This window comes from Streptomyces sp. NPDC091412, from assembly GCF_044756885.1.
Taxonomy (GTDB): domain Bacteria; phylum Actinomycetota; class Actinomycetes; order Streptomycetales; family Streptomycetaceae; genus Streptomyces.
The window spans coordinates 130803-185378 of sequence record NZ_JBIVTV010000016.1; the positions used below are offsets into that span (position 1 = coordinate 130803).

Sequence of the window (54576 nt, forward strand, 5' to 3'; positions counted from 1 at the left end):
TGCTCGCCCTCGGCGACCGGACCGCTGCCCACGACACCCTGCTGCGCCTGCTGCACGACGCGGAACGCCGGCACGGACCCGTGCATCCCTTCCCGGCCGAGATCCAGCGCACCCTGCAGTGGCTGGGTCAGGTGCACGGCTGACCGGTGCGGTTGCGGTTCGGCGCGCGTACGGGGCCGGGGCTCGCCGCCCCCGTACGGGGGCGCGGTTCAACGCCCGTACCGGGTGCGCTTCAGCGCCCGTAGGGGTAGCCGTACGTGCTCTGCGGCACCGTCGGCGAGGAAGGGGCCGCCCCGTACCCGGCCGCTGCCACCGCTTGCGGCATCCGCCGGTCGAACACGGCGAACAGCAGCATCCCCGTCGCCGCCATCAGGCACAGGATGATCACGATGCCCAGCACCGCGGCGGCGTCGCTGTCGTCGGGCACGACGGACAGTCCCGGCATCACGGTGCACTCGTACAGGACGAACGAGGCGAAGGCGCCCCAGTCCGACCCGCGTCCGCGGCGGATCGCCACGTACAGGAACGGCACCCACACCAGCATGCCCAGCGAGCCCCAGACCAGGACGGACCAGGCGATCCGCTGGAACCAGCCGCCCTCCAGCCGCTTGTCCATCTCCACCCCCAAGCGCTCCGCCGCTCGGGGACGGAGTCGTCGCAGGGCAAGATTAGGCCACGGCGGGGGGTGCGGAGGCCGCTTGTGGACGACGGGCCGGGCGGCGGGAGGCCTGACCGGCGAACCGTGTGCCGCCCGAGCAGGCCGGACCGTCGCATCGCAGGTAACACGCGTGTTTTTGCTGCGCCTTGAGTGATTCTTGTGCGCTGCGAGGCGGTCACTTGTCAGGTCGGAGACATTCCGTCGGTTAATGTGCCTCAGCACACGCGCGACCGGCACGTGCACGACAACAGGGGTGGGGATGGCCGAGCACCGGCAGTCGAAGAAGCGCAGGTACATCACGTGGGCGGCGGCCGGAGCCGTCGTCGTCGCCGGCGCCGGGATCGCGGCCCAGACCTCCATGGCGGCCACCGCCTGGCCCGCCCAGAAGACCTTCACCGGCCGTGCCTTCGACACCTGCTCGGCACCCTCGCTGAGCGCCATGAAGGCCTGGAACACCGGCTACTACGGCGCCGCGGCCGTCTACATCGGCGGCAAGAACCGCGGCTGCGCCCAGCCCAACCTGACCGCCTCCTGGGTGAAGTCGGTCAGCTCGATGGGCTGGAAGCTCATCCCGCTGTACGTCGGCGCCCAGCCGCCCTGCCAGAAGAGCGCCAACCCCGAGCGGCTCACCGCCGCCACGGCCGCCTCCCTCGGCACCAGCGACGCCAAGGACGCGGTGGCCAAGTCGGCGGCGCTCGGCATCAAGGCGGGCAGCCCGGTCTACCTCGACATGGAGCCGTACGACATCACCGACAAGGCGTGCAACGACGCCGTGCTCACCTACGTCCGCGCCTTCGACAAGGTGCTGCGCGACAAGACCTACCGCGCCGGCTACTACGGCTTCACCAGCTCCAGCGCCAAGGCCATCGCCACCGCGACCAACAAGACCGACCTGCCGGGCAACCTCTGGTACGCCCTCTGGGACGGCAAGGAGACCACGACCACCGACTGGCCCTGGGGCTCCAACCAGTTCACCGACCACAGCCGCGCCCACCAGTACATGGTCAACAGCAAGGAGACGCGCGGCGGCGTCACCATCACCGTCGACCGCGACTGGTGGGACGCTCCGGTCGCCGTCACCGGCTGAGAAGCCGCCGGGCGCGGACGCGGCCCGACGGCTTGCCCGCCATGTCGGGCCTCCCCTTGTGCGACGGTGCCCGAAGACGGTGCCCGAAGTCGTGGTGAATCGTTGGTCGAATGGGTTGGCCAGAGCCCGGCCGCTGCCTACCATCGATCATCGCAAGACTTTGTGCACCGCCGCACAATCTCCACAACGGGAGGTTTCCTTGCACCGCCGCCGTCGCACCGCGCTCGTCCTGTCCGCCACGATCCTCGCGGCGGCACCCCTGCTCACCGCCTGTGGAAGCGACGCGCATCCGGGCGCTGCGGCCGTGGTCGGCGGCCAGCGGATCACCTTCGGGCAGTTGCAGAGCCGGGTCAGCGAGGTGCGCGAGGCGCAGCGGGCCGCGGTGGCCGACGAGGCGCAGTACCAGCAGGCCGTCGTCTCGACCGGCACGCTCGCCCGGGACACGCTGCACCAGATGGTGCTCGACCAGGTGCTGGACCGCGCCGCCCGCAACGCCGGCCTCAGCGTCAGCCGCGGCGAGGTCCAGCAGCTGCGTACCGGTCTCGAGCAGCAGGCGGGTGGCGCCAAGGCGCTCGAGGACACCTGGCTCCAGCGGTACGGGGTGCCCCCGCAGCGCCTCGACGACAACCTCCGCCTCCAGGTGAAGGCGCAGAAGCTCGCGGCGCATCTGCACACCGACGCCGGCCAGCCGGCGTTCTGGAAGGCGCTGTCCGAGGCCTCCGCCGACCTCCACGTCGACCTCAACCCGCGCTACGGCACGTGGGACGTCGAGAAGAGCACCCTCGTGAACGCCAAGACGCCGTGGCTGCGGGACGTCTCGGCGGAGGACGCGAAGCAGTCGGCCTGACCGGACGCCGGACGGCCGGACCTGTGGACAACCGGACAACGGGCCGGGGGGACGGCCCCCGGCCTGTGGACAACCAGGGGTGACGTCGCGGGCGTGCGTTACGTTCGGACCGTGAACACCACCAGCACGACCACCTCCGCAGCGGCCTCGGGCCGGATCGTCCTGCTCACCACCAGCCACCGGGTCGCCCCCGGGCTGCTGTCCTGGCCCGCCTGGCAGGTGCTGCGCGCGGCCGACCGGGTGCTGTGCGCGGACGGCGCTCATCCGCAGCTGCCGTATCTGCGCGAGGCGGGCATAGCCGTGGACGAGGCGGCACCGAGCGCCGAGGAACTGGTGGACGCGTGCGCCGGCGGCCGTACGGTCGTCGTCGTGGCCACCGGCGAGGGCGAACCCGCCCTGACCGACGGACTGGCCCGCCTGGCCGGCTCCGGCCGTGTGAACATGCCGGAGCTGGAGCTGCTGCCCGCCTCCTACGACCTGCCCGGCGCCCGCCTGCTCGACCTCGTCCAGGTCATGGACCGCATCCGCGCCGAGTGCCCCTGGTCGTCCCGGCAGACCCACAAGGGCCTGGCCAAGTACGGCATCGAGGAGGCGTACGAGCTGGTCGAGGCGATCGAGGACGGCGACCGCGAGGAGCTGCGCGAGGAACTGGGCGACGTCCTGCTCCAGGTGGTCTTCCACGCCCGTATCGCCGAGGAGGACCCCGAGGAGCCGTTCTCCATCGACGACGTGGCCGGCACCATCGTCGCCAAGCTGATCCACCGCCACCCGCACGTCTTCGGTGACGAGACCGCCACCACCCCGGAGGAGGTCAAGGCGCACTGGCTGCGCACCAAGGCCGAGGAGAAGCGGCGCACCTCCGTGACCGAGGGCGTCCCCCTCGGCCAGCCCGGCCTCGCCCTCGCCGCCAAGCTGGCCTCCCGGGTCCGCACGGCGGGCCTGGAGGTCCCCCTCCCGGCGAGGGAGGGCTTCGGATACGAGCTGCTGGCGCTGGCCGCCCGCGCCGAGGCGGAGGGCGTCGACCCGGAGGCGGCACTGCGCGCGGCGGCGCGCGCGTACCGGGACGCGATCGTGGAAACAGAGGGCACCCGAAGGCCCTGAGGGGCGCGGGCGGGGCGGCAGGGTGCCGGGGGCATCGCCGCCGGGGACGGGGAGGGCCGTGGCGGCGGCAGGGGCGGAAGCCCTTGCGCCGGATCCCCGGTCACAGCACTAGGGTCAACCGTATGCACGACCAGCCACCCGCCCTGTTCACCTGGGAGTTCGCGAGCAACCCCTACCCGGCCTACGCCTGGCTGCGCGAGCACGCCCCCGTGCACAGGACCCGTCTGCCCAGCGGAGTGGAGGCCTGGCTGGTCACCCGGTACGCGGACGCCAGGCAGGCCCTGGCCGACCAGCGGCTGTCCAAGAATCCGGCGCACCACGCCGAGTCCGCGCACGCCAAGGGCAAGACCGGCATCCCCGGCGAGCGCAAGGCCGAGCTGATGACCCACCTGCTGAACATCGACCCGCCGGACCACACCCGGCTGCGCCGGCTGGTCAGCAAGGCGTTCACCCCGCGCCGTGTCGCCGAGTTCGCCCCGCGTGTGCAGGAGCTGGCCGACGGACTCATCGACGGGTTCGCCGAGCGCGGCACCGCCGACCTCATCCACGAGTTCGCCTTCCCGCTGCCCATCTACGCCATCTGCGACCTGCTCGGCGTCCCCCGCGAGGACCAGGACGACTTCCGGGACTGGGCGGGCATGATGATCCGCCACGGCAAGGGCCCGCGCGGCGGGGTCGCCCGCTCCGTGAAGAAGATGCGCGGCTATCTCGCGGACCTCATCCACCGCAAGCGCGAGGCGCTCCCGGCCGAGCCCGTCCCCGGCGAGGACCTCATCTCCGCGCTCATCCGCGCCTCCGACCACGGCGAGCACCTCACCGAGAACGAGGCCGCCGCCATGGCCTTCATCCTTCTGTTCGCCGGTTTCGAGACCACCGTCAACCTCATCGGCAACGGCACCTACGCCCTGCTCACCCACCCCGAGCAGCGGGACCGGCTCCAGCGGTCCCTCGCCGAGGGGGACGGCGGCCTGCTGGAGACGGGAGTGGAGGAACTCCTGCGCTACGACGGGCCGGTGGAGCTGGCCACCTGGCGCTACGCCACCCGGCCGCTCACCATCGGCGGGCAGGACATCGCCGCCGGCGACCCGGTCCTCGTCGTCCTCGCCGCCGCCGACCGGGACCCGGAGCGGTTCGCCGGCCCCGACGTCCTCGATCTCGGGCGGCGTGACAATCAACACCTCGGCTACGGACACGGCATCCACTACTGCCTCGGCGCACCGCTCGCCCGCCTGGAGGGCCAGACCGCGCTGGCCACTCTCCTCACCCGGCTCCCGGACCTGCAACTGGGTGCGGATCCAGCCGAGTTGCGCTGGCGTGGCGGGCTCATCATGCGCGGACTGCGGACGCTGCCGGTGCGGTTCACACCCGGTCGGTAAGTCGCGGGGAAGCCGGACAAGGCAGGAAAAGGCGCCCGCCGCCGCACCACGCCTACCCACTGGCGGACACGAAGGTGACACATGCTCAACAGTGTGATCTTCACGTGATCTGTGCGGCATGAACTTGTGACAAGCGATCGTCAGCCGATACTTTCACCCATCAGCGTGGCGCCGAGACTGCGGTCGCCACGCGGGTCACCGCTGTCGCACGAAAGGTCTCCGTATGCTCTCCGGGAACGGTCGTCACCGTCGGCCCCGTCAGGCTCCGGCCCTCCTCGTCGCAGCCGGAGTGACCGGATCCGCCATCGCCATCCCGCTGATCGGCGCCGGCGGCGCCAGCGCGGCCGACGGCAACGCGTGGGACAAGGTGGCCAAGTGCGAGAGTGGCGGCGCCTGGAGCGCCGACACCGGTAATGGCTACTACGGCGGCCTCCAGTTGACGCAGGACGACTGGGAGAAGTACGGCGGCCTCGACTACGCCTCGAGCGCCGACCAGGCCAGCCGGTCCCAGCAGATATCCGTGGCCGAGAAGCTGCTCGCCGACAAGGGTCCCGGTGCCTGGCCGACGTGCGGGTTGCTCTCCGGACTCGGCAAGAAGTCCGGGGCGGCGAAGGTCGACACCGGCGTGGGTGATTCGTCCGGATCCTCCAGCTCCTCCGGAAAGTCCCTCACGGACGACCTCGGTCTGTCCGACTCGTCGCAGGCGTCGTCGGGCGATCCGTCCGGCTCGTCCGGTTCGTCCGGCTCGTCGGATGTCGACCCTGGTTCAATCGATCCCTCCGGCTCGTCGACCGCGCCCCCCGCCACGTCCTCCCCTTCGCCGTCCTCGCCCGCCAAGAAGGGCGAGCCGGCCGAGTCCGACGCGTCCTCCGATGCCGCGGCAGGCGGGTCGCAGTCGCCCGACGCCTCGCCCTCGGTCGCGCCGCAGCCGGGCTATACGGACAACTCGTGGCAGGTCGGCGGCACTTCGGCCCTGGTCGACACCGGCGCGCTCAGCGGTGGGCGTCACCGCGGCGGCAGTGCCGTCGAGGACCCGGCCGACAGCCACTCGGCCGCCTCCTCCGGCCGTCACGCCTCCCGCGGCGGCTCCGCGCGGGCCGTCGTCGCCGACTCCTACACCGTCCGCGCCGGCGACTCCCTCGAGTCCATCGCCGACTCCCTTGACGTTCCGGGCGGATGGGACGCGCTGTACGCGGCGAACAAGGGGGCGATCGGGTCCGACCCGAATCACATCTCTGCCGGTCAGACCCTGAATGTCCCTACCGAAACGCCCCAAAAGTAGGCGGAGTTCACGCCACGCTTCGCGCTGAATGTCCCATTCGGGGAAAGTGTGGGATGAGTCTCAGAAGCCCTGATCGTCTTTGGAATTCGGCGAAGCGCATGCCTACGGTCGTGACCGCTCGTCACCGCGAGCCCCGGCTGCCGCAACGCCGAATCCTGCCAGCGGCCGCACGGGAACAGTCGTCGCGTCAAGCGCCGTGGGCAGGAGCGGGGGACCCAAGGTAAGTGCCGCGCCGGGCAGTTGACCGGAGCGGCTAGGGGTGGAGCCGTGCCTCGTGTACGAGGCACGGCCGGGCAACTCAACCGGCCCGAACCCGACAGCTCACCTCGCAGGCGTCGGTGAGGGGATCCATCCATGCTGTTCTCCAGCAAGGGCAAGCATCGCCGTACGTCCAGGACCACCCGTGTCATCGCGCTCGCCGGTGTCGCCGGCGCCGCAGTCGCCGCCCCGCTGATGGCGGTCGGCGACGCCTCCGCCGCCACCGCCTCCGAGTGGGACGCGGTCGCCCAGTGCGAGTCCGGCGGCAACTGGTCCATCAACACCGGCAACGGCTTCTACGGCGGCCTCCAGTTCACCAACTCCACCTGGGCCGGGTACGGCGGCACCGCCTACGCGTCGCGCGCGGACCTGGCCTCCAAGTCGCAGCAGATAACCGTCGCCGAGAAGGTCCTCGCGGGCCAGGGCAAGGGTGCCTGGCCGGTCTGCGGCAAGGGCCTGTCCGGCGCCGCCTACACCGGCGGCGCCCCCTCGTCCTCGTCGTCGGCCTCGTCCTCGTCGTCGGCCTCGTCCTCGTCGTCGAGCGGCAGCTCCGCCAAGAGCACCACCACCCGCTCGACCGAGCAGCAGGCCGCCAACCGCTCCGCGACGCGTCCCGCCCCGAGCAGGACCGTCACCACGCCCACCGGCGAGAAGGTCAAGAAGGGTGACGGCGAGTACAAGGTGGTCGCCGGCGACACCCTCAGCTCCATCGCCGCCCAGCACGGCGTCCAGGGCGGCTGGAAGAAGCTGTTCGAGCTGAACAAGAACATCGTCGACAACGCCGACCTCATCTACCCGGGCCAGCAGCTCCACCTGAAGTAAGGGCCCGCACCGCCCTTCATGGGCCCCCGCCCCGGCGCGTTCCCCCTACGCGCGGGGGCGGGTTTTTTTCGTCTCCCGCACACCCGGCCGTTCCCGAACCTTCCCCGTCTCTTTGTTCCGAGCGGGAACAAAGGGTACCGTCACTCTGTCCACGAGGCGGTCGGTCGGCCGGTCGCCGCCCCGGGACGGTTAGGCTCTAGTCGCAAGGCTCACGCCCCGCACTTCCAGCGTCACATCCCAGAAGGAGATGCTCGTGCCGTCCATCGACGTCGTCGTAGCCCGGGAAATCCTGGACTCCCGAGGCAACCCCACGGTCGAGGTCGAGGTCGGCCTCGACGACGGCAGCACCGGTCGTGCCGCCGTCCCCTCCGGCGCCTCCACCGGTGCCTTCGAGGCCATCGAGCTCCGTGACGGCGACCCCAACCGCTACCAGGGCAAGGGCGTCGAGAAGGCTGTCCTCGCCGTGATCGAGCAGATCGGCCCGGAGCTCGTCGGCTACGACGCCACCGAGCAGCGTCTGATCGACCAGGCCATGTTCGACCTGGACGCCACCGACAACAAGGGCTCGCTGGGCGCCAACGCCATCCTCGGCGTCTCCCTCGCCGTCGCCCACGCCGCCTCCGAGGCCTCGGACCTCCCCCTCTTCCGCTACCTGGGCGGTCCGAACGCGCACCTGCTGCCGGTGCCGATGATGAACATCCTGAACGGCGGCTCGCACGCCGACTCCAACGTGGACATCCAGGAGTTCATGATCGCCCCGATCGGCGCGGAGTCCTTCTCCGAGGCCCTGCGCTGGGGCACCGAGGTCTACCACACGCTGAAGAAGGTCCTGAAGAGCAAGGGCCTGTCCACCGGCCTCGGCGACGAGGGCGGCTTCGCCCCGAACCTCGGCTCCAACCGCGAGGCCCTCGACCTCATCCTCGAGGCGATCAAGGAAGCCGGCTACGCCCCCGGCGAGCAGATCGCCCTCGCGCTCGACGTCGCCGCCTCCGAGTTCTACAAGGACGGCAAGTACGTCTTCGAGGGCAAGGAGCGCTCGGCGGCGGAGATGACCGAGTACTACGAGGAGCTGGTGGCCGCCTACCCGCTCGTCTCCATCGAGGACCCGCTGTTCGAGGACGACTGGGCCGGCTGGAAGGTCATCACCGACAAGCTCGGCGACAAGGTCCAGCTCGTCGGCGACGACCTGTTCGTCACCAACCCCGAGCGCCTCGCCCGCGGCATCGAGGACGGCGCCGCCAACGCGCTGCTCGTGAAGGTGAACCAGATCGGTTCGCTCACCGAGACCCTGGACGCCGTCGAGCTGGCCCAGCGCAGCGGCTTCAAGTGCATGATGTCCCACCGCTCCGGCGAGACCGAGGACGTCACGATCGCCGACCTGGCCGTCGCCACCAACTGCGGCCAGATCAAGACCGGCGCCCCGGCCCGCTCCGAGCGCGTCGCCAAGTACAACCAGCTGCTGCGCATCGAGGAGATCCTCGACGACGCCGCGGTGTACGCCGGCCGCTCGGCCTTCCCGCGCTTCAAGGGCTGAGCCGCTTCGAAGGCCGAGCCGTTCCGGGGGCCGAGGCGCCCCGGAGGCTGAGCCGCGAAGCGTAAGGCTTCGCCAGTCGCACGTACGTCCCCGTACCCGGTCCCGTACCGTGTCCGGGGACGTACGCACGTGTGTGCACGGGCACGAACGGGAGGCGGGACGATGGCCGTCAAGGACCGGGACCGGTTCTCCACCACGACCAGGATCAGGCTGCTCGGTGAGCAGACGGCGGCCCGTGTCTACCGTTCGCAGACCCGCCGCCAGGCCCGCCGCTCCCGTCTCACCGGCCGCGCGGCGCTGCTCGTGCTGGTGCTCTGCTCGATGGTGGTCGCCCTGGCGTACCCGATGCGGCAGTACGTCACCCAGCGCGCCGACATCGCCGACCTGCAACGGCAGAAGCAGCAGGCCCAGCAGCGGGTGGAACAACTGCGCGACCTCAAGGCACGCTGGCAGGACGACGCCTACGCCGAGCAGCAGATCCGGCGGCGGCTGCACTACGTGAAGCCCGGGGAGACCGGCTACGTCGTGGTCGACCCGGGCCCGGCCGAGCGGTCCCGCGCCGAGCGGGGGACGGCCCGCCGCCCCTGGTACGCCAACGTCTGGGACGGGGTCGACAAGTCCGACGCCTCCGACCAGTGAACTGACAGAGAGACATACGCAAGGCATGGAAACCCCACCGCCGCCCACCGAGCGCACCGAACCCACCGAGGCGGACGTCGAGGCCTTCAAGCAACAGCTCGGGCGGCCGCCGCGCGGGCTGCGCGCGATCGCGCACCGCTGCCCCTGCGGTCAGCCCGACGTCGTGGAGACGGCCCCGCGGCTGCCCGACGGCACGCCCTTCCCCACGCTGTACTACCTGACGTGCCCGCGCGCGGCCTCGGCCATCGGCACGCTGGAGGCCGACGGCGTGATGAAGGAGATGACGGAGCGGCTGGCCACCGACCCGGAGCTGGCGGCCGCGTACCGGGCCGCGCACGAGGACTACGTCCGGCGCCGGGACGAGATCGAGGCGCTGACGGGCTTCCCCAGCGCGGGCGGCATGCCGGACCGGGTGAAGTGCCTGCACGTCCTGGTCGCCCACTCGCTGGCCGCCGGGCCGGGCGTGAACCCGCTCGGTGACGAGGCGATCGCGATGCTGCCCGAATGGTGGCGCAAGGGCCCGTGCGTGACGCCCGCGGCGCCGTCGTCGGGCGAGGGGCGGCAGGCCGGGGCCTCCGAGGACGGCGGGTTCGCCGCCGGGCCCGTCGGGACCGAGGAGGACCGCGCATGACCCGGGTCGCCGCCGTCGACTGCGGTACGAACTCCATCCGTCTGCTGGTCGCGGACGCCGACCCGGCGACGGGGGAACTGCTCGAGCTGGACCGGCGCATGACCATCGTGCGGCTCGGCCAGGGCGTGGACCGCACCGGCCGGCTCGCCCCCGAGGCGCTGGAGCGCACCTTCGCGGCCTGCCGGGAGTACGCCGAGGCCATCAAGGAGCACGGCGCCGAGCGGCTGCGTTTCGTGGCCACCTCCGCCTCCCGGGACGCCGAGAACCGGGACGAGTTCGTGCGCGGGGTGATGGACATCCTCGGCGTCGAGCCCGAGGTGATCTCCGGTGATCAGGAGGCGGAGTTCTCCTTCACCGGTGCGACGAAGGAGCTGACGGGCCGTGCGGACCTCGCCCGGCCCTTCCTGGTGGTGGACATCGGCGGCGGTTCGACCGAGTTCGTCGTGGGCGACGACCACGTCCGCGCGGCGCGCTCGGTGGACGTGGGCTGCGTCCGCATGACGGAACGTCATCTGGTGCGGGACGGGGTGGTCACGGACCCGCCGACCGAGGAGCAGATCGCCGCCATACGGGCCGACATCGAGGCCGCGCTCGACCTCGCCGAGGAAACGGTCCCGCTGCGCGAGGCGCACACCCTGGTGGGGCTGGCCGGCTCGGTGACGACGGTGTCGGCGATCGCGCAGGGGCTGCCCGCGTACGACTCGGCGGCCATCCACCACTCCCGCGTCTCCCGCGAGCGCGTCCGTGAGATCAGCGACCGCCTGCTGCACTCCACGCACGCCGAGCGCGCGGCGATCCCCTCCATGCACCCGGGCCGTGTCGACGTCATCGGCGCGGGCGCCCTGGTCCTGCTGGCGATCATGGAGCGCATCGGCGCGCGGGAGGTCGTCGTCAGCGAGCACGACATCCTCGACGGCATCGCGTGGTCCGTGGCGTAGGCTCGTCGGCCCTGGTTCTACTGGCCGGTAGCATCCGGTTGAGCAGTCCGGATACCGTGTGAGCGCACCCGGGGGGCCGCCGGACATCCCCCGGTGACGCTCCGCCAGGAAAACTTCGTGAAGTTCTTCACAAGGAATTCGGCCCTGTCAAGGGCCGAAAGGGCCTCCGGCGGCCTTTTCGGGGTCTCAGCAGGCAGAAGACCGTGCTCGGGTGAGCGTCGGGAAGCGGTTCCGGAAGGGCCGCGGGGCCCCTCCGCGGGGGACCTTTTTCGGTCAGAGGAGCAGCTCACGCGGCCTTGACAACGGTCCGAACCGGACGGCGGCCGCCGGTCGCCGCCAGGGCCTGGCGAGCGGGGGGCGCGCAGTCTAGCACAGGGCCTGCCCAACCTTGTGAAGGGGCGCACGAGCGACCCCCCTGAGGCGGGTGGATACTCGATGCCATGAGCACCACGGAGCGTCCCAGGATCCTCGTAGTAGGCGGTGGGTACGTAGGCCTGTACGCAGCTCGGCGCATCCTCAAGAAGATGCGCTACGGAGAGGCGACCGTCACGGTCGTCGACCCCCGTTCGTACATGACCTACCAGCCCTTCCTCCCCGAAGCCGCAGCCGGCAGCATCTCCCCCCGGCACGTCGTCGTCCCGCTGCGACGCGTGCTGCCCAAGGCGGAGGTCCTCACCGGCCGGGTCACCACCATCGACCAGGACCGGAAGGTCGCCACGATCGCCCCGCTGGTCGGCGAGGCGTACGAGCTGCCCTTCGACTACCTCGTCATCGCGATGGGCGCGGTCTCCCGCACCTTCCCGATCCCGGGCCTTGCCGAGCAGGGCATCGGCATGAAGGGCATCGAGGAGTCCATCGGCCTGCGCAACCACGTCCTGGAGCAGCTCGACAAGGCCGACTCCACCACGGACGAGGAGATCCGCCGCAAGGCGCTCACCTTCGTCTTCATCGGCGGTGGCTTCGCCGGCGCCGAGACCATCGGTGAGGTCGAGGACATGGCCCGGGACGCGGCCAAGTACTACAACAACGTGTCCCGCGAGGACATGCGCTTCGTCCTCGTCGACGCCGCCGACAAGATCCTCCCCGAGGTCGGCCCGAAGCTCGGCCAGTACGGCAAGGAGCACCTCGAGGGCCGCGGTGTGGAGGTCTACCTCTCCACCTCCATGGAGTCCTGCGTCGACGGCCACGTGGTGCTGAAGAACGGCCTCGAGGTCGACTCCAACACGATCGTGTGGACCGCGGGCGTCAAGCCCAACCCGGCACTGGCCCGCTTCGGCCTGCCGCTCGGCCCGCGCGGCCACGTGGACGCCCAGCCGACCCTCCAGGTGACCGGCACCGACTACATCTGGGCCGCCGGCGACAACGCCCAGGTTCCGGACCTCGTAGGCCGCAAGGCGGGCAACGAGAACGCCTGGTGCCCGCCGAACGCCCAGCACGCGCTGCGCCAGGCCAAGGTCCTCGGCGACAACGTGATCTCCCAGATGCGGGGCTTCCCGCAGAAGGACTACGAGCACGCCAACAAGGGCGCGGTCGCGGGTCTCGGCCTGCACAAGGGCGTCGCGATGATCGTCATGGGCAAGATGAAGATCAAGCTCAAGGGTCGCCTCGCCTGGTACATGCACCGTGGCTACCACGGCATGGCCATGCCGACCTGGAACCGCAAGATCCGCATCTTCGCCGACTGGACCCTCGGCATGTTCCTCAAGCGCGAGGTCGTCTCCCTCGGCGCCATGGAGAACCCCCGCGACGAGTTCTACGAGGCCGCCAAGCCCGCGCCGGTGCCCGCCGCGAGCAAGACCGAGGAGAAGGCCAAGGCCTCCTGACCTTCAGGCCCCAGGTCTTCGGGCCTCCCGGTCCGACGAACGAACCGAAGGACCTCCCGCCATCCGTGGTGCGGGAGGTCCTTCGGCGTTCCGCCCGGCGTGACCCAGAGCCGTTGCGGTGGAACGGTGGTGTTTGCCCAGTCGTAACTCCATTGCGGGACTGCGCCCAGCGCGTCCCGGTGTTTACGTGGTGGATGACATTCCGGCGTTCGTCGTCATGGAGGTGTGCACCATGCCCGATGCCGCGCTGCGGCTCACACGACTCCTCGAACAGCTGCTGGGGTCCTCGCTTCCCCTGCGCATTCGCGCCTGGGACGGTTCCGAAGCGGGGCCGCCGGACGCACCGATGCTCGTCGTACGCAATCGCCGGGCCCTGCGCCGGCTGCTGTTCAAGCCGGGTGAACTGGGCCTGGCCCGTGCCTGGGTGGCCGGCGACCTGACCGTCGAGGGCGACCTCTACGCCGCCCTGGAACTGCTCTCGGGCCTGATCTGGGAGCGGGACGAGGACGCCCGCGGCCTCACCGCGACGCTGCGCGACCCGCAGGCCCGCGCCGCCGTCCGCGGGCTGGTGAAGCTGGCCGGCCCGCCGCTGCCGCCCGCCCCGCCCCGCGAGGAGGTCCGCCGGCGCCAAGGCCATCTGCACACCCGGCGCCGCGACAAGAGCGCCATCAGCCACCACTACGACGTCGGCAACGACTTCTACGAGCTCGTCCTCGGCCCCTCCATGGTGTACTCCTGCGCCTACTGGCCGGCTCCCGAACCCCTCGCCACCCTCGAACAGGCCCAGCACGACAAGCTCGAACTGATCTCGCGCAAGCTGGACCTGAAGCCCGGTCAGCGGCTCCTCGACGTCGGCTGCGGCTGGGGATCCATGGCCGTCCACGCGGCCCGCGAGCACGGCGTGGGCGTCGTCGGTGTCACCCTGTCCCGGGAACAGGCGGCGTACGCCCGCAAGCGCGTCGCCGACGAGGGGCTCACCGACCGGGTGGAGATCCGCGTCCAGGACTACCGGGACGTGCAGGACGGCCCCTACGACGCGATCTCCTCCATCGGCATGGCCGAACACGTCGGCGCCGCCCGCTACCTGGAGTACGCGCGTGAGCTGCACGCCCTGCTGAAGCCCGGCGGACGGCTGCTCAACCACCAGATCGGCCGCCGCCCGCAGCGCGACGAATCGTCCTACCGCGTGGACGACTTCATCGACGCCTACGTCTTCCCGGACGGTGAGCTGGCACCCGTCGGCACCACCGTCACCCAGCTGGAGCGAGCCGGCTTCGAGGTGCGTGACGTGGAGTCGATCCGCGAGCACTACGCGCTCACCCTGCGCCGCTGGGTGGTCAACCTGGAGGCGGACTGGGTCCGGGCCACGCGGCTGACCAGTCCCGGCCGCGCCCGCGTCTGGCGCCTGTACATGGCGGCCTCCGCGCTCGCCTTCGAACGCAACCGCATCGGCGTCAACCAGGTGCTGGCCGTGCGGACTCCCGGATCCGGTGACTCGGGGATGCCGCTGCGGGCCCGTACCTGGGGCGCGCCCGCCGCCTAGCGCACACGCCGAAGGGGCCCCTTCCGCCAGGGAAGGGGCCCCTTCGGCACGCAGGCGCCGCTACTCGGACTTGATGGCCTGGAGCATGTTCAGCCGCGCCGCGCGCCGGGCCGGCCACAGCGCCGCCAGCACGCCGACCGCCGCCGCGAGCAGCAGGAAGACGGCCAGCCGCGACCACGGCAGGACCAGTTCGTACGTCGACAGGCTGGAGCCCAGCAGCTCACCGGCCGCCCAGCCGAAGAACACGCCGAGCCCGATGCCGAGGACACCGCCGAACAGGGAGATCACCAGGGACTCCAGGCGGACCATCCGCTTGATGCCCTTGCGGTCCAGGCCGATCGCGCGGAGCATGCCGATCTCCTGGGAGCGCTCGAACACCGACATCGCCAGGGTGTTGATGACGCCGAGGACCGCGACGATCACCGCCATGGCGAGCAGGCCGTAGAGCAGGTTCAGCATCACGGTGAAGATCTGCGCGATGCCGTTGGAGATGTCCTTCTTGTCCTGGATCTTGATCGCCGGGTTGGAGCCGAGGGCCTCCACCAGCCGGTCCTTGGTCGCGTCGGACGCGCCGTCGGCGGTCTTGACCATGACCTGCATGTCGTTCGGGCGGGGCTGGTGCGGCGTCAGGGTGGCGTTGTCCAGCATGATCCCGCGGATCATCTCGTTGCCCTCGTAGACCCCGGCGACGGTCAGGCGCTGCTTCTTGCCGTCCTCGAAGGCGACGGTGAAGACCGAACCGGCCTTCCAGTCATGCGACTTGGCGGTCTTGGCGTCCACGACGACCTTCGTGCCGCCGACCGTGAAGGAGCCGTCGTCGACGCGGAGGTCGGTCAGCTTGCCGATCGCCTCGCCGTTCACCCCGGTCAGGAACTCGGTGCGGCCGTCGATACGGGAGGGCGCGTTGCGCAGCGGGCTGGTGGCCGTCACGCCCTCGGTGGCGCGCAGCTTGCTGTCGACGTCCGGGGAGAGGAAGTTGCCGTTCGCCATCGACACCACGTAGTCGGCGCGGATCGCGGACGAGGCCATCTTGTCGATCGCGTGCTGGAGGCTGCCCGCCATCACGGTCATGCCGGTGATGAGGGTCAGGCCGATCATCAGCGCGGACGCGGTGGCCGCCGTACGGCGCGGGTTGCGCACCGAGTTCTGCCGGGCCAGCTTGCCGGAGACGCCGAAGGCGCGCAGGACGGGGGCCGCGGCGGCGATCAGCGGACGGGACAGCAGCGGGGTCAGGATGAACACGCCGATGATCAGCAGCACCGCGCCGATGCCCATGGGCGCCTGGGCGGACTCGATGTCGTCCATCGTCGTGGCCACCAGGACCGTGGCGACACCGGCGGCCGCGAACAACGCGCCGATGGTGTTGCGCAGCACCAGCGACTTGGTGGTCGCCTGGGCGTGCAGGCTGCTCATCGCCGCCACCGGCGGGATCTTGGCGGCCCGGCGGCCGGGCAGCCAGGCGGCCAGCATGGTCACGAGGACACCGACGGCGAGGGCGGCGACGACCGTGCCGGGGGTGACGACCAGCGGCCCGTCGGGCACGGTGGCGCCCATCGAGCCCAGCAGGGACTTCAGTCCGGCGCCGATGCCGATGCCCGCGACCAGACCGGTCACGGCGGCCACCGTGCCCACCAGGAACGCCTCGATCAGCACCGACCGGGTGACCTGGCGGCGGGAGGCGCCGACCGCGCGGAGCAGGGCCAGTTCCTTGGTGCGCTGGGCGACCAGCATGGTGAAGGTGTTGGCGATGATGAAGGTGCCGACGAACAGCGCGATGCCGGCGAAGACCAGCAGGCCCTGACGCAGTCCGCTCATCGAGTCCGAGATCATCTGCGCCTGGTCGTCGGCGAGCTGCTTGGCGGTGGTCGTCTCGGTCTTCCCCTTCGGCAGCACCCGGTCCAGCTGCGCCTTCAGCGCCGTCTGGCTGGTGCCCGCCTTCGCCCGCACGTCGATCTCGTCGTACGTGCCCGGCTTGCCGAACAGCTTCTGGGCGGTCGCCGTGTCGAACAGGGCGAGGCTGCCGCCGGCGGCGACGTTGCCGTCGTCGGTGGTGAAGACGCCGCTGACGGTGGGCGTCAGGACGGGGCCGTCGACGGAGACGCGGATGGTGTCGCCGACCTTGTACCCGGCGCGCCGGGCGGTCTCGGAGTCGATGAGGACCTGGCCCTCGCCGTGCGGGGCGGTGCCGGACTTCAGCGGGTAGCGGGGATCGTCCGAGCCCCAGTAGTTCCCGCCCTGCGACTGGAAGCCGCCACCGATCAGCTTGCCGTCCTTGTCGGCGATGGCGGTGAAGCCCTGCACGACGCCGATGGCGGAGCCGGCGCCGGGGACGCGGGCGCTCTCGTCCAGCAGCGCCTGGGTCAGCTCGGGCCGCCGGCCGACCTGGTCGCCCTTGCTCTGCTGGAACTTGGCCCGCACGGCCACGTCGACATGGTCGAAGCCCTTGGCGGAACTCTTCTGGAACGCGTTCGAAATGGTGTTGGTGAAGACCAGGGTCCCCGACACGAAGGCGACGCCGAGCATCACGGCGAGCACGGTCATGAGGAGCCGGGCCTTGTGCGCGAGTACGTTGCGCAAGGCTGTGCGGAACATGGGTTCGTCTCAGTCCAGGGGGTACGAGTGGGTGGCGAGGGGGGCGGGAGGCGGGCGGGAAGTCAGCCGGCGCTGCTCTTGCCATCGGACTCGGGGGTCCGGAGGTTCCCGCCGGGAAGACGCCGCATGAGGTCGAGGACCGCGTCCGCCGTGGGCTCGTACACCTCGTCCACGATCCGCCCGTCCGCGAGGAACACCACCCGGTCCGCGTACGCCGCGGCCACCGGGTCGTGGGTCACCATCACCACCGTCTGGCCCAGCTCGCGCACGGAGTTGCGCAGGAAGCCGAGCACCTCGGCCCCGGCGCGCGAGTCGAGGTTCCCGGTGGGCTCGTCACCGAAGATGATCTCCGGCTTGGCGGCCAGCGCCCGGGCGACGGCGACGCGCTGCTGCTGACCGCCGGACAGCTGGGAGGGCCGGTGGCCCAGCCGGTCGGCGAGCCCGACCATCGCGATCACGGAGTCGAGCCACTTCCGGTCCGGCTTGCGGCCGGCGATGTCCATCGGAAGGGTGATGTTCTCCAGGGCCGTGAGCGTCGGCAGCAGGTTGAACGCCTGGAAGATGAAGCCGATCTTGTCCCGGCGCAACTTGGTGAGCTGCTTGTCCTTCAGCGAACCCAGCTCGGTGTCGCCGATGCGCACCGAACCGGAGGAGAACGTGTCCAGGCCCGCCACGCAGTGCATCAGCGTGGACTTGCCGGACCCGGAGGGGCCCATGATCGCGGTGAACTCGGCCTGCCGGAAGTCGACGGAGACCCGGTCGAGGGCGACCACCTGGGTCTCGCCCTGTCCGTAGATCTTCGACAGATCCGTGGCACGCGCGGCCACGGCGGTGGTCGGGCCGGCGATGGAGGAGGTGGTCACGGGTGGGTGCTCCTGACGGGACGGTGTTCGGGGGACGTAGACCATCGTCGCTGCCGATCCGGCCCGTGCAGTCAGCCGCTGTTCCCGTTCCGGGGGCCGACTGGGGTCGGACCGGGACCCGGGCACGTCATACCTGGGGATGAGGGCCGTCCCTGATACCCGGGGAGGAGGCCGCCCCCCCCGGGACGCGTCCTGCGGGCCGGATCGTCGAGAACAGGTGGAGCCCCCTGGTTCGGACGGTGAAATTCCGTCATTCCACGTGCGCGTCCGGCGCTCGCCCGCAAGGCTGTTGGCAAGTGCCGATGGCCACCCCCGAGCGCTGATGCTCCCTCAGTTACCAATAAAATAAGACAACATGAGTCCACCCGCCCGCCGTTCGGGGAAGGTGTCCCGATAGGGTCGGAGCCGCAGCGCGGAGCCCATGGCCTGCCCGGATGGTGGAAAGCAGACACGGCGAGCTTAAACCTCGCTGCCCCTTCGCGGGCGTGCCGGTTCAAGTCCGGCTCCGGGCACCACCGCGTCACGCACGGTCCGGCCGACGGGCCGTGCCTCGCGGCAGGAGGGCGGGTCCGAGCAGGCCTCCCCGCATCCGGAGCCCGCGCGCCCTCACGTCACCTCACCCGCGTCAGCGCGCTTCTGTACGCGCGAACCCCCGTCGACGCGGGCACTCATCGACGCGAGCCCCCATTGACGCGGACAACCATTGACATCGGATCGGTCCGGACGGAAACTCAGGACACATCACAGTGAAAGAAATTTCACCACGCGAACACTTGCCGTCCGTTCAGTCATCCGCCCCGTCATCCATCCAGGCGACGACGCCCATCCGAAGGGAACGACCGATGCGCACCACCGTCGGCATCATTGGAGCCGGACCGGCCGGCCTGCTCCTCGCCCGGCTGCTCCACAACGCCGGGATCGACTCGGTCGTCCTGGAGAGCCGCGACCGCGCCTACGTCGAGCACCGGCAGCGGGCCGGGATCCTGGAGCAGGGCACCGTGGACGTGCTGCGCGCGGCCGGGGCGGGGGAGCGGATGGACCGCGAGGGGCTTCGGCACGACGGGATCGAGCTGCGCTTCGACCGGCGCAGGCACCGCGTCGACTTCCCCGCGCTCACCGGTGGGCGGTCGGTGATGGTCTACGCCCAGACCGAGGTCTGCAAGGACCTCATCGCCCTGCAGCTCGACGAGGGCGGCCCGCTGCTGTTCGAGGCGGAGGCGCTGGCCGTGGAGGGGGCGGAGAGCGACCGCCCCTCCATCCGGTTCCGCCACCAGGGGCGCGAGGACGTCCTCGAGTGCGACTACGTCGTCGGGTGCGACGGCTTCTGGGGCGTGGCCCGCAAGGCCGTCCCCGCCTCGCTCTCCCGGGTGTTCGAGCGGACGTACCCCTTCGGCTGGCTCGGCATCCTCGCCGACGTGGCCCCCTCGCACGACGAGCTGGTCTACGCCCGCCACGACCGGGGGTTCGCCCTGCTGTCCATGCGCTCCCCGTCCGTTTCGCGCCTCTACCTCCAGGTGCCCGCGGACACCGACGCCGAGGCCTGGAGCGACGAGGAGATCTGGGACGAGCTCGAACGTCGGCTGGAGACCGACGACGACTGGGCCCTGCACCGCGGCCCGATCACCCAGAAGTCGGTGACCCCGATGCGCTCCTACGTCCACGAGCCCATGCGCCACGGCCGCCTGTTCCTGGCCGGGGACGCCGCCCACATCGTGCCGCCGACCGGGGCCAAGGGGCTGAACCTCGCCGTCGGCGACGTCGTCACCTTCGCGCGGGCGCTCGTCCACGAGAAGGAGACGGGCTCCGCCGAACTCCTCGACGCCTACTCGGAGACCTGCCTGAGGCGCGTCTGGCAGGCCGAGCGCTTCAGCTACGACATGACGACGATGCTGCACCGGGACCCGGACGCCACCGCCTTCGAGGGGCGGCTGCACCTGGCCCGGCTGGACCGGATCAGCTCCTGCCGGGCCGCCGAGACCGACCTCGCCGAGGGCTACACCGGGTTCCCGATCGGCTGACGGACACCCGGGTGGTCTCCGGCCGGTTCCGGACGTGTTCCGGGTCGGTCATGAACGGGGCCCTCCCTGGCCGGGAATCATGCGGCGACGTAGCGTGTTCCGCAGCATGGCGAGGGAAAGATCCTCCCGAGGTACTAGGGTCAGCCCTTTGCCTTTCCATTACTCTTGAGGCCAAGGCCGCGCCGTGCGGCCATGGAGGAGTGAGATGAGGAGCAGAAACCCGGTCTTCTCGCGACGGGGGTTCAGCCGCGACAACGGCTACGCGGGCTTCAACGCCGCGCCGCAGGCCGGGGGTCCCGCTGTCGGCACGCAGGGCAATCCGTACGCGCAGGGCAACCCGTACGCCCAGCCGAGCGGCAACCCCTACGCGCAGAACCCTTACGCTCAGCAAGACCTTCAGCAGGGCGCGCCGCCGCAGGCCCCGGCCACCACCGGCCGGATGACGATGGACGACGTCGTCCTGCGCACCGCGTCCACGCTCGGCACCCTGGTCGTGACGGCCGCGCTCGCCTGGGCGCTGCTGCCGGTCGACAGCGCCAACATCAACCGTTCCTACGGGATCGGTGTCGGCGCCATGGTGATCGGCATGGTCCTGGCCCTGGTGCAGTCGTTCAAGCGCAAGGCCTCACCCGCGCTGATCCTGACCTACGCCGCGGTCGAGGGCGTGTTCCTCGGCGTCGTCTCCAACATCGTCGACACCCACGTCGCCAGTGGCGCCGCCATGCAGGCCGTGATCGGCACGATGGCCGTCTTCGTCGGCGTCCTGCTGGCGTACAAGGCGGGCTGGATCCGCGTCACCCGCCGGTTCTACGGCTTCGTGATGGCGGCGGCGCTCGGCTTCGTGCTCCTCATGGCGGTCAACCTGCTGTTCGCGGTGTTCGGCGGCGGTGACGGCCTCGGCTTCCGCAGCGGCCCGCTCGGCATCCTCTTCGGTGTCATCGGCATCATCCTCGGCGCCTGCTTCCTGGCGCTGGACTTCAAGCAGGTCGAGGACGGCATCGCCTACGGCGCGCCGCGCGAGGAGGCCTGGCTCGCGGCCTTCGGCCTCACGCTGACGCTGGTGTGGATCTACATGGAGTTCCTGCGTCTCATCGCGATCCTCAACCAGAGCGACTAGTCCACAGCGCATCTCGCGCCGGACGAACGCGACGAACGAGGAAGGGCCCCGGGTCTCCCCGGGGCCCTTCCTCGTTCCGGCGCCGTGTCCGTCCGGCGGCACCGGCGCTGCGCCGCGCTGCACGCCTAGAGCAGCTTGCGCGCGGCCCTCCTCAGGTCGTACTCGTGGATGAGCGCCTTGGCGTGGCCGTACGCGAGGTCGTGCTCGTGGCGGAGCCAGCTGACCTTCTCCTCGAAGCGGAGCGCGGGGCCTTCTTCGACGGTGCGCAGCCAGTCGGAGATATCACGACCGGTGCAGTGGGGGATGCGGGCGAGCAGATTGCGATGGGTCTCTTCGGAGAAGACTTGGGACATCGGCGCCTCCGGACGCATTCGAAGCCGGTCCTTCACGTCACCGTGCCTGAGGGTTCGCGTATTGGCAACAGTCGTGCCGCGACGCGTAGTCTCGCGGCGTGGTTGACACGACATCTCTGACCCAGGCAGTGGATCACTTCGCCGACCGCCTCAGGGCGGCGCCGCAGAGCCGGCTGCAACGGGCGGGCGCAGCGGAGGCACTGGCGCTGGCCAGGGAGTTCGCCCGGCGGGCCCAGCTCGCCGAGTGCCCCGGGTGCGAACCGCGGGAGATGCCCGACGCGGGGATGTTCGCGGCGGCGGACCAGGTCACGGTCGCCGGACACGACCTGGCGCTCGTACTGAAGAGCGACGGCGAGGTCGAGGAGGCCGTACGTCTGGTGCAGGAGGCCCTGAAGCGGGCCGGGGTCTGAGTCGCGGACCTCGTCCGGGCGTGCGGGGCCGAGGCGGACGAGGCGGACGGGGCGCTGACGCGAGTGGGAGCCGGCGGCCCCCGCTACAGCGACGCGATGACCCGGTCCGCCAGGATGTACACCTGCTCGGCACCGCAGGTGAAGGTGAGCGTGTAGGCGCCGGAGACGCCCGAACCGCCGAGCAGCACCGGGGTCTCGCCCGCGCGCAGGGCGTCGGCCAGGCGTTCCGCGGTCTCGCGGTGTCCCGGGGTCATGCACAGCGTCGTACCGTCGGCGAAGACGTAGACGTCGAGAGTGCCCAGCGGGCCCGGGCGGACGTCGGCGAGTTCCACGCGGGACTCGGCCAGGTCCTCCAGCGTGGCGAGCGTCTGTTCGTGGTCGCCCCCGACGGGCGACGAGTGTGGGGTGAAGTCCGGGTGCGAGGGGTGCCGGCGGCGGGCCGCGGCCAGCTCCGGGGACTCGCCGGACGTACCGCCCTGGACGCAGTCCTTGCCGGAGAGCTCGTCGGCCTCCGGGGCGGGCTCGGCCACCGGCTCCAGGTGCTCGAGGCCGGTGAAGTCGGACTGCCGGGGCAGGAACAGCTCGCTGTCGGGGAGCCCGAGCAGGGAGGGCGCGTCGGCGGCGTCGCGGGCCTCCTGGGCGGCCCAGAAGGCGCGTGCCTCGGCCAGCTCCCGCTCCCGCTCCTCGGAGAGCGCCTGCACCACGGCGGCACGTATCTGCTCCGCGTCCGCGTGGCTGCGGGCTGCGGGAACCAGGGCGCGCGCGGTGGCGGCGTGGTTCTCCGCGAGCTGGGTGTGCAGGGCCGCGACCTGGCGGCGCAGCACCCACAAGGCGCGCAGGACGGCGACGCCCACGGCGCCGGTGGCGGCCGTGGTGAGCAGCAAGGCGATCGGCATGGCGCTCACTGACGTACTCCCGGGTTCAAGGTCGACCCCCGACTTCCTACATCAGCTTGAAGGGCGGACTATCCAAGTGTCAGTGCGTAATGTCACGAAACGGACAGAATTATGGTCCGATGCGGCCCCGGGACCCTCTGGGGTAAAGCGCTGACCTGCGTAAACCTCTGCGCCGAGGGAGATAGGTCACATCCTGAGGGAGATTGGATCACAAAATGGCCCGGAACCAAGGGGTTTCTTGGATTCCGGGCCATTCAGTCACGGTGGGTGGTAAAGCGGCCACTGACGGTCTCTCAGGCGGCCATGGTGACGCGGTGCGTCAGCTGAGGCGTTCGATGACCATCGCCATGCCCTGGCCGCCGCCCACGCACATCGTCTCCAGGCCGAACTGCTTGTCGTGGAACTGGAGGGAGTTGACGAGTGTGCCCGTGATGCGTGCGCCGGTCATGCCGAAGGGGTGGCCCACCGCGATCGCGCCGCCGTTGACGTTCAGCCTGTCCAGGTCGATGCCGAGGTCGCGGTAGGAGGGGATCACCTGGGCGGCGAAGGCCTCGTTGATCTCGACCAGGTCGATGTCGCCGACGGTCAGTCCGGCCCGCTTCAGGGCCTGCCGGGACACCTCGACCGGACCCAGGCCCATGATCTCAGGGGACAGGGCGGAGACACCGGTGGAGACGATCCGGGCGAGCGGGGTGAGGCCCAGCTCGCGGGCCTTGGTGTCGGACATGATGACGACCGCGGCGGCGCCGTCGTTGAGCGGGCAGCAGTTGCCGGCGGTGACCAGGCCGTCCGGGCGGAAGACGGGCTTGAGGCCGGCCACGCCCTCCATGGTCACGCCGGGGCGCGGGCCGTCGTCCTTGCCGATCACGGTGCCGTCGGGCAGCGTCACCGGGGTGATCTCCCGCTCCCAGAAGCCGTTCTTGATGGCCTCCTCGGCGAGGTTTTGCGAACGCACGCCGAACTCGTCCATGTCCTGGCGGGTGACGCCCTTGAGGCGGGCCAGGTTCTCCGCGGTCTGGCCCATCGCGATGTAGGCGTCCGGGACCAGACCGTCCTCACGCGGGTCGTGCCAGGTCGAGCCGCCTTGCTCGGCCCTGGCCGCGGTACGGGCCTCCGCCTCGGCGAACAGCGGGTTGTGTGTGTCCGGCAGGCTGTCGGAGTTGCCCTTGGTGAACCGGGAGACCATCTCGACGCCGGCCGAGACGAACACGTCGCCCTCGCCGGCCCTGATCGCGTGCAGGGCCATCCGGGAGGTCTGGAGCGACGAGGAGCAGTAGCGGGTGATGGTGCAGCCGGGCAGGTGGTCCATCCCCATCTGCACGGCGACGATCCGGCCGAGGTTGTTGCCCTGCTCGCCGCCGGGCAGGCCGCAGCCGAGCATCAGGTCGTCGATGTCCCGGGGGTCCAGCTCGGGGATCTTCGCGAGCGCCGCCTGGATGATCGTGGCGGTGAGGTCGTCGGGGCGCAGGTCCTTGAGGGAGCCCTTGAAGGCGCGGCCGATGGGGGAGCGGGCAGTCGAGACGATGACGGCTTCGGGCATCACGACTCCATGTCGATAGGGCGGCGCGCAACGCTCGTGGAGGGCGATGGCCGGGCGGCCGCGTGGTCGATGACGGGCGGGCTGCTTGGAAGTTACCCGTACGTACGGCCGGGGTCACTCCAACCGGGGTGTGACCCTGACCGCAATTTTCTAAGCGCTTGCTTTCCCTGCTGGCGTCCCCCGCGCGGCCGGGTTCGCTCTCGGGCCGCCCTCAGACTCCCCCCAGCTCCTCGAACTGAGGGGCGTCGTCGGACGGGCCGGAAGAGGCCGGCTCGGGCTCCGGGACCCGGCGCCGCCGGCGCCGCTTGAGCAGGGCCCACGGCCCGCGCGGACCGGTCGGCAGCGCCGCCGTGACCTCCGTGCCCGCCTGCGACGCGGCCTCGGCCGCCGCACGGGCCACCGGCAGGAAGCCCTCGCTCCGGGACACGTCCGGACGCTCCTCCTCGGCCGGCCACAGGCCCAGCGTCGCGCACACCGTCGGCAGCACCGCCATCGCCGCCGTCGCGTACCCCTCCGCGGAGGGGTGGTAGTTGTCCGGACCGAACAGCTCCCGCGGGTTCGCCGCGAACTCCGGCCCCAGCAGGTCGCCCAGCGACACGGTCCGGCCCCCCTGCTCCACCGCCCCGATCGTCTGCGCCGCCGCCAGCTGGCGCGAGGCCCGCCGGGCCAGCCACCGCAGGGGCTGCTGGACCGGCTCGATCGTGCCGAAGTCCGGGCAGGTGCCCACGACGACCTCGGCGCCCGCCGTGCGCAGCCTCCGCACCGCCGCCGACAGATGGCGCACCGAGCGCGTCGGTGGCATCCGGTGGGTCACGTCGTTCGCCCCGACCATGATCACGCAGATGTCCGGCACTCGCTCCGGGTCGCCCAGCACCAGCGCCACCTGGCGGTCCAGGTCGTCCGACCGGGCACCGGGCTGCGCCACGTTGCGCATCCGCACCGGACGTTCCGCCACCGCCGCCAGGCCCGACGCCAGCAGCGCGCCCGGCGTCTGCCCGGCCCGGTGCACGCCCTGTCCCGCTGCCGTGGAGTCGCCGAGCATCACCAGGCTCAGCGGCGGCTCGCCGGGAGTGTCGTAGGCACGGCCGTACAGTCCGTCCGCGACCGGCACGTGGTTGTCCGTGCCGTTGCCCACGTGACGCTTGGCCATCTGCACCTCGGCCAGCAGCAGACCGACGGCCGCGGCACCGACCAGACCGAGTCCGCCGCCGCCGTACGCGGCGCCGGCCGCGATCCGCCGGGCCACTCTCGCCCTCGACATGTTCGTCATGCCCGCCGACACCTCCTCGTAGCCGTACATCCACTCCTTGCCCCGTACGGACCGTCGTCCAATCTCGACGGGGAGTGAACGTCCACCCCGGGTGGTTCCCCCTGGCCTTAGGCTGGCGGCACACCACGACCACATCTTTTGCAGCAACCGGAGACAACGGTGCAATTCCACGACTCGATGATCAGCCTCGTCGGCAACACCCCGCTGGTGCGGCTCAACAGCGTCACCAAGGGGATCAAGGCGACCGTCCTGGCGAAGGTCGAGTACTTCAACCCCGGCGGCTCCGTGAAGGACCGCATCGCCCTGCGCATGATCGAGGCGGCCGAGCAGAGCGGGGAGCTCAAGCCCGGTGGCACCATCGTCGAGCCGACCAGTGGGAACACCGGTGTGGGACTGGCCATCGTGGCCCAGCAGAAGGGCTACAAGTGCATCTTCGTGTGCCCGGACAAGGTCTCCACGGACAAGATCAACGTGCTGCGCGCGTACGGCGCCGAAGTGGTCGTGTGCCCGACGGCCGTCGCGCCGGAGCACCCCGACTCCTACTACAACGTCTCCGACCGGCTGGTCCGTGAGACCCCCGGAGCCTGGAAGCCCGACCAGTACTCGAACCCGAACAACCCGCTGTCGCACTACCACTCCACCGGTCCCGAGCTGTGGGAGCAGACCGAGGGGCGGATCACCCACTTCGTGGCCGGCGTCGGCACCGGCGGCACCATCTCCGGCACCGGCCGCTACCTGAAGGACGCCAGCGACGGCAAGGTCCAGGTCATCGGTGCCGACCCGGAGGGCTCGGTGTACTCCGGCGGCTCCGGGCGGCCCTACCTCGTCGAGGGCGTCGGTGAGGACTTCTGGCCGACCGCCTACGACCGGAGCGTGGCCGACGAGATCGTCGCCGTCTCCGACAAGGACTCCTTCCAGATGACCCGCCGCCTCGCCAAGGAGGAGGGCCTGCTGGTCGGCGGCTCCTGCGGCATGGCCGTCGTCGCGGCGCTGCGGGTGGCCGAGCGGCTCGGCCCGGACGACGTCGTGGTGGTCCTGCTGCCGGACAGCGGGCGCGGGTACCTGTCGAAGATCTTCAACGACGAGTGGATGGCCGACTACGGCTTCCTGGACGACGAGGGCCCGAGCGCCCGCGTCGGCGACGTGCTGAACGACAAGGCGGGCGGCTCCATCCCCTCCCTGGTCCACATGCACCCGGACGAGACCGTCGGCGAGGCCATCGAGGTGCTGCGTGAGTACGGCGTCTCCCAGATGCCGATCGTGAAGCCGGGTGCCGGCCACCCGGACGTCATGGCGGCCGAGGTGGTCGGCTCGGTGGTCGAGCGGGAGCTGCTGGACGCGCTGTTCACCAAGCGGGCCGCGCTGGAGGACCCGCTGGAGAAGCACATGTCGGCCCCGCTGCCCCAGGTCGGCTCCGGCGAGCCGGTCGCCGACCTGATGTCGGTGCTGGGCACGGCGGACGCGGCGATCGTGCTGGTGGAGGGCAAGCCGACCGGGGTCGTCAGCCGTCAGGACCTGCTCTCCTTCCTGGCCAAGGGCGAAAAGCACTGACACATCGCCGCCGCGGCCGGCGTGCCGGCGGGGAACGTGCGGTGACCCGCGGCTGAGAGGCAGTCGTGGAAACGGTACGAGCGTGTCACGTGTACGCAGCACGCGCTTAACACGCGTCCGGCACATTGGTGGACGTCGGAAGGGGCGGGGGATCGCCTCCCGGGCGCGGAGCGCCGGGGGAGGCCGTCCGCCCCGGCCGGCGCCGTGCGGCGTCGCGGACCTCCGGAGCGGCTCCCGGACCTCCATGGACGCCACGGACGCGAAGGCCCGGTCCTGACCCGGCCCGCGTCCCTCGCGGGGACCGCCGTCGTCCCGCCCCCCGGTGACGGGGGTGCGGCGGTCCCCGCGCATACGCCGTGCCCCGCGCGCGGTCGTGCCGGGGGCGCCGCCGCCGGCTCCTGCCGGGTCGGCGCGGCCGCTCGGTCCTCCCGGCCGCTCAGTCCTTCCAGGTGTCGTCCTCGCCGCGGTCGCGGCGGCGGCCGGTGAACAGGCCCGGGTTGGTGCGCGCGGCCTGGACGGCGTTGACGCCCACGATCCCGAACCAGGCGACGATGAGGCCGGGCAGGTGCGCGACGCCGCCGCCGATGGCGGACAGCGGCACGGCCAGTACCAGCGAGACGATGCCGAAGCCGAAGCGCTCGCCCCAGGAGTCGGTGGCCCTCGGCGAGCGGGAGCCCCGCGCCACCGTCATCTGCTGCTCGGCGAACTGCCGGCGCATCCTGCGTTCGACGGCCCCGTCGATGCGCTGGTCGACCTTCTCCAGGAACGAGTCGACCAGCGCGGACTCGTACTCCTCGCCCAGCTCCCTGCGGGCTTGCAGGGAGGCGTTGAGGTCCTTCTTCAGGTCCGTGTCCCGCGCGTCCATTCCGGTCATACGGACCAGGCTAGGGAGCCGGGTTGCCCGCCGCACTGGGGCTAGCCCCCCTGTCGGTGCGGGGGCGGGCCGCCGTCGGTGTCGCCGGGGCTGCGGCCGGCGACACCGACGGGGCCCGCTCACACTAAGCACGTCGATTGTCGCGTTCTGTGTGGGTTTGGGCGAGTTTAATGACACTTGGTCAATCCCTTGCCCTGACTGTATGACTTCATGCAGAGTTCTTGGTGTCTGAATAGAAACTGGTCGAGGAGATACCCTCCCGGGGCGTCGACGACATCTGGAGGGGGAGCACGTCATGAGCGTGACCGACAGCGCTGCCGCGCGGCTGCAGGCGCTCTTCGAGGGGCACCGGCTCACACCGACCCAGCGGCGCATCGCGCACAGCATGGTGCGGCGGGCCGCCGACGTGCCCTTCCTGTCCAGCGTCGAGCTGGCCGAACTGGCCGGGGTCAGCCAGCCGTCGGTGACCCGCTTCGCGGTCGCCCTGGGCTTCGACGGCTACCCGGCGCTGCGCCGGCACCTGCGCGAGGTCGCGCCCGCCGAGCCGGCGGCCCGGCCGGCCTCGTACAACGAGTACCAGCAGGCGGTCGAGGCCGAGATCGAGAACCTGAGGCACCTCGCTCAGGCGCTGGCCGATCCGCGGCCGGTGCGCAGGGCGGGACAGGTGCTCGCCGCCTCCCGTCCGCTGCCGGTGCTCGGCCTGCGGGCCGCGGCCGCCCAGGCCTACGGCTTCGCGTACTTCGCCGGCAAGGTCCACCCGGACGTACGGCTGCTCGACGAGGGCGGCACGATGATCCAGGACCGCATCGACGGCGCCGTACGGGCGGGCGCCTCGGCGCTGCTGTGCTTCGCGCTGCCGCGCCACCCGCGCGAGGTCGTGGACACCCTCGCCTACGCCAAGGACGCGGGGCTGACCGTCGTCACGGTCGCGGACTCGGCCTTCGCGCCGGTCGCCAAGCACTCCGACCTGCTGCTGCCCGCCGCCGTCGGCACCGGGCTCGCCTTCGACACCGCGTGCGCGCCGATGCTGCTCGGCCGGGTGCTCCTGGAGGCGATGTGCGACGACCTGCCCGACGCGCAGGCCCGCCTGGAGGAGTTCGACCAGAGGGCGGCGGCACGGGGGCTGTTCGTGGAGTGACGCCCCGTGGCGTGACGCCCGGGGCCGGGTGCTCTCAGACTCGTCTCACCCACGCTCGTTAGCCTGCCCGCCCGAACGAGGGTGCCGGGACGACGAGGAGGCAGGGCATGGCGCGCGCTGGTCGCACAGGTCGGGGAGGTCAGGGCCTGGCCCGGGTGGCCGTCGTGGTGCGGGCCGGAGCCGCGCCGCTGTGGTGGCTCGGGGTGTTCGCGGCGGGGATCGGCGTGCTGCTGCCGGGGCTGACCGGGCGCCGGATCGGGGTCCTGGCGGGGGTCGCGCTGTTCCTGGTGACGGCGGCCGTCGTGGCCTGCGCCCGGCGCCGGCGTTACCGGGCCCTGGCCCGGGGCGCCGCCCGGGCCGGACGCCACGACGTGCTCCAGGACCGGGCGGTGAGCGTCCGCGTCTGGCGACGGGGGCACCGCTGGTGGCTCGCCCCGGCCTTCCTGGCCGCGCTGGGCGGCTCCTTCGTCCTGCCCGCGACCGGCGGCCTGCTGCTGGCCGGCGCCGGAGTGGGGCTGTGGCTCAAGGCCGCCTGGCTCGGGCGGCTGGAGCGGGCCGAGGACACACTGCTGTGGGTGCGCGTCGACTGGCTGGGCAAGCGGGGCGGGCATCCCGCGGGCAAGTCGGTGCGGGGCTACCGCGGTACCGGCCTCGCGGCGGGCGACGCGGCCCCGGGCGGAGCACGCCGCCGCACCGCGGCGCTCGGCTAGGAAAGGTTCAGGGGCCTGTCCCGGCGGGCCCGGGTCAGACCTCCAGGTCCTCCTCGATCCTCCTGAGCTGGTGGCGGGCCATCGCCAGGTTGGCCCGCTTGGCGTCGAGGACCAGGTAGAGGAACAGGCCGTTCCCGCCGCGCCCGCTGATCAGGCGGATCAGGTGGTACTGGTCGCTCAGGGTGATCAGGATGTCCTCGATCTGCGCCTTGAGGCCGAGGTGCTCCATGGTGCGCATCTTGGCCCGCACGACATCCGTGTTGCCCGCGGCGGCGACGTTCAGGTCGAAACTCTTGCTGCCGCCCATCGTGCCCAGCGCCATGCCGCTGGTGTAGTCGACGAGCGCGACGCCTGTCGCTCCCTCGATGGAGGCGAGCGCTTCCTTCAGGCAGGTCTCGGTGTTGGCCATGGCCGGGTCTCCTTGTTCTGTCAACTATCAGTGGTAGTGCGCGCGTTGGTGGCAGTGGTGCGTGGCGCGCGGGTGGTTCTGGTCCGTGCGGTGCCGGTCCTGGTGGCCGGTTTCGCGGCTTTCGCGGGCGCCTTGCCGGAAGCGTCGGCCGCCTCGGCGTCGACCAGCTCCCCGATGCGGGCGCCCGCACGGCGGCCCTCCAGATGGAGGCGGCCGACGTTGACGCGGTCCTGGGCGAGCAGGGTCAGCACCGCGGTGCGGCCCGCCGCGTAGGTCGCGACATAGCCGTGGACGCCCCGCACGAGCAGTTCGCGCAGATCGCCCTGGCCGGTCATGTCCGACATGCGCACGGCGACGCCGAGCGCGGTCGCGGTGAGTGCCGCCACGCTCTCCGGCTCCACGCCGGGGGTGTCGTGGGCCAGTACGAGGCCGTCGACACTGGCGGCGAGGGCGCCGGTGAGCTGGGGTACCCGGGCTCTGAGCCGGCGTAGCTCGTCCAGGATCTCGGGCTCGGCTGCTGCCATCCGGTGTCTCCTCTCAAAGGGCCTCCAGCGCATCCCTGAGCCTCTTCAGCAGCGTGATGTGGGGGTCGGTGGTGTACGCCAACCGGTCGGCGAGCGCGGGGGTCTGTCCGGCGCCGTCCGGTACGGGCGCGTCCCGTGGCGCGACGACCGGTGCGACGAGCCCCGCGGCCGCCAGACGCCGTACGTCCACCAGCGTGTGGAACGCCTGCCGGCCCAGCTCCCGGGCCAGGTCGGTGGCCGTGCGGGTGCCGTCGACCCGCTCCAGGAGCTTCCGCTGGCGGGGCGTCAGCTTCGGTGCCGCGGCGGCGTGCGTCCGCACCAGCGGGGCGCTGTCGGGCGCGGCGTCGGGCCAGACGCGGTGCAGCAGCTCGCGACGGCGCAGGATCCCGCGCTCCAGGGCGGCTACCGGGACCGGCAGGACGGGGCCGAGCGGGTGGGCGATGCCGTAGCGGAACCGGCCCGGGGTGCTGCTCGGGGCGAGCGCGAAGTAGGCGGCGTCGTGGAGTGCGCCCAGGTGGCACAACTCCAGTGCGCCCTCGGTCAGATGGCCGCCGTCCAGCAGCAGGCGTGCGGCGCCGCGCCGGTCGTCGGCGCGGGTGACCGCGTCCCGCCACGCCTCGGCCGTCAACGTGCCGTGGGCGGCGAGCAGCAGGTCCAGGCCGGGGCTCAGGGGGCTCTCGGCGTGCACCACACGGCCCTCGGCGAGGTGGAGCGTGCCGTGTTCGCGGACCAGGACGCCGGTGGCCTGCTCGGCGGCGAGCCGGGTCAGCATCGGCGAGAGGCCGCCCCAGGCCGCGTCCTCGGCGGCCGGCTTGCTGCGCAGCGGCAGCTGGGGTGGGGGCGGGGTGTCGACCACGGTCATCCCAGCACCAGCCGCTCGGCCATCTCGCCCAGGCGTATGCGGGCCAGGGCGAGGTTGCCCTCGGCGCGGGTCAGCCACAGATGCAGGAACACGCTGCTGTCGAAGGACGTGTCCACGAACCGCAGCAGGTGGTAGCTGTCGCGGTTGCTGACGATCAGGTCCTCCACCGGGGGGCGCTCGCCGTCGGGGTCCTCGGCGGCGGCGAAGGCGCCGTGCTCGGCCGCCAGCCGGGCCAGTTCGGCGGCCTCCGCCGCGGTGGTCTCGTGGTCGCCGCCCGGGGACTCCCCGACGGTGCCCAGGGCAAGTCCGCTCGTCCAGTCGACCAGCGCGGCGCCTCTGGCACCGGGCAGCCGCATGGCGTCCAGTAGGCACTCGTCGATTCCGGGCACCGTTGTTCCTCTCCCACCGGGGGTTCGGCTGAGTGATGCCGACGCTACGCACGGTGTACGCCGGTGGTGAGGGTTACGGCATTTTCCGGTGGAACATGCGACCGAGGGGCTAGTGTGGGTCGACTGAACCGGGTTTCAGGCGGGTCTCGCCGTGTCTTCGGTGCGCCTCAGGCGCGCTCGGGTGCGCGCAGGGTGGTGAGCGCCGAGGCGTGCGCCCCTCCTGACTCGGCCACGATCTCCTCGACCGGCTGCGGCTCGCGCACGACCGCGAAGGCGACACCCCCGCGGCCGTCCGGGACGTAGCCGTAAACCCCGGGCCGGGGCAGGGAGTTGTAGGCGTAGTGGTGGGCGAAGTAGTAGGCCCCGGTGTCCAGCGCCGCCACGTGGTCGCCCGGTTCGAGCGGGGCGAGCGCGCGGGCCTCGGCGAGCAGGTCGCCCGCGAAGCAGGCGGGCCCGGCCACGTCCTGCACCACCTCGGGTCCCGGCTTGGGCCGCCCCTTCGCGTCGTACGCGGCCAGGCGCAGCGGCCAGGCCTCCGGCACGTAGACCGTGCGCGTCGCGACCTGCACGCCCGCGTGGGTCACGGCGACCGGCCGTCCCCCGGCGCTCTTGGTGTACTCCACCCGGGCCACCAGCGTGCCCTGCTTGGCCAGCAGCGACCGCCCGAACTCGGTCACCAGCCCGTACCGCCCCTCGCACAGCCCCGGCACCACCTCGCGCAGCAGCCGCGCGTACCGCGCGTACGTCGGCGCGGTCGCCTCGGAGCCGAAGTTCACCGGCAGCCCGCCGCCGATGTCGAGGGTGTCGATCTGCCGCCGCCCCGCGCGCGCGTTGATCTCCTCGGCGAGTTCGTACGTCCGCGCCACGCCCTGCGCCATCAGGGAGAGCGGGATGCCCTGGGACCCGGTGTGGGCGTGCAGCCGGGTCAGCCACGGACGGTCCAGATACGCCCGCACGACCCACTCGCGGGCGCCCTCGTCACGTAGCGCCACGCCGAACTTCGAGGTCGCCGTGGCCGTCGACAGCGCCTCGATGGCACCCCCGCCGACCTGCGGATTCACCCGTATCCCGAGCGGTGAGCGAGGGGTGGTGGAGCCCACGAGGGCGTCGATGCGGCCCAGCTCCTGCGGGTTGTCCGCGTTGACGGCGATACCGAGTTCCAGCGCCTCGCGCAGTTCGGCAGGCGTCTTCGCGGGTGAGTCCAGCACGGTACGGGCGGGCGGCACCCCGGCCGCCCGCGCCAGCGCCAGTTCCCCCGGGCTCGCCACCTCGGCGCCGATGCCCTCCTCGTGCAGCAGCCGCAGGACGGGCACGAGCGGGGTCGCCTTGACGGCGAAGGCGTGCAGCACCGGAGTCCCCGGCGCCAGCACCGCCTCGAACGCCGCCCGGAGTGCCGCCGCGGACTCCCGGATGCCGGTGACGTCGAGCAGGCCCACGATGGGAGAGCCGGGGCCGAGCAGCCCCTGCGCCACCGCGGCCCGCACCGCCTCGTCCCGTCGTACCGCCCGCCCGCGGTCCGCCTCGCCGATCCTGTCGCCGTGGTTCTGGTCCATGCCGTCGTCCATGCCGTCGTCCATGCCGCGCCCCCGGTCTCGTCGGAGTGTCTCCAGGTCCTGCCTTCCTGACCTGGAGCGGGCCAAACATGAGCCGGTCGTGCGGTCCGGCCCGTGCACGCGTATTGACTAGCTCTATTCATCACGCCAGGATGTGAATAGTCGCAGTAACAATCCGCCGGGAGCACCCACCAGGAGGCAGACCATGTCCGGACCCCGCCCCGTACGAGCGCCGCGCGGTACGGAACTGAGCGCCCTGGGATGGCAGCAGGAAGCCGCCCTGCGGATGCTCCAGAACAACCTCGACCCCGAGGTCGCCGAGCACCCCGACAAGCTCGTCGTCTACGGCGGCACCGGCAAGGCGGCCCGCGACTGGCGCTCCTTCGACGCCATGGTCCGCACGCTGAGGACCCTCAAGGCCGACGAGACCATGCTCGTCCAGTCCGGCCGCCCGGTCGGCGTCATGCAGACCCACGAGTGGGCCCCGCGCGTGCTGCTGGCCAACTCCAACCTCGTCGGCGACTGGGCCAACTGGGAGGAGTTCCGCCGCCTGGAGGCCCTCGGCCTGACGATGTACGGCCAGATGACCGCCGGCTCCTGGATCTACATCGGCACCCAGGGCATCCTCCAGGGCACCTACGAGACCTTCGCCGCCGTCGCCGCGAAGAAGTTCGGCGGCACGCTCGCCGGGACGATCACCCTGACCGCCGGCCTCGGCGGCATGGGCGGCGCCCAGCCCCTCGCCGTCACCATGAACGACGGCGTGGCCATCTGCATCGACTGCGACCCGCGTGCCATCGAGCGGCGCATCGAGCACCGCTACCTCGACGTGAAGGCCGACTCCCTGGAGCAGGCCCTCCAACTGGCCGTGGAGGCGCGCGACCAGCGCAAGGCCCTGTCCATCGGCGTCCTGGGCAACGCGGCCGAACTCGTCCCGCAGCTGCTCGCGATGAGCGCGCCCATCGACATCGTCACCGACCAGACCTCCGCCCACGACCCGCTGGCCTACCTCCCGCTGGGCGTCGACTTCGAGGACATGGCCGACGCCGCCGCCAAGGACCCGGCCGGCTTCACCACCCGGGCCCGTGAGGCCATGGCCCGGCACGTCGAGGCCATGGTCGGCTTCATGGACGCCGGCGCCGAGGTCTTCGACTACGGCAACTCGATCCGCGGCGAGGCCCAGCTCGCCGGGTACGAGCGGGCGTTCGCCTTCCCCGGGTTCGTCCCCGCCTACATCCGGCCGCTGTTCTGCGAGGGCAAGGGCCCGTTCCGCTGGGCCGCGCTGTCGGGTGAGGCGTCCGACATCGCCAAGACCGACAAGGCGATCCTGGACCTGTTCCCCGAGAACGAGTCCCTGGCGCGCTGGATCAAGCTGGCCGGCGAGCGGGTCCACTTCCAGGGCCTGCCCGCGCGCATCTGCTGGCTCGGCTACGGCGAGCGCGACAAGGCGGGCGAGCGGTTCAACGACATGGTCGCGAGCGGTGAGCTCCAGGCGCCGATCGTGATCGGCCGCGACCACCTCGACTGCGGCTCCGTCGCCTCCCCGTACCGGGAGACCGAGGCCATGCTCGACGGCTCCGACGCGATCGCCGACTGGCCGCTGCTGAACGCGATGGTGAACGTGGCGTCGGGCGCGTCCTGGGTGTCGATCCACCACGGTGGCGGCGTCGGCATGGGACGGTCCATCCACGCCGGCCAGGTGACGGTCGCCGACGGCACCGCGCTCGCCGGGGAGAAGATCCGGCGGGTGCTCACCAACGACCCCGGTATGGGCGTGATCCGGCACGTGGACGCCGGGTACGACATCGCGGAGTCGGTGGCCGGCGAACGCGGGGTGCGCGTGCCCATGCGCGAGGGTGAGGAGGCGTGACGCGGCATCCGGCCGATTCGAGCGCGGTCCGCCCGGCCGCGACGCGGACCCCGACGCCCGCCGCGGGCGACTCCTTCCACACGATGTGGCGGGAGCTGCTCCCCATCGGGCGCCACCCCGAGTCCGGCGGCTACCGGCGATTCGCCTGGACCGCGGCCGACGCCGAGTGCCGGGCCTGGTTCCGGCGGCAGGCCGAGGACCGCGGGCTGGCCTACGAGGTCGACCGCAACGGCAACCAGTGGGCCTGGCTCGGGGACCCCGCGGCCGGGGACGCCGTGGTCACCGGGTCGCACCTCGACTCCGTGCCCGACGGCGGGGCCTTCGACGGACCCCTCGGCGTCGTGTCCTCCTTCGCCGCCCTCGACGAACTGCGCGGCCGGAACGCGCGCTTCACCAAGCCGCTGGCCGTCGTCAACTTCGGTGACGAGGAGGGCGCCCGGTTCGGGCTGGCCTGCACCGGCTCGCGGCTGACCGCCGGGCAGCTCACCGTCGAGCAGGCGCACCGGCTCACCGACGCCGACGGGGTCACGCTGCCCAGGGCCATGGAGGCCGCCGGGTACGACCCCGACGCCATCGGCCCCGACCCGGAGCGGCTCGCGCGCATCGGCGCCTTCGTCGAACTGCACGTCGAGCAGGGACGCGCCCTCGACCTGACCGGCGACCCCGTCGGCGTGGCCAGCGCCATCTGGCCGCACGGGCGGTGGCGGTTCGACTTCCGGGGCGAGGCCAACCACGCGGGCACCACCCGGCTCGTCGACCGGCGCGACCCGATGCTGTCGTACGCCGAGACCGTGCTCGCCGCCCGGCGCGAGGCGACGCTCGCCGGTGCCGTCGCCACCTTCGGCAAGATCGCCGTCGAGCCGAACGGCGTCAACGCGATCCCGTCCCTGGTGCGCGGCTGGCTCGACTCCCGCGCCGCCGACCAGGCGACCCTGGACACCGTGGTCACCGGTGTCGAGAAGGCGGCCCGCGAGTACGCCGCGGCGCACGGCGTCGACCTGGACGTGGTCCGCGAGTCCTTCACGCCCGTCGTCGAGTTCGACCACACCCTGCGCGACGAGCTCGCCCGTCTCCTGGGCACGGACACCGACCTGAAGGTGCCGATGCTCGGCACGGGTGCCGGACACGACGCCGGAATCCTGTCCGGGAGCGTCCCGACCGCCATGCTGTTCGTGCGCAACCCCACCGGTGTCTCGCACTCCCCGGCCGAGTCCGCGGCCGAGGACGACTGTGTGGCCGGGGTGCGCGCGCTCGCCGACGTACTGGAAGGGCTGGCCTGCACGTGACCCCCACCGAGCAGACGCGGACGTACTGGCTGGAGCAGGCCTGGCTCGGCACCCTCCCCCAAGCTCTCGACGGCGCTCGAGCAGGGGGGACCCCCATCGAGCCGGGCGTGGCGCTCGACGTGCGCGGCGGCCGCATCGCGGCCGTCCGCACCGGCGTGCCCGTCCCGCCCATGGGAGCCGAGGTGCTGCGGGGACTCACGATCCCGGGACTCGCCAACGCGCACAGCCACGCCTTCCACCGGGCTCTGCGCGGCACCGTCCAGGTCGGCTCCGGGACGTTCTGGACCTGGCGCGAGGTCATGTACGCCACCGCCGACCGGCTCACCCCCGAGACGTACCACGCGCTGGCCCGCGCGGTGTACGCCGAGATGGCGCTGGCCGGCATCACCGCCGTCGGCGAGTTCCACTACGTCCACCACGCTCCGGGAGGCGCCCGGTACGCCGACCCGAACGCGATGGGCGAGGCCCTGATCGAGGCCGCCGCCGAAGCCGGAATCCGCATCACCCTCCTCGACACCTGCTACCTGTCCGCCGGATTCGGTCAGCCGCCCGACACCCACCAGCTCCGCTTCTCCGACGGGACGGCCGAGGCCTGGGCCGAACGCTGTTCAGTTCTCAAGGAACGGGATCACGCGCGGATCGGTGCCGCCGTGCACTCCGTACGGGCCGTGCCCGCGCGGGAACTGGCGACGGTGGCGCGGTGGGCCGAGGAGCGGCGGGCCCCGCTCCATGTGCACCTGTCGGAGCAGACCGCCGAGAACGACGCCTGCCGGGCCGCCCACGGCTGCACCCCGGCCCGGCTGCTGGCCGACCACGGCGTCCTCGGCCCGCGCACGACCGGCGTGCACAACACCCACCTGACCGACGAGGACATCGCCCTGCTCGGCGGATCCGGCACCGGCACCTGCATGTGTCCGACCACCGAGCGGGACCTGGCCGACGGCATCGGGCCCGCCGTCGCCCTCCAGCGCGCCGGCTCCCCGCTCTCCCTGGGCTCCGACAGCCACGCCGTCGTCGACCTGCTCGAAGAGGCCCGCGCGATGGAGCTGAACGAGCGGCTGCGCACCCGCACCCGCGGCCACTGGACGGCCGCGGCCCTGCTGCGGGCCGCCACCGCCGACGGGCACGCCGCCCTCGGCTGGTCCGACGCCGGCAGCCTCACCCCCGGCGCCCGCGCCGACTTCACGACGATCGCGCTGGACTCGGTCAGGACAGCGGGGACGCTGCCCAGGCTCGGCGCCGAGACGGCCGTATTCGCGGCGACCGCCGCGGATGTACGCCATACGGTCGTGGCCGGTCGGCACATCGTGCGGGACGGCGCCCACACCCTCGTACCGGACGTGCCGTCGGCGCTGGCAGGCGCCGTTGAGGCACTGCGCGGCTGAATTTCCCCGTCACCCCTGAGGACACCATGAGCAGCACCGCCATCACCAACATCGCCACGCTGGTCACCAACGACCCCTCCCTCGGTGACGGATCCCCCCTCGGACTGATCCGGGACGCGGCCGTCGTCATCGAGGGCGACCGCGTCGCGTGGACCGGTGAATCCAGCAAAGCACCCGCCACTGACAACCGGGTCGACGCCGGCGGCCGGGCGGTGATCCCCGGCTTCGTCGACTCCCACTCCCACCTGGTCTTCGCGGGCGACCGCACCGAGGAGTTCAACGCCCGCATGTCCGGCCGGGCCTACAGCGCGGGCGGCATCCGCACCACGGTCGCCGCCACCCGCGCCGCCACCGACGCGGAGCTGGAGGCCAACCTCACCCACTACCTCGCCGAGGCACTGCGCCAGGGCACGACCACGTTCGAGACCAAGTCCGGCTACGGCCTCACCGTCGCCGACGAGGCCCGCGCCCTGCGCATCGCCGCCGCGCACACCGACGAGGTCACCTACCTCGGCGCCCACATCGTCTCCCCGGACTACGCCGAGGACCCGGCGGCGTACGTCGCCCTGGTCACCGGGGAGATGCTGGACGCCTGTGCCCCGCACGCCCGCTGGGTCGACGTCTTCTGCGAGAAGGGCGCCTTCGACGGCGACCAGGCCCGCGCGATCCTCACCGCGGGCAAGGCCAAGGGCCTGCTCCCGCGCATCCACGCCAACCAGCTCACCTACGGGCCCGGCGTCCAGCTCGCCGTCGAACTGGACGCGGCCAGCGCCGACCACTGCACCCACCTGACCGACGCGGACGTGGACGCGCTGGCGAACGGGAACACGGTCGCCACGCTCCTGCCCGGCGCCGAGTTCTCCACCCGCGCCCAGTGGCCCGACGCCCGCCGCCTCCTCGACGCGGGTGTCACGGTGGCCCTGTCCACCGACTGCAACCCCGGCTCGTCCTTCACCTCCTCGGTGCCCTTCTGCGTCGCGCTCGCCGTACGGGACATGGGCATGACCCCGGACGAGGCGGTCTGGGCGGCGACGGCGGGCGGTGCGAGGGCCCTGCGCCGCGACGATGTCGGCCGTCTGTCCCCGGGCGCCCGCGCCGACCTCGCCGTCCTGGACGCGCCCAGCCACGTCCACCTGGCCTACCGGCCGGGCGTTCCGCTGGTCACCCAGGTCTGGCGGCGCGGCGTACGTGAGGTCTGAGCAGGGCCTGTCCGGCGGACCGGGCCGCGGGCGGCCGACGGAAGGCGCCCCGCCGGCCGTCCGGATTCCCGTCCGGGTCCGGGTCCCGTCAGGCGCTGCCCGCCCGCCACTTCTGCGCCGTACCTCCGCCGCGCGGGTCGAGGGAGACGTAGCCGTCCGGGTGCGGGGTGAGGGCGGTCCCGGCGGCGATGGCCGGGCCGATCACGCCGTCCGGGTCGACGGCGAAGCGCAGATTGCGGCCGTTCCTGCCGTCGACCGACGAGCACTTCCAGATGCCGACGCCGTTGTCCACCGAGCCGCGGCTGTCCAGGCAGAATTCGGGGTCCGCCGCCGACTGGAGCACCTGGCGTGAGGCGTCGAACCGCCAGCGCTGGCTGGACGCGGACCCGCACGGAGCGGTGACGACGTCCGTGCCGTTGCCGAAGTCGCCGGCCACGTCCAGGCAGAGGCCCGAGGCGGCGTTCACCACCTGCGCGTAGGCCGGGCCGGGCGGATACACCGGCGAGGGCGACGGGCCGGGCGGCGGCTTAGGGCGCGCCGTCCGGGAGTGGCGCGGCGTCGGTTCGGGGGCCGGATGCCGGGAGGGCGGCCGGGAGGTCGCTGACGGGGAGGGCGCGGGCGGGGGCGCCGACACCGTGGCCGTCACCGTGACCCGCACCGGCGGCGTGGGCACCGTCACCGCGCCCGCCGCCCGCTGGTGCGGTGTGCCGTCGTTCGAGGTGAGCAGGAACAGCAGCAGCGGCGTGAGGGCCACGCCGAGCGCCGCCGAGGCCAGCGCGTAGCGGCGGGAGGGCGGCCAGGCGGAGGGCCGCGCCCGGGCCCCCGGCGGCGGATCGGCCGGACGCCGTGCGACGTAGGCGGCGCCACCCCAGGGCAGCAGGCCCTCGGCCAGCGCGGTGCGTGGGTGGTCGCGCAGGGCGGACTGCTCCTCGAAAGCGGCGGAGCAGTGGTCGCAGCGCGCCATGTGGGCGTGCAGGTCCAGGCTCGCGCGGGGGTGGTCCGGTCGTACCGCCTCCTCGATGAGCCGGCGGAAGTCGCCGCAGCGCGGGTCGTCCGACGCGGCCAGACGTGCCCTCAGACAGGCCTGGGCCAATGCCTTGAGCGCCTGCGGGGTGTCGTGCACCACGTCCTGGCGGGTGAGACCGAGGAACCCTGCGGTCCGCTCCTCGGGTTCCTGCTCCACGATCCCGTACCAGACCAGGCCCTGGACGCGGGTCGGCAGCGACCGGAAGGCGGCGAGCAGGGGCGGTACGGGACCCTCGGGGCCGGCCGTGTTCAGGACCAGCAACAGCCCGGCGTCCACGCCGCCGGACCGCTCGTCGCGCGCCCAGGCGGCGGTCAGCCGGGCGGTGAGCAGCAGCAGGCGCAGCCGCACCGGGACGCCCGGCTCCGCACCGCGCGCCGTCGCGCGGGCGGCGAGGGTGAAGGCCTGCGCCGCGAGCCGGCGGGCCGCCGGCTCGCCGGCGGTGCAGTGCCGGGCGTGGGCGAGGACCCGGGGCAGGTGGCGGGCGCGCAGTTCGCGCAACGCCGGACAGACGGTCGCGGTGTCGGCGCGCAGCAGTTCGGTGAGCCGTGCGTCGGAGGCGTCCGCGTGCGGTCCGCCGCCCGTGTCCCCGGTCTCGACGCCGTCGTCGCTCCCGTCGGCCCGAGCCATTGACCCGCCCTCCTCGCACCCCGGTGGCACGGCCGGACTCCGGACGTACCGGCCGGTATGGGGTTGACCCATAGTGGGGGAAGCGGGCCCCGGGGGAAAGAGGTTGCCCAGGGTTTTCCGGGGTAACGGCGCCACGGCGGCGGGCTTCTCGGCGCATGCCCCGCCTGCCCCGCACGTGCCCCGCACGTGCCCCGGACGTGCCGAGGCGCTGGGGGCGCGGTCCGCCCGGCGCCACCGACGGCACCGGACGGAAACGTCCCCTTCACCTCGTCACGCCGTCACGCCGTCACTCTTCGAGTGTCAGGCCCTTGCGGAGTTGTCCGAGCGTCCGGGAGAGCAGCCGGGAGACGTGCATCTGCGAGATGCCGAGTTCCTCGCCGATCTCCGACTGGGTCATATTGGCCACGAACCGCAGGGACAGGATCTTCCGGTCCCGGGAGGGCAGTTGGGCGATCAGCGGCTTCAACGCCTCGACGTACTCGATGCCTTCGAGTCCGTGGTCCTCGTAGCCGATGCGGTCCGCGAGGGCGCCCTCGGAGTCGTCCTCCTCGGGCTGGGCGTCCAGCGACGACGCGGTGTAGGCGTTCGAGGCGGCCATGCCTTCCACCACCTCGTCGTTGGACAGGCCGAGGTGCTCGGCGAGTTCGGCGACCGTCGGGGCGCGGTCGAGCCGCTGGGCCAGTTCGTCACCGGCCTTGGCAAGGTCGAGGCGCAGTTCCTGGAGCCGGCGCGGGACGCGCACGGACCACGAGGTGTCGCGGAAGAAGCGCTTGATCTCCCCGATGATGGTGGGCATCGCGAACGTCGGGAACTCCACGCCCCGGGACAGTTCGAACCGGTCGATCGCCTTGATCAGGCCGATGGTGCCGACCTGGATGATGTCCTCCATCGGCTCGCTGCGGGAGCGGAAGCGGGAGGCGGCGAACTTGACGAGCGCGAGGTTCAGCTCGACGAGCGTGTTGCGGACGTACGAGTAGGCGTGGGTGCCTTCCTCGAGGGACTCCAGCCGCTCGAAGAGGGCCTTGGACAAGGCCCGGGCGTCGTCGGGGGCCACTTCGTCGTACGGGGGGATGTCCGGGAGTCCGGCCAGTGCGTCGGCCTGATCGGCCCGCTCGGCGCGTACCTCGTGGAACTCGATGGGATCCAGGTGCTCCGCTGGGGATGCCGACGTCGCCATCTGGGTATGCGATGCGTCGAGCCGGGGTGACATGATGTCCTCCATCGTTCTCGGCATAAGGCTGCCGAAGCCAATTCGTGCACTGCGGTGTGCGGCGCCTCCAAAGCCGGCCGTGTCGGGTGCGGGTCTCTACTAGCCCTACCCGCTTTCCCAACACCGCCGCAAGTTCCTTGTGTGGGGGTATGTCCGTTTGTGTGCGGATGTTCGGCTGTCGGAGCGGTGAGGGAAGGCGTAGTGTTCGAGGGCGTCAGTCAGCAGCCAAGACCCCGGGAGAGAGAGACGGCATGGACCGCGGGACGGTCGGCAGCGCACAGTCGGGCCGGCTTCTGGTGGAGGTGCGGCAAGAGGGCTCCAGTGCCGTCGTGACGCCGGCGGGTGAACTCGATCACCACACGGCCGACCTGCTGCGCGAACCACTCGAGGAGTGCCTCGACAAGGGGCGCTCGCGCCTGGTGGTGGACTGTTCACGCCTGGAGTTCTGCGACTCCACGGGGCTGAACGTGCTGCTGGGCGCGCGGCTGAAGGCGGAGGCGGCCGGTGGGGGTGTGCATCTGGCCGGGATGCTGCCGGTGGTGGCCCGCGTGTTCGAGATCACAGGGGCGGATGCGGTCTTCACCGTGCACGACTCCCTGGAGGACGCCCTGGCCGACGAGGCCGGCTGAGCCGGCCTCGGGTTCGTCGACGTGCCCCTTCCGTGTTCAGCGCCCGGCGTATGCCGGGCGCACGCGCGGCGGGCCGAAAACGGGGGTGTTCCCCCCGATCGGTCGGGCAGGAGACATCCTGAGTGGATCGGTCGCCCTCGCGGGCGCTGGCGACCGGGGCTCCGGCGTGTGTACGGACGTACCGACCGTGTACGTGTGAAGTGACTGGTGACTTTTGAATCGTGAACTGGTGAATCGGTGAGGTGAAGCGCTGATGAGCACCACCCGGCCTTACTCGCCGGGCGACCGCGGCCCGGAGCCCAGCGGCGCTTCCGGGACGTCCGAGGGGGACGCGCCGACGGGCGCGGTACCCACAGGGGGTGCGACGGCCGTGCCGGCGGCCCCCTCCGGGAGTCGCCAGATCCGCAGGCTGAGCTTCGACGGCGAGAGCGGCGTCGTGCCGCTCGCCCGCGACTTCACCCGCCAGGCGCTGTACGCGTGGGGCTGGCTGCCCGCCGCGACCGCCGACCAGCGGGCCGCCGCCGAGGACGTACTCCTCGTCGTCTCCGAACTGGTCACCAACGCCTGCCTGCACGCCGAGGGCCCCGACCAGTTGGAGATCACCTGCGACAACAAGGTGATCCGCATCGAGGTCTCCGACCGCGGCACCGGCCAGCCCGCCCCGCGCACCCCGCACCGCGCCGGCCGCCCCGGTGGCCACGGCATGTTCATCGTCCAGCGGCTGTGCCTGGACTGGGGTGTCGTGCGCGCCCCCGGCGTCACCGGCAAGAGAGTGTGGGCCGAGCTGGGGGCACCCGCCTGAACGCGGAGCCGCTCGGCAAGGCCCGACGGCGACCGCGACACCAGGAACGCGACACGGACAAGACCGCGACACGAAAGGGCCGCCCCCACGGGGCGGCCCTTTCGGTGGTCGGAGGGTGACGTCAGTGGACGTCGCCCATCAGGGACTGCACCTTCCGGCGGTACATGTAGACCGCGACACCGGCGAGGGCGGCGAGGACCGCCTCCAGGGCGACCGCCCCCGAGCCGCTGAGGTCGACCCCGGCCACGGCGGGGTTGGACAGCAGGCTGGTGATGGAGTCGCCCGCGGTGACCGCGAGGAACCACACGCCCATCATCTGGCTGGCGTACTTGGCCGGCGCCATCTTCGTCGTCACCGACAGGCCGACCGGGGAGAGGCACAGCTCGCCGACGGTCTGGATCAGGTAGATGCCGACCAGCCACATCGGGCTGACCAGGGTGTCACCGTTGGCCATGCCCAGCGGCAGCAGGAAGAAGAAGAACGAGACGCCGATGAAGAACAGGGCGGCCGCGAACTTCGCGACGGTGCTCGGCTCCTTGCCCTTGCGGCTCAGCCACAGCCAGAACCAGGCGAAGACCGGGGCCAGCGCCATGATGAACACCGGATTCAGCGACTGGTACCAGGAGGACGGGAAGCCGAAGCCCAGCAGCGAGGAGGAGGTCTTGGTCTCGCCGAACGCCTGGACCGTGGAACCGCCCTGGTCGTAGATCATCCAGAAGGCGGCGGCCGCGACGAAGAACCAGATGTAGCCGGTCATCCTGGACTGCTCGACGGCCGACAGTTCCTTGTCGCGCTTGATGCGCAGCAGGACGCCGGCCGGGATGACCAGACCGATGACGGTGAGCGGGATCATCGCCCAGTTCAGGGTGAAGTGGCCGGAGAAGCCGACGATGCCGTAGAAGACGGCGGCGACGGCGAGCCAGGTCAGGCCCTTGCGCAGCCAGGAGGCACGCTCGGCGGCGTCCAGCGGCTTGGGCACGACGTTGCTCTGCGGGCTCAGGTTCCGGGTGCCGATGAGGAAGGCCGCGAGGCCGATCGCCATGCCCACGGCGGCGAGGCCGAAGCCCAGGTGCCAGCTGACCTGCTGGCCGACGGTGCCGATGATGAGCGGCGCGAAGAAGGCACCCATGTTGATGCCCATGTAGAAGATCGTGAAGCCACCGTCGCGGCGCGGGTCGTCCGGGCCCTTGTAGAGGTGGCCGACCATGGTGGAGATGTTGGCCTTCAGCAGGCCGGAGCCGAGCGCGACCAGCGCGAGACCGGCGAAGAAGGGCGCCTGGCCGCCGGGCAGCGCCAGCACCGCGTGACCCGCCATGATCGTGACCGCGGCGATCGCCACCGTCTTGCGGGGGCCCCAGACACGGTCGCCCAGCCACCCGCCGGGCATGGCGAGCAGGTACACCATCGACAGGTAGACGGAGTAGATGGCGGTGGTGGTGGCCAGATCCATGCCGAGCCCACCGCTCATGCTCCCCTTCTTGGCGTCGGGGCCGCCGGAGAGCAGGTACACGACGAGAAGGGCCCGCATACCGTAGAAGCTGAAGCGCTCCCACATCTCGGTCATGAAGAGTGTGGCCAGGCCGCGGGGGTGGCCGAAGAAGGTCTTCTCGGAACCGGGTGTGCCCGGATGGACCGAGTCCTTCGTCAGGCTGGACGCCATGGTCGTTCCTTGCTGGTCGGGACGCGCCGCCCTCGGCGGATACGCGCCCGGTGGGGGTGGCCGGCACCGGCAGGCCCGAGGTCCACCCCACGCCCAGGGGGATCCCGCTCCGGATCGCGAAGCGGCGGACGACGGCCACCGGGATCCACACCTCTGCCCGCGTCGACGCGCGTACGAGGCCCGGCCCTAGGTCATTCTTCCCGGGCCGGTTGGGGCCGACCCGCCCACAAAAGAGACCTTCAGCGTCAAGACGATCGCCAAAGGTCCCCTGTGTGCATCAGACGTTCAAGCCACCATACGGCAGGACACTGCCGGATATGGAAGGACTTGAGACAGGGATCACAGGTCGCCGGGGAACCCTGCCCGGCTTTCGAAGGTCTATTACCAAGGCCTCAAAGGATCGCATTCCGCGCCGCCCGGTCCGTGCCGCGGAGCCGCACGGGCGGCACCCGACCGGCCGCAAGGTAAGAAGCGCGTGTGTCGATCACACCGCCGGACCACCCCAGCGGGCGGCGCGGGCGGACTACCATCGCCTCATGACCCGTGTACTGCTCGCCGAGGACGACGCGTCCATCTCGGAGCCGCTGGCCCGCGCACTGCGCAGGGAAGGTTACGAGGTCGAGGTGCGTGAGGACGGACCCGCCGCGCTCGACGCCGGAATGCAGGGCGGTGTCGACCTGGTCGTGCTGGACCTCGGGCTGCCCGGCATGGACGGCCTGGAGGTCGCCCGCCGGCTGCGCTCCGACGGCCACACGGTGCCCATTCTGATCCTGACCGCGCGCGCCGACGAGGTGGACACCGTCGTCGGCCTCGACGCGGGCGCCGACGACTACGTCACCAAGCCCTTCCGGCTCGCCGAACTGCTCGCCCGCGTCCGGGCCCTGCTGCGGCGCGGCGCCGCCGAGCCGCAGCAGCCGCCCGCCACGCACGGCGTGCGCATCGACGTCGAGTCCCACCGCGCGTGGATGGGCGACGAGGAGCTCCAGCTCACCGCCAAGGAGTTCGACCTGCTCCGGGTGCTCGTGCGGGACGCGGGCCGGGTCGTCACCCGCGACCAGCTGATGCGCGAGGTCTGGGACACCACCTGGTGGTCGTCCACCAAGACCCTCGACATGCACATCTCCTGGCTGCGCAAGAAGCTCGGCGACGACGCGGCGAACCCCCGGTACATCGCGACCGTGCGCGGCGTGGGCTTCCGATTCGAGAAGAGCTGAGCCGGCCGCCCCGCGTTTTCGTCAGGTAGGAGGACATGCGCCGCCGACTGATCCAGTCCACGCTTGCCGTGGTGCTCGTCGTGATCGCCGTTTTCGGCGTGTCCCTGGTGATCGTCGAGACCCGCACCATCAGCAGCAGCGCCCAGGAGCGGGTCGACTCCGAGGCGCTGCGGCTGGCCAGCATCGTCGACAGCAGGCTGCTCGGCGCGGCGACGGTCAACGCCGACGTCCTGCGCAACCAGATGGCCGACGGCCAGTACGCCGTGATCGGCATCCCCGGGAAGCAGCCCATCAAGGTCGGCGTCAAACCGTCCGGCGACGTGATCCACTCCACGGCCAAGGGAGAGCAGGGCGAGACCGTCCGGGTGGAGGAGCCCCGTTCCTCGGTGACCCGCGAGGTCGGCCGCACCCTGCTGATCATCGGCCTGGTGGCGCTGCTCGCGGTGGTCGCCGCGGTGCTGCTCGCCGTCCGTCAGGCCAACCGGCTCGCCTCCCCGCTGACCGACCTCGCCGAGACCGCCGAGCGCCTCGGATCCGGCGACCCGCGCCCCCGCCACAAGCGCTACGGCGTCCCGGAGCTGGACCGGGTCGCGGACGTGCTCGACGGATCGGCGGAGCGCATCGCCCGCATGCTGACCGCCGAGCGGCGGCTCGCCGCCGACGCCTCCCACCAGCTGCGTACGCCGCTGACCGCGCTGTCCATGCGCCTGGAGGAGATCACCCTCACCGACGACCCGGACACGGTGAAGGAGGAGGCCAACGTCGCGCTCGCCCAGGTCGAGCGGCTGACCGACGTGGTGGACCGCCTGCTGACCAACTCCCGCGACCCCCGTACCGGCTCCGCCGTCTCCTTCGACCTCGACGAGGTCATCCAGCAGCAGATCGCCGAGTGGCGTCCCGCCTACCGCAGCGTCGGCCGGGCGATCGTCAGCTCCGGAAAGCGGCACCTCCAGGCCGTGGGCACGCCGGGCGCCGTCGCACAGGTGCTGGCCGCGCTGATCGAGAACTCCCTGATGCACGGCGGCGGCACGGTGGCGCTGCGCACCCGCGTGACCGGCAACCAGGCCGTGGTGGAGGTCACCGACGAGGGCTCCGGCGTCCCCGCCGACCTGGGCGCCCGTATCTTCGAGCGCACCATCAGCGGCCGCAACTCCACGGGCATCGGGCTCGCCGTCGCCCGCGATCTCGCCGAGGCCGACGGCGGCCGCCTGGAACTGCTCCAGGCCCAGCCGCCCGTCTTCGGCCTGTTCCTGTCCCGCACCCCGCCGCCGAAGAAGCAGTCGGAGGACCACCCGACGGTGCGCTGACCGCCGGGGCGGGCCCCGGGACAGGTCCTGGTGCTGTGGCCGGGAAGGTTTGCCGGGAAGCTCGCGGCGTCCGGTGCTGGGGGCACCTCCCACGCCGTTCAGGCAGTGGGGGAGCCTCGCAAGGCGGAGCATTGCCCGCGCTGGATGTACTCGGGTGATGCGACAACGCGGCGAGGTGCCGGGCGTCGCGAGCCGGCGAACCTTTCCGGTCACAGCACTAGCGGACGGCCTCGCGCCGGGGCTTCTTCGACTCGGTCTGGAGGAAGGACTCCGCGCCCGCCACGGCCTGCCGGGCCGGCAGGGTGCGGAAGACCCAGGTGCGGTACGACCAGAAGCGGAACAGGGTCGCGATGCCGATGCCGAGGAACTTGAAGACGTTGCTCTGCAGCGGGCTGTCCCAGCCGAAGCCGTACGTCGCCAGGTACAGCACGCCGTTCTCGATCACCAGGCCGACCACGCTGAACAGCAGGAACAGCGTCAGTTCCCGGGTGCGCCCGCTCTTGTCGCGGTCCCGGTACGTGAAGTAGCGGAAGCCGACGTAGTTGAAGACGATGGCGACGACGGTCGCGATGACACTGGCCCGCACCACCTGAAGTCCGGTCACGTGCCGCACCAGGTTGAACACGAGCAGGTTGACCAGCAGCCCGGCTCCGCCCACCGCGCCGAACTTCACGAGCTCGCGCCACAACTGGTCCACGTGCCTGCGCAGCGCGCCGCGGGGTGCCGAGGGCTCCGGTCGATGCCCCGAGGAACCATGTTCCATGGTCGTGCAGGCCCCCGTCTCGGTCGGTTCGGTCAACCCGGCCATGCTAACCAGCGCTCCAGGCCCGCGCCTGTGGACAAGGCATCAGCTCGGGAACGGGTCGGAAAGAGTCCGGGAAAAGGCGGGAAAGAGCCGTCGAAGCGACTGGTAAGAGCGCCGACGGGCATGCGGGCGCGGTCGGGCGCGTACGTCAGTGCGGCGGGTGACGATCCCCGTGAGGTGCCGGTACGGCCCCGGCGGGCGCGGAAGCGGGCCGCGCCGCGGCGGCCGATACCCTAGGAGCGTGACGTTCCCGGTAGTCGGCATGGTCGGCGGTGGCCAGCTCGCTCGTATGACACACGAGGCGGGCATCCCGTTGGGCATCAGGTTCAAGCTCCTCAGTGACACTCCCCAGGACTCCGCGGCGCAGGTGGTGAGCGACGTCGTCATCGGCGACTACCGCGACCTGGACACGCTGCGCGCGTTCGCGCGGGGCTGCGACGTGATCACCTTCGATCACGAGCACGTCCCCACCGAGCTCCTGCGGGCCCTGGAGGCGGACGGCATCCCCGTACGCCCCGGCCCCGACGCGCTCATGCACGCCCAGGACAAGGGCGTGATGCGTGCGAAGCTCGACGCGATCGGTGTGCCGTGCCCGCGGCACCGCATCGTGAGCGATCCGCGGGACGTGGCCGCGTTCGCGGCCGAGGGCGACGGTTTCCCCGTGGTCCTCAAGACCGTCCGCGGCGGCTACGACGGCAAGGGCGTGTGGGTGGTCGACTCCGTCGAGGAGGCCGCCGAGCCCTTCCGTGCCGGCGTGCCCGTCCTCGCGGAGGAGAAGGTCGACTTCGTCCGGGAGCTGGCCGCCAACGTCGTACGCTCCCCGCACGGCCAGGCCGTGGCCTACCCGGTCGTGGAGTCGCAGCAGGTGAACGGCGTCTGCGACACCGTGATAGCCCCGGCCCCCGACCTGGACGAGGGCCTCGCGCTCCAGGCCGAGCAGCTCGCGCTGACCATCGCCAAGGAACTCGGTGTCGTCGGCCACCTCGCCGTCGAGCTGTTCCAGACCCGCAATGAGGACGGGTCCTCCAGTGTCCTCGTCAACGAGCTGGCGATGCGCCCGCACAACTCCGGCCACTGGTCGATGGACGGCGCCATCACCTCCCAGTTCGCCAACCACGTCCGCGCGGTCCTCGACCTGCCGCTGGGCGACCCCCGCCCGCGCGCCAAGTGGACCGTCATGGTGAACGTCCTCGGCGGCGACTACCCGGACATGTACTCCGCGTACCTGCACTGCATGGCCCGTGACCCCCAGCTCAAGATCCACATGTATGGCAAGGACGTGAAGCCCGGCCGCAAGGTCGGCCACGTCAACACCTACGGCGACGACCTGGACGACGTGCTGGAACGCGCCCGTCACGCAGCCGGCTACCTGAGAGGCACCATCACCGAATGAGCCCAGTTGTTGGCATCGTCATGGGGTCGGACTCCGACTGGCCCGTCATGGAGGCCGCCGCCGAGGCGCTCGACGAGTTCGAGATCTCCTACGAGGTGGACGTCATCTCCGCGCACCGCATGCCGCGCGAGATGATCGCGTACGGCGAGCGCGCGGCGGACCGCGGACTGAAGGCGATCATCGCGGGCGCGGGCGGGGCGGCCCACCTGCCCGGCATGCTCGCCTCCGTCACCCCGCTGCCGGTGATCGGCGTGCCCGTCCCGCTGAAGTACCTGGACGGCATGGACTCGCTGCTCTCGATCGTGCAGATGCCCGCCGGGGTCCCGGTGGCGACCGTGTCCGTCGGCGGCGCCCGCAACGCGGGTCTGCTCGCCGCCCGGATCCTCGCCGCGCACGACGAGGAACTGCTCGCCCGGATGCGGGAGTTCCAGCAGGAGCTGAACGACCAGGCCACCGAGAAGGGCAAGCGGTTGCGCGCCAAGGTCGAGAACTCCGGCGCCTTCGGCTTCGGCACGGGGAAGTGACGCCGGTGTCCTCGCTGAACGAAGCCCGGGACCTGCTGCGCGAGTTCCCGGTCGTCGACGGCCACAACGACCTGCCCTGGGCGCTGCGCGAGCAGGTCCGTTACGACCTCGATGCCCGTGACATCGCCACCCCCCAGAACGCCCACCTGCACACCGACCTGCCGCGTCTGCGCGAGGGCGGCGTCGGCGCCCAGTTCTGGTCGGTCTACGTCCGCGCGGACCTGCCCGACCCGGTGCCGGCGACGCTGGAGCAGATCGACTGCGTACGGCAGCTGCTCGACCGCCACCCGGCCGACCTGGCCCCCGCCCTGACCGCCGCCGACATGGAGGCGGCGCGCGCGGACGGCCGGATCGCCTCCCTCATGGGCGCCGAGGGCGGCCACTCCATCGCCGACTCCCTCGGCACCCTGCGCGGGTTGTACGCGCTCGGCGTGCGCTACATGACGCTCACCCACAACGACAACGTGGCCTGGGCGGACTCGGCGACGGACGAGCCGGGCGTGGGCGGCCTGTCGGCCTTCGGCCGCGAGGTGGTCCGGGAGATGAACCGGCTCGGCATGCTGGTCGACCTCTCCCACGTGGCCGCGACGACCATGCGGGACGCGCTCGACACCACGAGCGCACCGGTGATCTTCTCGCACTCCTCCGCGCGGGCCGTGTGCGACCACCCCCGCAACATCCCGGACGACGTGCTGGAGCGGCTGCCCGCCAACGGCGGGATCGCCATGGTGACGTTCGTGCCGAAGTTCGTGCTCCAGGCGGCCGTGGACTGGACGTCCGCCGCCGACGAGAACATGCGCGCGCACGGCTTCCACCACCTCGACACCACGGCCGAGGCGATGAAGGTCCACCGTGCCTTCGAGGAGGCGAACCCGCGCCCGGTCGCGACGGTCGCGACGGTGGCCGACCACCTCGACCACATGCGCGAGGTCGCCGGCATCGACCACCTGGGCATCGGAGGCGACTACGACGGCACGGCCTTCACTCCCGACGGCCTGGGCGACGTCTCCGGCTATCCGAACCTGATCGCGGAACTGCTGGACCGCGGCTGGTCCAGGACCGACCTGGCCAAGCTCACCTGGCAGAACGCGGTCCGCGTCCTGGGCGCCGCGGAGGACGTCGCCCGCGACCTGCAAGCCACCCGGACGCCGTCGAACGCGACGATCGCCGAACTGGACGGATGAGTTCCAGTACCGGACGGCAGGAGGCCGTGCACCTCCTGTCGTCCGGCGCACACGACGGCTGACGGACGCCTCTCAGCAGGCGCACAGGCAGAACGGGTGCCCGGCGGGGTCGGCGTAGACCCGGAAGCCGCGCGCCCGGTCCGTCGCGTCCAGCGGCCGCGCGCCGAGTGCCAGCACCCCCTTCTCCGCCGTGTCCAGGTCCTCCACCACCAGGTCCAGGTGGGACTGCTGCGAGGCGTCCGCGGCCGGCCACTTCGGCGGCACGTACCCCGGCGCCTTCTGGAACGCCAGCGCGGACCCGCCCGGCACCTTCAGGTCCACCCAGTCACCCTCGCCCTCCACGGTCCCGCCGAGCACCTCGGCGTAGAAGCCGGCGAGGGCGCGCGGGTCGGGACAGTCCAGAACGACGACACCCAGCGTGGCGAGAGCCATGACTTCCTCCCAGTCGGGAACGGTGTTACCCGTTGGAGCGGGCAACCAGTAACGGTTACTGCATGCTCGCGTATAGCGGGTAACAGTGCAACCGGTTTCGCGAGGTACCGTCGCTGACATGAGTGAGAGATCGTCCGCGCCCGGAGGCCTGGCGCTGGTCGAGTCCCTGGTGAACACGCTGGACATCGAGACGGGCGCCGACTCGCTCGCCACGGCGGAGGGCCGGGCGCGCCTGGGGATCCCCGAGGCGGAACTGCCGCAGGCGCGCGAGCTGCGCGAGTCGCTGCGCGCCACCCTGCTGGCCCACGCCGGTCACCCGCCCCACCGGACGGTGACACCGCTGGGCGAGCTGCTGGCACGGGCGCCCCTGCTGGTGACCGTCGACGCCCGGGACGGCTCCGCCACGCTCGCCCCCGCCGACGGCGGCCCCCTGCTCTCCCGGGTCGCGGCCGCCGTCGCCGAGGCCCTCGTAGCGGGCACCTGGGCCCGGCTGAAGGCCTGCGAGGCGGTCACGTGCCACTGGGCGTACTACGACCGCAGCCCGGCCGGCCGCGGCCGCTGGTGCTCGATGCGCGTGTGCGGGGCGCGCGCGAAGATGCGCCGCTACCGGGCGAAGCAGACGTGATCCACGAGGAGTTCGCTGCTCACGCCGCGCTCCGGTGGTGCACAATGCGTGCAGACGCCGGTTCGGCCGACTGAGCCTCGGCCGAACCGGCGTCACCTGTCTGCGTGTGCCTGCGTGTGCCTGCGTGTGTCTTTGTATGTCCGGGTATGCCCGCCGGTGCGGGGCTACGCGGTCGGGCGTCCCATCGCCCGGTACGTCCACCCGGCCCGCCGCCACAGCTCCGGGTCCAGCGCGTTGCGCCCGTCGAGGACCACCCGGGCGGCCGCGACCTCGCCCAGCCCGGCCGGGTCCAGCTCGCGGAACTCCCGCCACTCGGTCAGGTGCAGGACGACGTCCGCGCCGCGCACGGCCTCCAGCGCGGAGTCGGCGTACCCGAGCGTGGGGAACACCCGCCGGGCGTTGTCCATGCCCTTGGGGTCGTAGACCGTCACCTGGCCGCCCTGGAGGTGTATCTGACCGGCGACGTTGAGCGCGGGGGAGTCCCGTACGTCGTCCGAGTCCGGCTTGAAGGTGGCGCCGAGCACCGCGACGCGCTTGCCGAGGAACGGCCCGCCGCCCAGCGCCTGCCGGGCCAGCTCCACCATCTGCCCGCGCTGGCGCATGTTGATCGAGTCGATCTCGCGCAGGAAGGTCAGCGCCTGGTCTGCGCCCAGCTCACCGGCGCGCGCCATGAAGGCCCGGATGTCCTTGGGCAGGCAGCCGCCGCCGAAGCCGATCCCGGCCCGCAGGAACTTCCTGCCGATCCGGTCGTCGTGCCCGATGGCCTCGGCCAGCTTGGCCACATCGCCGCCGGCGGCCTCGCAGACCTCGGCCATCGCGTTGATGAAGGAGATCTTCGTGGCCAGGAAGGAGTTCGCGGAGGTCTTCACCAGTTCCGCGGTCGGGAAGTCGGTGACCACGAACGGGGAACCCTCGCCGACCGGTGTGGCGTACACCTCGCGCAGCAGCTTCTCCGCCCGCTCGCTGCGCACGCCGACCACGATCCGGTCCGGGTGCAGCGTGTCCTGCACGGCGAAGCCCTCGCGCAGGAACTCCGGGTTCCAGGCCAGCTCCACGTCCGCGCCCGCGGGCGCCAGCTCGTCGATCATGCGCGCCAGACGGTCGGCGGACCCCACGGGCACGGTCGACTTGCCGACGACGAGCGCGGGACCGCTCAGGTGCGGGGCGAGCGAGGTGACGGCGGAGTCGACGTAACTCATGTCGCAGGCGTACTCGCCGTGCTTCTGCGGGGTGTTCACACAGACGAAGTGGATGTCGCCGAACGCGGCCACCTCCGCGTAGTCCGTCGTGAAGCGCAGCCGCCCGGTCGAGCCCTCGATCCCGGCCACGTGCCGGCGCAGCAGCTCCTCCAGACCGGGCTCGTACATCGGGACCTCGCCCCGCCGGAGCATCTCGATCTTCTCGGGGACGACGTCCAGGCCCAGCACCTCGAAGCCGAGCTCGGCCATGGCCGCGGCGTGCGTCGCGCCGAGATAGCCGGTCCCGATCACGGTGATCTTGAGGCTCATGGGTGCTCCAGAAGAGACGACGGTGATGCGGTGCCCGAGCATATCGGGGGCATACGCGGGGCCCTCGCCGGGCAATGTCCCCGCTGTCGCCAAGCTCACGTATCACTGGCGTGGGCGGGCGCCTAAAATTTGGGTTACTTAACGGTAATTAGCGTTGGAGCGTGAGAGACCTTGGCCGGATCGGCTGACTTCGACCTGTACCGCCCGTCCGAGGAGCACGACATGCTCCGTGACGCCGTCCGTTCGCTGGCCGAGGCGAAGATCGCGCCGTACGCCGCCGC

At 71.7% G+C, this 54576-nt stretch carries 50 protein-coding genes, 1 tRNA gene and 1 riboswitch (1 of these 52 cut by a window edge); of the genes, 32 read left to right on the top strand and 19 right to left on the bottom strand.

The features are described from left to right. Positions 1-143, top strand: the final stretch of a protein-coding gene (locus ACIQMV_RS30035) for a protein kinase (protein ID WP_401776655.1). 1402 nt of this gene lie to the left of the window's left edge; 143 of the gene's 1545 nt are visible here — the last part of the coding sequence; its start codon lies off the left edge, out of view; it ends in the stop codon at positions 141-143. Positions 144-232: 89 nt separating this feature from the next. Here the strand turns inward: ACIQMV_RS30035 and ACIQMV_RS30040 are convergent, their stop codons facing one another. Further along, positions 233-616 (bottom strand): hypothetical protein, encoded by a 384-nt coding sequence (locus tag ACIQMV_RS30040; protein WP_402596437.1) that lies wholly within the window; start codon positions 614-616, stop codon positions 233-235. Positions 617-917: 301 nt separating this feature from the next. Here ACIQMV_RS30040 and ACIQMV_RS30045 point away from each other — a divergent pair, with 301 nt between their 5' ends. From ACIQMV_RS30045 to ACIQMV_RS30100, 12 genes are all read left to right on the top strand, one after another. Next, positions 918-1745 (top strand): glycoside hydrolase domain-containing protein, encoded by an 828-nt coding sequence (locus ACIQMV_RS30045; RefSeq protein ID WP_402596412.1) that lies wholly within the window; start codon positions 918-920, stop codon positions 1743-1745. A gap of 199 nt (positions 1746-1944) precedes the next feature. Beyond that, on the top strand, positions 1945-2592 hold the full coding sequence (locus tag ACIQMV_RS30050) for a SurA N-terminal domain-containing protein (protein ID WP_141360402.1): 648 nt from the start codon (positions 1945-1947) through the stop codon (positions 2590-2592). Positions 2593-2703: 111 nt separating this feature from the next. Then, complete coding sequence (locus ACIQMV_RS30055; protein WP_388475302.1) at positions 2704-3693, top strand: nucleoside triphosphate pyrophosphohydrolase; 990 nt, start codon at positions 2704-2706, stop codon at positions 3691-3693. A 122-nt stretch (positions 3694-3815) separates the two neighbouring features. Further along, positions 3816-5069, top strand: coding sequence for a cytochrome P450 (locus ACIQMV_RS30060; RefSeq protein ID WP_141360404.1), 1254 nt, complete (start codon positions 3816-3818; stop codon positions 5067-5069). Positions 5070-5292: 223 nt separating this feature from the next. Then, positions 5293-6351 (top strand): transglycosylase family protein, encoded by a 1059-nt coding sequence (locus ACIQMV_RS30065; protein ID WP_402596413.1) that lies wholly within the window; start codon positions 5293-5295, stop codon positions 6349-6351. A gap of 182 nt (positions 6352-6533) precedes the next feature. Further along, positions 6534-6701, top strand: a riboswitch (cyclic di-AMP (ydaO/yuaA leader). A gap of 4 nt (positions 6702-6705) precedes the next feature. Next, positions 6706-7431: a transglycosylase family protein gene (locus ACIQMV_RS30070; protein ID WP_402596414.1), complete on the top strand. Its 726-nt coding sequence runs from the start codon at positions 6706-6708 to the stop codon at positions 7429-7431. Positions 7432-7678: 247 nt separating this feature from the next. After that, positions 7679-8965, top strand: a complete 1287-nt coding sequence (gene eno, locus ACIQMV_RS30075; RefSeq protein ID WP_225074821.1) for a phosphopyruvate hydratase — start codon at positions 7679-7681, stop codon at positions 8963-8965. A gap of 162 nt (positions 8966-9127) precedes the next feature. Next, positions 9128-9604, top strand: a complete 477-nt coding sequence (locus ACIQMV_RS30080; protein ID WP_141360408.1) for a septum formation initiator family protein — start codon at positions 9128-9130, stop codon at positions 9602-9604. A gap of 25 nt (positions 9605-9629) precedes the next feature. Further along, entirely contained in the window at positions 9630-10235 is a 606-nt protein-coding gene (locus tag ACIQMV_RS30085; RefSeq protein ID WP_141360409.1) for a DUF501 domain-containing protein, read from the top strand. Beyond that, on the top strand, positions 10232-11173 hold the full coding sequence (locus tag ACIQMV_RS30090) for an exopolyphosphatase (protein WP_401776667.1): 942 nt from the start codon (positions 10232-10234) through the stop codon (positions 11171-11173). Before ACIQMV_RS30085 ends, ACIQMV_RS30090 begins: the two co-directional genes overlap by 4 nt. Positions 11174-11613: 440 nt before the next feature. Further along, positions 11614-12996 carry an NAD(P)/FAD-dependent oxidoreductase gene (locus ACIQMV_RS30095; protein ID WP_141360411.1) on the top strand — a complete coding sequence of 461 codons (1383 nt, stop codon included), beginning with the start codon at positions 11614-11616 and terminating at the stop codon, positions 12994-12996. A 232-nt stretch (positions 12997-13228) separates the two neighbouring features. Continuing rightward, complete coding sequence (locus ACIQMV_RS30100; RefSeq protein WP_402596438.1) at positions 13229-14539, top strand: class I SAM-dependent methyltransferase; 1311 nt, start codon at positions 13229-13231, stop codon at positions 14537-14539. Between the two features lie 60 nt (positions 14540-14599). On the opposite strand, the gene ACIQMV_RS30105 is transcribed toward ACIQMV_RS30100, so the two are convergent. Together ACIQMV_RS30105 and ACIQMV_RS30110 are read right to left on the bottom strand one after the other, a co-directional pair. Then, complete coding sequence (locus tag ACIQMV_RS30105; protein WP_402596415.1) at positions 14600-17131, bottom strand: ABC transporter permease; 2532 nt, start codon at positions 17129-17131, stop codon at positions 14600-14602. Positions 17132-17193: 62 nt separating this feature from the next. Continuing rightward, positions 17194-17994 (bottom strand): ABC transporter ATP-binding protein, encoded by an 801-nt coding sequence (locus ACIQMV_RS30110; protein WP_141360413.1) that lies wholly within the window; start codon positions 17992-17994, stop codon positions 17194-17196. 428 nt (positions 17995-18422) lie between these two features. On the opposite strand from ACIQMV_RS30110, the gene ACIQMV_RS30115 reads away from it, so the two are divergent. The 3 genes from ACIQMV_RS30115 to ACIQMV_RS30125 all read left to right on the top strand — a co-directional run bounded on the left by ACIQMV_RS30115 (position 18423) and on the right by ACIQMV_RS30125 (position 21129). Further along, positions 18423-18509, top strand: a tRNA-Leu gene (locus ACIQMV_RS30115). Positions 18510-18836: 327 nt separating this feature from the next. Then, a complete protein-coding gene (locus ACIQMV_RS30120) occupies positions 18837-20012 on the top strand; it encodes a 4-hydroxybenzoate 3-monooxygenase (protein ID WP_402596416.1) in 1176 nt (391 codons plus the stop codon). Between the two features lie 205 nt (positions 20013-20217). Then, a complete protein-coding gene (locus ACIQMV_RS30125; protein ID WP_141360415.1) occupies positions 20218-21129 on the top strand; it encodes a Bax inhibitor-1/YccA family protein in 912 nt (303 codons plus the stop codon). Positions 21130-21254: 125 nt separating this feature from the next. Here ACIQMV_RS30125 and ACIQMV_RS30130 read toward each other — a convergent pair whose 3' ends face one another. Beyond that, a complete protein-coding gene (locus ACIQMV_RS30130) occupies positions 21255-21482 on the bottom strand; it encodes a DUF4287 domain-containing protein (protein WP_141360416.1) in 228 nt (75 codons plus the stop codon). Positions 21483-21580: 98 nt separating this feature from the next. On the opposite strand from ACIQMV_RS30130, the gene ACIQMV_RS30135 reads away from it, so the two are divergent. After that, on the top strand, positions 21581-21892 hold the full coding sequence (locus ACIQMV_RS30135; RefSeq protein WP_402596417.1) for a hypothetical protein: 312 nt from the start codon (positions 21581-21583) through the stop codon (positions 21890-21892). Between the two features lie 83 nt (positions 21893-21975). Here ACIQMV_RS30135 and ACIQMV_RS30140 read toward each other — a convergent pair whose 3' ends face one another. From ACIQMV_RS30140 to ACIQMV_RS30150, 3 genes are all read right to left on the bottom strand, one after another. After that, positions 21976-22797, bottom strand: coding sequence for a hypothetical protein (locus ACIQMV_RS30140; RefSeq protein WP_401776675.1), 822 nt, complete (start codon positions 22795-22797; stop codon positions 21976-21978). Positions 22798-23107: 310 nt separating this feature from the next. Then, positions 23108-24328, bottom strand: coding sequence for an acetyl-CoA C-acetyltransferase (locus ACIQMV_RS30145; RefSeq protein ID WP_402596418.1), 1221 nt, complete (start codon positions 24326-24328; stop codon positions 23108-23110). A 211-nt stretch (positions 24329-24539) separates the two neighbouring features. After that, positions 24540-25598 (bottom strand): SGNH/GDSL hydrolase family protein, encoded by a 1059-nt coding sequence (locus ACIQMV_RS30150; protein ID WP_402596439.1) that lies wholly within the window; start codon positions 25596-25598, stop codon positions 24540-24542. Between the two features lie 159 nt (positions 25599-25757). On the opposite strand from ACIQMV_RS30150, the gene ACIQMV_RS30155 reads away from it, so the two are divergent. Continuing rightward, complete coding sequence (locus ACIQMV_RS30155) at positions 25758-27149, top strand: cystathionine beta-synthase (RefSeq protein ID WP_141360419.1); 1392 nt, start codon at positions 25758-25760, stop codon at positions 27147-27149. 436 nt (positions 27150-27585) lie between these two features. On the opposite strand, the gene ACIQMV_RS30160 is transcribed toward ACIQMV_RS30155, so the two are convergent. Beyond that, on the bottom strand, positions 27586-28023 hold the full coding sequence (locus ACIQMV_RS30160) for a hypothetical protein (RefSeq protein ID WP_225074834.1): 438 nt from the start codon (positions 28021-28023) through the stop codon (positions 27586-27588). A 295-nt stretch (positions 28024-28318) separates the two neighbouring features. Between ACIQMV_RS30160 and ACIQMV_RS30165 the strand changes: the two genes are divergently transcribed. Beyond that, positions 28319-29161 (top strand): MurR/RpiR family transcriptional regulator, encoded by an 843-nt coding sequence (locus ACIQMV_RS30165; protein WP_402596419.1) that lies wholly within the window; start codon positions 28319-28321, stop codon positions 29159-29161. A gap of 107 nt (positions 29162-29268) precedes the next feature. Then, the gene (locus ACIQMV_RS30170; RefSeq protein ID WP_402596420.1) at positions 29269-29871 is read left to right on the top strand and encodes a hypothetical protein; all 603 of its coding nucleotides are present in this window, start codon (positions 29269-29271) and stop codon (positions 29869-29871) included. A gap of 34 nt (positions 29872-29905) precedes the next feature. Here the strand turns inward: ACIQMV_RS30170 and ACIQMV_RS30175 are convergent, their stop codons facing one another. The 5 genes from ACIQMV_RS30175 to ACIQMV_RS30195 all read right to left on the bottom strand — a co-directional run bounded on the left by ACIQMV_RS30175 (position 29906) and on the right by ACIQMV_RS30195 (position 33632). Further along, entirely contained in the window at positions 29906-30280 is a 375-nt protein-coding gene (locus ACIQMV_RS30175) for a hypothetical protein (RefSeq protein ID WP_141360423.1), read from the bottom strand. Positions 30281-30300: 20 nt separating this feature from the next. Continuing rightward, positions 30301-30804, bottom strand: a complete 504-nt coding sequence (locus ACIQMV_RS30180; RefSeq protein ID WP_141360424.1) for a roadblock/LC7 domain-containing protein — start codon at positions 30802-30804, stop codon at positions 30301-30303. Between the two features lie 13 nt (positions 30805-30817). Further along, on the bottom strand, positions 30818-31666 hold the full coding sequence (locus ACIQMV_RS30185) for a transcriptional regulator (protein ID WP_402596421.1): 849 nt from the start codon (positions 31664-31666) through the stop codon (positions 30818-30820). Further along, positions 31663-32055 (bottom strand): hypothetical protein, encoded by a 393-nt coding sequence (locus ACIQMV_RS30190; RefSeq protein WP_141360426.1) that lies wholly within the window; start codon positions 32053-32055, stop codon positions 31663-31665. Before ACIQMV_RS30190 ends, ACIQMV_RS30185 begins: the two co-directional genes overlap by 4 nt. 167 nt (positions 32056-32222) lie before the next feature. After that, positions 32223-33632: a diaminopimelate decarboxylase gene (locus ACIQMV_RS30195; protein ID WP_402596422.1), complete on the bottom strand. Its 1410-nt coding sequence runs from the start codon at positions 33630-33632 to the stop codon at positions 32223-32225. Between the two features lie 181 nt (positions 33633-33813). On the opposite strand from ACIQMV_RS30195, the gene hutU reads away from it, so the two are divergent. The 4 genes from hutU to hutI all read left to right on the top strand — a co-directional run bounded on the left by hutU (position 33814) and on the right by hutI (position 39348). After that, positions 33814-35478, top strand: a complete 1665-nt coding sequence (gene hutU, locus ACIQMV_RS30200) for a urocanate hydratase (RefSeq protein ID WP_141360428.1) — start codon at positions 33814-33816, stop codon at positions 35476-35478. A gap of 83 nt (positions 35479-35561) precedes the next feature. Further along, positions 35562-36764 (top strand): allantoate amidohydrolase, encoded by a 1203-nt coding sequence (locus ACIQMV_RS30205; RefSeq protein ID WP_402596440.1) that lies wholly within the window; start codon positions 35562-35564, stop codon positions 36762-36764. Next, positions 36761-38149, top strand: coding sequence for a formimidoylglutamate deiminase (locus ACIQMV_RS30210; protein WP_402596423.1), 1389 nt, complete (start codon positions 36761-36763; stop codon positions 38147-38149). Before ACIQMV_RS30205 ends, ACIQMV_RS30210 begins: the two co-directional genes overlap by 4 nt. A 26-nt stretch (positions 38150-38175) precedes the next feature. Beyond that, the gene (gene hutI / locus ACIQMV_RS30215) at positions 38176-39348 is read left to right on the top strand and encodes an imidazolonepropionase (RefSeq protein ID WP_141360431.1); all 1173 of its coding nucleotides are present in this window, start codon (positions 38176-38178) and stop codon (positions 39346-39348) included. 88 nt (positions 39349-39436) lie between these two features. Here the strand turns inward: hutI and ACIQMV_RS30220 are convergent, their stop codons facing one another. Next, the gene (locus ACIQMV_RS30220; protein ID WP_402596424.1) at positions 39437-41002 is read right to left on the bottom strand and encodes a ricin-type beta-trefoil lectin domain protein; all 1566 of its coding nucleotides are present in this window, start codon (positions 41000-41002) and stop codon (positions 39437-39439) included. Positions 41003-41288: 286 nt separating this feature from the next. Next, positions 41289-42224, bottom strand: a complete 936-nt coding sequence (locus ACIQMV_RS30225; protein ID WP_402596425.1) for an RNA polymerase sigma factor SigF — start codon at positions 42222-42224, stop codon at positions 41289-41291. Between the two features lie 239 nt (positions 42225-42463). On the opposite strand from ACIQMV_RS30225, the gene ACIQMV_RS30230 reads away from it, so the two are divergent. Together ACIQMV_RS30230 and ACIQMV_RS30235 are read left to right on the top strand one after the other, a co-directional pair. Further along, a complete protein-coding gene (locus tag ACIQMV_RS30230; RefSeq protein WP_100571008.1) occupies positions 42464-42841 on the top strand; it encodes an STAS domain-containing protein in 378 nt (125 codons plus the stop codon). 253 nt (positions 42842-43094) lie between these two features. Further along, entirely contained in the window at positions 43095-43643 is a 549-nt protein-coding gene (locus ACIQMV_RS30235; protein ID WP_402596426.1) for an ATP-binding protein, read from the top strand. Between the two features lie 121 nt (positions 43644-43764). On the opposite strand, the gene ACIQMV_RS30240 is transcribed toward ACIQMV_RS30235, so the two are convergent. After that, positions 43765-45303: a peptide MFS transporter gene (locus tag ACIQMV_RS30240; protein WP_402596427.1), complete on the bottom strand. Its 1539-nt coding sequence runs from the start codon at positions 45301-45303 to the stop codon at positions 43765-43767. 536 nt (positions 45304-45839) lie between these two features. Here ACIQMV_RS30240 and ACIQMV_RS30245 point away from each other — a divergent pair. Together ACIQMV_RS30245 and ACIQMV_RS30250 are read left to right on the top strand one after the other, a co-directional pair. Further along, positions 45840-46517 (top strand): response regulator transcription factor, encoded by a 678-nt coding sequence (locus ACIQMV_RS30245; protein WP_100571005.1) that lies wholly within the window; start codon positions 45840-45842, stop codon positions 46515-46517. Positions 46518-46552: 35 nt separating this feature from the next. Then, positions 46553-47824: an ATP-binding protein gene (locus ACIQMV_RS30250; protein ID WP_402596428.1), complete on the top strand. Its 1272-nt coding sequence runs from the start codon at positions 46553-46555 to the stop codon at positions 47822-47824. Positions 47825-48041: 217 nt separating this feature from the next. On the opposite strand, the gene ACIQMV_RS30255 is transcribed toward ACIQMV_RS30250, so the two are convergent. Continuing rightward, positions 48042-48587, bottom strand: a complete 546-nt coding sequence (locus ACIQMV_RS30255; RefSeq protein WP_141366577.1) for a GtrA family protein — start codon at positions 48585-48587, stop codon at positions 48042-48044. A gap of 283 nt (positions 48588-48870) precedes the next feature. Between ACIQMV_RS30255 and ACIQMV_RS30260 the strand changes: the two genes are divergently transcribed. The 3 genes from ACIQMV_RS30260 to ACIQMV_RS30270 are packed head-to-tail and all read left to right on the top strand — an operon-like array spanning position 48871 to position 51730. Next, the gene (locus ACIQMV_RS30260) at positions 48871-50022 is read left to right on the top strand and encodes a 5-(carboxyamino)imidazole ribonucleotide synthase (protein ID WP_401776709.1); all 1152 of its coding nucleotides are present in this window, start codon (positions 48871-48873) and stop codon (positions 50020-50022) included. Beyond that, positions 50019-50546 (top strand): 5-(carboxyamino)imidazole ribonucleotide mutase, encoded by a 528-nt coding sequence (gene purE / locus ACIQMV_RS30265; RefSeq protein WP_402596429.1) that lies wholly within the window; start codon positions 50019-50021, stop codon positions 50544-50546. Before ACIQMV_RS30260 ends, purE begins: the two co-directional genes overlap by 4 nt. 5 nt (positions 50547-50551) lie before the next feature. Next, entirely contained in the window at positions 50552-51730 is a 1179-nt protein-coding gene (locus ACIQMV_RS30270) for a dipeptidase (RefSeq protein ID WP_402596430.1), read from the top strand. A gap of 72 nt (positions 51731-51802) precedes the next feature. Here the strand turns inward: ACIQMV_RS30270 and ACIQMV_RS30275 are convergent, their stop codons facing one another. After that, the gene (locus ACIQMV_RS30275; RefSeq protein WP_402596431.1) at positions 51803-52162 is read right to left on the bottom strand and encodes a VOC family protein; all 360 of its coding nucleotides are present in this window, start codon (positions 52160-52162) and stop codon (positions 51803-51805) included. A gap of 118 nt (positions 52163-52280) precedes the next feature. Between ACIQMV_RS30275 and ACIQMV_RS30280 the strand changes: the two genes are divergently transcribed. Beyond that, on the top strand, positions 52281-52787 hold the full coding sequence (locus tag ACIQMV_RS30280; protein ID WP_402596432.1) for a CGNR zinc finger domain-containing protein: 507 nt from the start codon (positions 52281-52283) through the stop codon (positions 52785-52787). 164 nt (positions 52788-52951) lie between these two features. Here ACIQMV_RS30280 and ACIQMV_RS30285 read toward each other — a convergent pair whose 3' ends face one another. Next, positions 52952-54295 carry a UDP-glucose dehydrogenase family protein gene (locus tag ACIQMV_RS30285; protein WP_401776718.1) on the bottom strand — a complete coding sequence of 448 codons (1344 nt, stop codon included), beginning with the start codon at positions 54293-54295 and terminating at the stop codon, positions 52952-52954. Between the last annotated feature and the right edge of the window lie 281 nt (positions 54296-54576).

Bases quoted from the DNA above. Each gene is read 5' to 3' on its own strand.
- ACIQMV_RS30105 (WP_402596415.1), bottom strand. From the start codon at position 17,131: ATGTTCCGCACAGCCTTGCGCAACGTACTCGCGCACAAGGCCCGGCTC.
- ACIQMV_RS30090 (WP_401776667.1), top strand. From the start codon at position 10,232: ATGACCCGGGTCGCCGCCGTCGACTGCGGTACGAACTCCATCCGTCTG.
- ACIQMV_RS30235 (WP_402596426.1), top strand. From the start codon at position 43,095: ATGAGCACCACCCGGCCTTACTCGCCGGGCGACCGCGGCCCGGAGCCC.
- ACIQMV_RS30170 (WP_402596420.1), top strand. From the start codon at position 29,269: ATGGCGCGCGCTGGTCGCACAGGTCGGGGAGGTCAGGGCCTGGCCCGG.
- ACIQMV_RS30085 (WP_141360409.1), top strand. From the start codon at position 9,630: ATGGAAACCCCACCGCCGCCCACCGAGCGCACCGAACCCACCGAGGCG.
- ACIQMV_RS30275 (WP_402596431.1), bottom strand. From the start codon at position 52,162: ATGGCTCTCGCCACGCTGGGTGTCGTCGTTCTGGACTGTCCCGACCCG.
- ACIQMV_RS30160 (WP_225074834.1), bottom strand. From the start codon at position 28,023: ATGACCGGAATGGACGCGCGGGACACGGACCTGAAGAAGGACCTCAAC.
- ACIQMV_RS30175 (WP_141360423.1), bottom strand. From the start codon at position 30,280: ATGGCCAACACCGAGACCTGCCTGAAGGAAGCGCTCGCCTCCATCGAG.
- ACIQMV_RS30195 (WP_402596422.1), bottom strand. From the start codon at position 33,632: ATGGACGACGGCATGGACGACGGCATGGACCAGAACCACGGCGACAGG.
- ACIQMV_RS30150 (WP_402596439.1), bottom strand. From the start codon at position 25,598: ATGACGAACATGTCGAGGGCGAGAGTGGCCCGGCGGATCGCGGCCGGC.
- ACIQMV_RS30220 (WP_402596424.1), bottom strand. From the start codon at position 41,002: ATGGCTCGGGCCGACGGGAGCGACGACGGCGTCGAGACCGGGGACACG.
- hutI (WP_141360431.1), top strand. From the start codon at position 38,176: ATGAGCAGCACCGCCATCACCAACATCGCCACGCTGGTCACCAACGAC.
- ACIQMV_RS30245 (WP_100571005.1), top strand. From the start codon at position 45,840: ATGACCCGTGTACTGCTCGCCGAGGACGACGCGTCCATCTCGGAGCCG.
- ACIQMV_RS30180 (WP_141360424.1), bottom strand. From the start codon at position 30,804: ATGGCAGCAGCCGAGCCCGAGATCCTGGACGAGCTACGCCGGCTCAGA.
- purE (WP_402596429.1), top strand. From the start codon at position 50,019: ATGAGCCCAGTTGTTGGCATCGTCATGGGGTCGGACTCCGACTGGCCC.
- ACIQMV_RS30165 (WP_402596419.1), top strand. From the start codon at position 28,319: ATGAGCGTGACCGACAGCGCTGCCGCGCGGCTGCAGGCGCTCTTCGAG.
- ACIQMV_RS30095 (WP_141360411.1), top strand. From the start codon at position 11,614: ATGAGCACCACGGAGCGTCCCAGGATCCTCGTAGTAGGCGGTGGGTAC.
- ACIQMV_RS30125 (WP_141360415.1), top strand. From the start codon at position 20,218: ATGAGGAGCAGAAACCCGGTCTTCTCGCGACGGGGGTTCAGCCGCGAC.
- ACIQMV_RS30040 (WP_402596437.1), bottom strand. From the start codon at position 616: ATGGACAAGCGGCTGGAGGGCGGCTGGTTCCAGCGGATCGCCTGGTCC.
- ACIQMV_RS30225 (WP_402596425.1), bottom strand. From the start codon at position 42,224: ATGGAGGACATCATGTCACCCCGGCTCGACGCATCGCATACCCAGATG.
- ACIQMV_RS30100 (WP_402596438.1), top strand. From the start codon at position 13,229: ATGCCCGATGCCGCGCTGCGGCTCACACGACTCCTCGAACAGCTGCTG.
- ACIQMV_RS30185 (WP_402596421.1), bottom strand. From the start codon at position 31,666: ATGACCGTGGTCGACACCCCGCCCCCACCCCAGCTGCCGCTGCGCAGC.
- ACIQMV_RS30285 (WP_401776718.1), bottom strand. From the start codon at position 54,295: ATGAGCCTCAAGATCACCGTGATCGGGACCGGCTATCTCGGCGCGACG.
- ACIQMV_RS30145 (WP_402596418.1), bottom strand. From the start codon at position 24,328: ATGCCCGAAGCCGTCATCGTCTCGACTGCCCGCTCCCCCATCGGCCGC.
- ACIQMV_RS30230 (WP_100571008.1), top strand. From the start codon at position 42,464: ATGGACCGCGGGACGGTCGGCAGCGCACAGTCGGGCCGGCTTCTGGTG.
- ACIQMV_RS30070 (WP_402596414.1), top strand. From the start codon at position 6,706: ATGCTGTTCTCCAGCAAGGGCAAGCATCGCCGTACGTCCAGGACCACC.
- ACIQMV_RS30240 (WP_402596427.1), bottom strand. From the start codon at position 45,303: ATGGCGTCCAGCCTGACGAAGGACTCGGTCCATCCGGGCACACCCGGT.
- ACIQMV_RS30060 (WP_141360404.1), top strand. From the start codon at position 3,816: ATGCACGACCAGCCACCCGCCCTGTTCACCTGGGAGTTCGCGAGCAAC.
- ACIQMV_RS30045 (WP_402596412.1), top strand. From the start codon at position 918: ATGGCCGAGCACCGGCAGTCGAAGAAGCGCAGGTACATCACGTGGGCG.
- ACIQMV_RS30205 (WP_402596440.1), top strand. From the start codon at position 35,562: ATGTGGCGGGAGCTGCTCCCCATCGGGCGCCACCCCGAGTCCGGCGGC.
- ACIQMV_RS30080 (WP_141360408.1), top strand. From the start codon at position 9,128: ATGGCCGTCAAGGACCGGGACCGGTTCTCCACCACGACCAGGATCAGG.
- ACIQMV_RS30280 (WP_402596432.1), top strand. From the start codon at position 52,281: ATGAGTGAGAGATCGTCCGCGCCCGGAGGCCTGGCGCTGGTCGAGTCC.
- eno (WP_225074821.1), top strand. From the start codon at position 7,679: ATGCTCGTGCCGTCCATCGACGTCGTCGTAGCCCGGGAAATCCTGGAC.
- ACIQMV_RS30130 (WP_141360416.1), bottom strand. From the start codon at position 21,482: ATGTCCCAAGTCTTCTCCGAAGAGACCCATCGCAATCTGCTCGCCCGC.
- ACIQMV_RS30255 (WP_141366577.1), bottom strand. From the start codon at position 48,587: ATGGAACATGGTTCCTCGGGGCATCGACCGGAGCCCTCGGCACCCCGC.
- ACIQMV_RS30065 (WP_402596413.1), top strand. From the start codon at position 5,293: ATGCTCTCCGGGAACGGTCGTCACCGTCGGCCCCGTCAGGCTCCGGCC.
- ACIQMV_RS30120 (WP_402596416.1), top strand. From the start codon at position 18,837: ATGCGCACCACCGTCGGCATCATTGGAGCCGGACCGGCCGGCCTGCTC.
- ACIQMV_RS30250 (WP_402596428.1), top strand. From the start codon at position 46,553: ATGCGCCGCCGACTGATCCAGTCCACGCTTGCCGTGGTGCTCGTCGTG.
- hutU (WP_141360428.1), top strand. From the start codon at position 33,814: ATGTCCGGACCCCGCCCCGTACGAGCGCCGCGCGGTACGGAACTGAGC.